At 50.0% G+C, this 57671-nt stretch carries 48 protein-coding genes, 2 tRNA genes and 1 riboswitch (1 of these 51 running past the window's edge); of the genes, 27 read left to right on the forward strand and 23 right to left on the reverse strand.

The genetic code is table 11. The annotated features are described in order from the left end of the window. Nucleotides 1–200: 200 nt before the first annotated feature. Nucleotides 201–1265: a DUF362 domain-containing protein gene (locus P9L94_02925; GenBank protein ID MDP8243009.1), complete on the reverse strand. Its 1065-nt coding sequence runs from the start codon at nt 1263–1265 to the stop codon at nt 201–203. Nucleotides 1266–1434: 169 nt separating this feature from the next. Continuing rightward, nucleotides 1435–3669, reverse strand: coding sequence for a methyl-accepting chemotaxis protein (locus tag P9L94_02930; GenBank protein MDP8243010.1), 2235 nt, complete (start codon nt 3667–3669; stop codon nt 1435–1437). 275 nt (nt 3670–3944) lie between these two features. On the opposite strand from P9L94_02930, the gene P9L94_02935 reads away from it, so the two are divergent. Together P9L94_02935 and P9L94_02940 are read left to right on the forward strand one after the other, a co-directional pair. After that, the gene (locus P9L94_02935; protein MDP8243011.1) at nt 3945–4292 is read left to right on the forward strand and encodes a MazG nucleotide pyrophosphohydrolase domain-containing protein; all 348 of its coding nucleotides are present in this window, start codon (nt 3945–3947) and stop codon (nt 4290–4292) included. Next, nucleotides 4289–5056: a hypothetical protein gene (locus tag P9L94_02940; protein ID MDP8243012.1), complete on the forward strand. Its 768-nt coding sequence runs from the start codon at nt 4289–4291 to the stop codon at nt 5054–5056. Before P9L94_02935 ends, P9L94_02940 begins: the two co-directional genes overlap by 4 nt. Nucleotides 5057–5528: 472 nt before the next feature. On the opposite strand, the gene P9L94_02945 is transcribed toward P9L94_02940, so the two are convergent. Both P9L94_02945 and mtnP read right to left on the reverse strand, forming a co-directional pair. After that, the gene (locus tag P9L94_02945; protein MDP8243013.1) at nt 5529–6260 is read right to left on the reverse strand and encodes a glycosyltransferase family 2 protein; all 732 of its coding nucleotides are present in this window, start codon (nt 6258–6260) and stop codon (nt 5529–5531) included. 15 nt (nt 6261–6275) lie between these two features. Beyond that, nucleotides 6276–7139: an S-methyl-5'-thioadenosine phosphorylase gene (gene mtnP / locus P9L94_02950; protein ID MDP8243014.1), complete on the reverse strand. Its 864-nt coding sequence runs from the start codon at nt 7137–7139 to the stop codon at nt 6276–6278. Between the two features lie 150 nt (nt 7140–7289). On the opposite strand from mtnP, the gene P9L94_02955 reads away from it, so the two are divergent. The 4 genes from P9L94_02955 to folD all read left to right on the forward strand — a co-directional run bounded on the left by P9L94_02955 (nt 7290) and on the right by folD (nt 12943). Beyond that, entirely contained in the window at nt 7290–8186 is an 897-nt protein-coding gene (locus P9L94_02955) for a YicC/YloC family endoribonuclease (GenBank protein MDP8243015.1), read from the forward strand. Between the two features lie 29 nt (nt 8187–8215). After that, complete coding sequence (locus P9L94_02960) at nt 8216–9946, forward strand: ATP-binding protein (protein MDP8243016.1); 1731 nt, start codon at nt 8216–8218, stop codon at nt 9944–9946. Nucleotides 9947–9953: 7 nt separating this feature from the next. Further along, nucleotides 9954–11975, forward strand: coding sequence for an O-antigen ligase family protein (locus P9L94_02965; GenBank protein MDP8243017.1), 2022 nt, complete (start codon nt 9954–9956; stop codon nt 11973–11975). Between the two features lie 104 nt (nt 11976–12079). Beyond that, nucleotides 12080–12943, forward strand: a complete 864-nt coding sequence (folD, locus tag P9L94_02970; protein MDP8243018.1) for a bifunctional methylenetetrahydrofolate dehydrogenase/methenyltetrahydrofolate cyclohydrolase FolD — start codon at nt 12080–12082, stop codon at nt 12941–12943. 6 nt (nt 12944–12949) lie between these two features. On the opposite strand, the gene P9L94_02975 is transcribed toward folD, so the two are convergent. From P9L94_02975 to P9L94_02985, 3 genes are all read right to left on the reverse strand, one after another. Next, complete coding sequence (locus tag P9L94_02975) at nt 12950–13708, reverse strand: UvrB/UvrC motif-containing protein (protein MDP8243019.1); 759 nt, start codon at nt 13706–13708, stop codon at nt 12950–12952. 270 nt (nt 13709–13978) lie between these two features. After that, nucleotides 13979–14812: an ABC transporter permease gene (locus P9L94_02980; GenBank protein ID MDP8243020.1), complete on the reverse strand. Its 834-nt coding sequence runs from the start codon at nt 14810–14812 to the stop codon at nt 13979–13981. A 12-nt stretch (nt 14813–14824) separates the two neighbouring features. Further along, nucleotides 14825–15736 carry a UbiA family prenyltransferase gene (locus P9L94_02985; GenBank protein MDP8243021.1) on the reverse strand — a complete coding sequence of 304 codons (912 nt, stop codon included), beginning with the start codon at nt 15734–15736 and terminating at the stop codon, nt 14825–14827. Between the two features lie 324 nt (nt 15737–16060). Between P9L94_02985 and P9L94_02990 the strand changes: the two genes are divergently transcribed. Beyond that, nucleotides 16061–17752, forward strand: coding sequence for a carboxypeptidase-like regulatory domain-containing protein (locus P9L94_02990; GenBank protein MDP8243022.1), 1692 nt, complete (start codon nt 16061–16063; stop codon nt 17750–17752). Between the two features lie 306 nt (nt 17753–18058). On the opposite strand, the gene P9L94_02995 is transcribed toward P9L94_02990, so the two are convergent. Then, on the reverse strand, nt 18059–18997 hold the full coding sequence (locus P9L94_02995) for a hypothetical protein (GenBank protein MDP8243023.1): 939 nt from the start codon (nt 18995–18997) through the stop codon (nt 18059–18061). Nucleotides 18998–19203: 206 nt separating this feature from the next. Between P9L94_02995 and recO the strand changes: the two genes are divergently transcribed. The 7 genes from recO (at nt 19204) to P9L94_03030 (ending at nt 26257) form a co-directional block, all read left to right on the forward strand. Next, nucleotides 19204–19980: a DNA repair protein RecO gene (gene recO, locus P9L94_03000; protein MDP8243024.1), complete on the forward strand. Its 777-nt coding sequence runs from the start codon at nt 19204–19206 to the stop codon at nt 19978–19980. Then, complete coding sequence (locus P9L94_03005) at nt 19977–21305, forward strand: glycosyltransferase (GenBank protein MDP8243025.1); 1329 nt, start codon at nt 19977–19979, stop codon at nt 21303–21305. Before recO ends, P9L94_03005 begins: the two co-directional genes overlap by 4 nt. 80 nt (nt 21306–21385) lie before the next feature. Further along, a tRNA-Thr gene (locus P9L94_03010) sits at nt 21386–21458 on the forward strand. Between the two features lie 216 nt (nt 21459–21674). Further along, nucleotides 21675–21926, forward strand: coding sequence for a hypothetical protein (locus P9L94_03015; protein ID MDP8243026.1), 252 nt, complete (start codon nt 21675–21677; stop codon nt 21924–21926). Beyond that, nucleotides 21923–22558: an SEC-C metal-binding domain-containing protein gene (locus tag P9L94_03020; protein ID MDP8243027.1), complete on the forward strand. Its 636-nt coding sequence runs from the start codon at nt 21923–21925 to the stop codon at nt 22556–22558. Before P9L94_03015 ends, P9L94_03020 begins: the two co-directional genes overlap by 4 nt. A 93-nt stretch (nt 22559–22651) precedes the next feature. Further along, nucleotides 22652–23566, forward strand: a complete 915-nt coding sequence (locus P9L94_03025) for a thioredoxin family protein (protein ID MDP8243028.1) — start codon at nt 22652–22654, stop codon at nt 23564–23566. 171 nt (nt 23567–23737) lie between these two features. Next, nucleotides 23738–26257, forward strand: a complete 2520-nt coding sequence (locus P9L94_03030; protein MDP8243029.1) for a hypothetical protein — start codon at nt 23738–23740, stop codon at nt 26255–26257. Nucleotides 26258–26345: 88 nt separating this feature from the next. Here the strand turns inward: P9L94_03030 and P9L94_03035 are convergent, their stop codons facing one another. From P9L94_03035 to P9L94_03060, 6 genes are all read right to left on the reverse strand, one after another. Next, the gene (locus P9L94_03035; protein ID MDP8243030.1) at nt 26346–27623 is read right to left on the reverse strand and encodes a hypothetical protein; all 1278 of its coding nucleotides are present in this window, start codon (nt 27621–27623) and stop codon (nt 26346–26348) included. 11 nt (nt 27624–27634) lie between these two features. After that, complete coding sequence (locus tag P9L94_03040) at nt 27635–28477, reverse strand: hypothetical protein (GenBank protein ID MDP8243031.1); 843 nt, start codon at nt 28475–28477, stop codon at nt 27635–27637. Nucleotides 28478–28621: 144 nt separating this feature from the next. Further along, nucleotides 28622–28807, reverse strand: a riboswitch (cobalamin riboswitch). A gap of 341 nt (nt 28808–29148) precedes the next feature. Next, nucleotides 29149–29787, reverse strand: coding sequence for a prepilin-type N-terminal cleavage/methylation domain-containing protein (locus tag P9L94_03045; GenBank protein MDP8243032.1), 639 nt, complete (start codon nt 29785–29787; stop codon nt 29149–29151). A gap of 222 nt (nt 29788–30009) precedes the next feature. Next, a complete protein-coding gene (locus P9L94_03050; protein MDP8243033.1) occupies nt 30010–31581 on the reverse strand; it encodes a hypothetical protein in 1572 nt (523 codons plus the stop codon). 380 nt (nt 31582–31961) lie between these two features. Then, a complete protein-coding gene (locus P9L94_03055) occupies nt 31962–33431 on the reverse strand; it encodes a DUF1501 domain-containing protein (GenBank protein ID MDP8243034.1) in 1470 nt (489 codons plus the stop codon). Nucleotides 33432–33448: 17 nt separating this feature from the next. Then, nucleotides 33449–36031: a DUF1549 domain-containing protein gene (locus P9L94_03060; GenBank protein MDP8243035.1), complete on the reverse strand. Its 2583-nt coding sequence runs from the start codon at nt 36029–36031 to the stop codon at nt 33449–33451. Between the two features lie 427 nt (nt 36032–36458). On the opposite strand from P9L94_03060, the gene P9L94_03065 reads away from it, so the two are divergent. Next, nucleotides 36459–37100, forward strand: coding sequence for a hypothetical protein (locus tag P9L94_03065; GenBank protein MDP8243036.1), 642 nt, complete (start codon nt 36459–36461; stop codon nt 37098–37100). Between the two features lie 146 nt (nt 37101–37246). Here P9L94_03065 and P9L94_03070 read toward each other — a convergent pair whose 3' ends face one another. The 5 genes from P9L94_03070 to P9L94_03090 all read right to left on the reverse strand — a co-directional run bounded on the left by P9L94_03070 (nt 37247) and on the right by P9L94_03090 (nt 39910). After that, entirely contained in the window at nt 37247–37453 is a 207-nt protein-coding gene (locus tag P9L94_03070; GenBank protein MDP8243037.1) for a hypothetical protein, read from the reverse strand. A 385-nt stretch (nt 37454–37838) separates the two neighbouring features. After that, nucleotides 37839–38537 (reverse strand): class I SAM-dependent methyltransferase, encoded by a 699-nt coding sequence (locus P9L94_03075; protein MDP8243038.1) that lies wholly within the window; start codon nt 38535–38537, stop codon nt 37839–37841. Between the two features lie 142 nt (nt 38538–38679). After that, a tRNA-Lys gene (locus P9L94_03080) sits at nt 38680–38752 on the reverse strand. Nucleotides 38753–38890: 138 nt separating this feature from the next. Then, nucleotides 38891–39562 carry a type II secretion system protein gene (locus tag P9L94_03085; GenBank protein ID MDP8243039.1) on the reverse strand — a complete coding sequence of 224 codons (672 nt, stop codon included), beginning with the start codon at nt 39560–39562 and terminating at the stop codon, nt 38891–38893. Next, nucleotides 39563–39910, reverse strand: a complete 348-nt coding sequence (locus P9L94_03090) for a DUF4870 domain-containing protein (protein MDP8243040.1) — start codon at nt 39908–39910, stop codon at nt 39563–39565. It lies immediately after the preceding gene. Between the two features lie 205 nt (nt 39911–40115). Between P9L94_03090 and P9L94_03095 the strand changes: the two genes are divergently transcribed. Further along, complete coding sequence (locus P9L94_03095; GenBank protein ID MDP8243041.1) at nt 40116–43001, forward strand: cytochrome c3 family protein; 2886 nt, start codon at nt 40116–40118, stop codon at nt 42999–43001. Next, nucleotides 42998–44785 carry a CRTAC1 family protein gene (locus P9L94_03100; protein ID MDP8243042.1) on the forward strand — a complete coding sequence of 596 codons (1788 nt, stop codon included), beginning with the start codon at nt 42998–43000 and terminating at the stop codon, nt 44783–44785. Before P9L94_03095 ends, P9L94_03100 begins: the two co-directional genes overlap by 4 nt. Before the next feature lie 157 nt (nt 44786–44942). On the opposite strand, the gene P9L94_03105 is transcribed toward P9L94_03100, so the two are convergent. The 4 genes from P9L94_03105 to P9L94_03120 form a co-directional block, all read right to left on the reverse strand. Continuing rightward, a complete protein-coding gene (locus P9L94_03105; protein ID MDP8243043.1) occupies nt 44943–46277 on the reverse strand; it encodes a DegT/DnrJ/EryC1/StrS family aminotransferase in 1335 nt (444 codons plus the stop codon). Nucleotides 46278–46338: 61 nt separating this feature from the next. Then, entirely contained in the window at nt 46339–46944 is a 606-nt protein-coding gene (locus tag P9L94_03110) for a hypothetical protein (GenBank protein MDP8243044.1), read from the reverse strand. Between the two features lie 6 nt (nt 46945–46950). Next, entirely contained in the window at nt 46951–47508 is a 558-nt protein-coding gene (locus P9L94_03115) for a hypothetical protein (GenBank protein ID MDP8243045.1), read from the reverse strand. 149 nt (nt 47509–47657) lie between these two features. Next, a complete protein-coding gene (locus P9L94_03120; GenBank protein MDP8243046.1) occupies nt 47658–48983 on the reverse strand; it encodes a Gfo/Idh/MocA family oxidoreductase in 1326 nt (441 codons plus the stop codon). A gap of 236 nt (nt 48984–49219) precedes the next feature. On the opposite strand from P9L94_03120, the gene secE reads away from it, so the two are divergent. The 10 genes from secE to P9L94_03170 all read left to right on the forward strand — a co-directional run. Continuing rightward, nucleotides 49220–49468: a preprotein translocase subunit SecE gene (gene secE / locus P9L94_03125; protein MDP8243047.1), complete on the forward strand. Its 249-nt coding sequence runs from the start codon at nt 49220–49222 to the stop codon at nt 49466–49468. An 18-nt stretch (nt 49469–49486) separates the two neighbouring features. Continuing rightward, the gene (nusG, locus tag P9L94_03130) at nt 49487–50029 is read left to right on the forward strand and encodes a transcription termination/antitermination protein NusG (GenBank protein MDP8243048.1); all 543 of its coding nucleotides are present in this window, start codon (nt 49487–49489) and stop codon (nt 50027–50029) included. 31 nt (nt 50030–50060) lie between these two features. Beyond that, nucleotides 50061–50492 (forward strand): 50S ribosomal protein L11, encoded by a 432-nt coding sequence (rplK, locus tag P9L94_03135; GenBank protein ID MDP8243049.1) that lies wholly within the window; start codon nt 50061–50063, stop codon nt 50490–50492. Continuing rightward, nucleotides 50492–51205: a 50S ribosomal protein L1 gene (gene rplA, locus P9L94_03140; protein ID MDP8243050.1), complete on the forward strand. Its 714-nt coding sequence runs from the start codon at nt 50492–50494 to the stop codon at nt 51203–51205. Before rplK ends, rplA begins: the two co-directional genes overlap by 1 nt. 211 nt (nt 51206–51416) lie before the next feature. Beyond that, complete coding sequence (locus P9L94_03145; GenBank protein ID MDP8243051.1) at nt 51417–52079, forward strand: histidine phosphatase family protein; 663 nt, start codon at nt 51417–51419, stop codon at nt 52077–52079. Nucleotides 52080–52116: 37 nt separating this feature from the next. Further along, nucleotides 52117–52650 (forward strand): 50S ribosomal protein L10, encoded by a 534-nt coding sequence (rplJ, locus tag P9L94_03150; protein ID MDP8243052.1) that lies wholly within the window; start codon nt 52117–52119, stop codon nt 52648–52650. Nucleotides 52651–52693: 43 nt separating this feature from the next. After that, nucleotides 52694–53071, forward strand: a complete 378-nt coding sequence (rplL, locus tag P9L94_03155; GenBank protein ID MDP8243053.1) for a 50S ribosomal protein L7/L12 — start codon at nt 52694–52696, stop codon at nt 53069–53071. Nucleotides 53072–53312: 241 nt separating this feature from the next. Then, entirely contained in the window at nt 53313–54584 is a 1272-nt protein-coding gene (locus P9L94_03160) for a Gfo/Idh/MocA family oxidoreductase (GenBank protein ID MDP8243054.1), read from the forward strand. A 391-nt stretch (nt 54585–54975) separates the two neighbouring features. Then, on the forward strand, nt 54976–55884 hold the full coding sequence (locus P9L94_03165) for an efflux RND transporter periplasmic adaptor subunit (GenBank protein ID MDP8243055.1): 909 nt from the start codon (nt 54976–54978) through the stop codon (nt 55882–55884). Between the two features lie 2 nt (nt 55885–55886). Continuing rightward, nucleotides 55887–57671, forward strand: the 5' portion of a protein-coding gene (locus P9L94_03170) for an efflux RND transporter permease subunit (protein MDP8243056.1). It continues 1344 nt past the right edge of the window; the window shows 1785 of its 3129 coding nt (coding positions 1–1785); it begins with the start codon at nt 55887–55889; its stop codon lies beyond the right edge, outside the window.

Raw genomic sequence — 57671 nt, forward strand, 5'->3', positions numbered from 1 at the left:
ATGGATGCAACTCTGGAAGCGCCTGTGCAACAGGGCCTGAAAGCCCGCACTGAAGCGAGCAGAGTTGTACCCATGCCGCATTCAGCGAAATCTCAATTCAATTTATAAAAAAAGTACCCAGTTTTCGGAAGAACCTAAAAAAAACGCTGCGGCCCCATGATAAAGACCGCAGCGTTTCTCAATTGGTTCTTAAGAATCGACTAGATTTCAAACGGCTCTTTCCATATCAATTGCCGGTCGATGCTGTCGCTGAGTTTATACTTACGCTGGTTGGATTGAATGTCCGCCCCGAGAACGTCGATCTTGCTGAGGTCGGCCTGCCCCATACCTGCGGCAGCGCAATAATTGAGATAACCGACATTGTCGAAGTCGATCCCCATCAGCTCGACGCCGGTCCGGTCAGCGGCAAGCCAATCGGTGCTCGCAACGGCGACCCGGTGTTCGACGGGCGTTCCGCCGACAGGGCCATTGCCTTCCATCCCCTGGTAGCCGTCGATCACCGCCAAGTCAGGGTGCAGCCGGTCCGCCAAAGCGAACAGGTTAAAGTTGACGCCGCGATATCCACCGCCGTGCGCGATGGGCTTATCATTTTTGGCGCCTTTTTTCCCGCCGCTTCCCCACCGGAAGCCTTCGTCTTTGATCGGCGCGCCAAAGACAATGTTCTTGAGCGACAAGGTCGCGACCACGCGGTCGTGAGTCTTCATCACTGCGGCGGAAATCACAAACGTATCAGGATCAAGCAAGAGTTTCGACATCCGTACGGGGTGTGGATAGAAATCCTTGTCACTGACAACATGCACAAGTTGATAATCGCGCGCATCTAAATCAACGAACTGGGGTTTATAATTTTTTTCCAGCGCCAGATAACCATAGTTATCAAAGCCGTCCATTGTCGGGCCGCTGGCGGCGGATTCCGCAATCATATAATTGGTTTTTCCGATGGAATTCAAAAATTCCATAATGCCCGCGAGGCTGCCTACATGTGTCGCCGACAACTGGCGGTCAATGGAAACATTGTTTGGTTTTATGACGATCTGTTTGTCGCCGATTTTCTGTTTGATTTCTTCAGAAAACGGTTTGAGCGCATTAAAGATATTTTGGGCGCGATCTTCGCCAGCCGATAACCCGACTTGGCTACGCTCTTGTCGATAACGCGGCGAGTCAAACGGCAGCGCCCAAGTCAAAGCCGGAGCAAGCAAGCCGCAACCTGCAACCATTGAGGTTTTTAAAAACTGACGGCGGGATGAAACGAGAGAGGAACGCATAAGGGTCTCCTTCTAAATGATGATCTGCGTTGTTGTTTGAGACCGCATGGACACAAACGCCTGCCCACAAAATAAAGGATACTGGATTTATCCGAAAAATTCTATCCAAAAAAAGAAAAACGCCTCTCATCCCTGAGAGGCGTCCATTACGGATTTTAATCAGGCAGTATTAAAATCGTTTAAATTCCTGTCCATTATCAGCGGAGGTAAATTCATCATGCTCTTCGTTGGTCGAATGCCCGTTGCCAGAATTTCCATTTTGGCCAAAGTGCGATCCATTGGCGGCGGTTGCGTAATGATGTTGAGTTGTAGGCGCTTTCTTTGCATTTTGTTTGGACCTGACTGGCGTCTGTATGTTGGCTTGGCTGCCAACTCGAAAGCGGCTGACGTATTCCTGCAACATCTGCGCCTGTGATGACAATTCTTCACTGGATGAAGCGGATTGCTCGCTTGCGGCGGAGTTTTGTTGCGTCACGGCGTCAAGTTGACTGATCGCTTCACGTATTTGCTGTGCGCCTTGCGCTTGTTCGCTGCAAGAGGATGCAATTTCTTTCACAAGGTTGGTCGCGTTTTGAATTGACTCGACGACGGTTGAAATGGTATTGCCGGCATTTTCCGCGCGGGACACGCTTTGGTTCGCCAGTTCGCTAATTTCTTTGGCTGCATGTTGGCTGCGTTCCGCCAGTTTGCGCACTTCGACCGCGACCACGGCAAACCCTTTGCCCATTTCGCCAGCGCGCGCCGCTTCAATGGCTGCATTCAGAGCCAACAAGTTGGTTTGATCGGCGATGTCGTTCACGATGCCAATCTGTTCTGCGATCCGTTTCATCGCATCCACGGTCTCAACCACTGCTTCGCCGCCTTCCGATGCTTTTTGGGCTGCTTCACTGGCTGCTTGATCGGTGCGTTGTGCATTGTTCGAGTTCGTTTCAATTGTGCTGGCAAGTTCTTCAATTGACGCTGCGGTTTCTTCCAGGTTCGCGGCTTGTTCCGTCGCGCCGTTCGCCAAACTTTGTGAAGAGGCCGAGAGTTCTTCGGCGCTCGAGGCGACTTGTTGCGAAGAATCTTGAATGGTTCCGACCATTTCGCGCAATTGAACAATCATGGCGTTGAGCGCTTTGGCCAGCAGCCCGACTTCGTCTTTCTGTTTTATGTCTAAGGTTTGCGTCAAGTCGCCATTTGCGATTTGTTCTGCCATTGCGACAGCGAGTTGTAACGGTTTTGAAATCCGGGAGGCGACAACATAAGCCATGACGCCAAACAGCAGGATGAGAAGCCCTGCGACGCCGAGAGTCGTCATCACCAATTGGCCCAAAGAATTTTCAACGCGCATCTTTGCGTCTTGGAAATCATCCGCATACGCGCCCGCGCCGATTACCCAGTCCCAAGGTTCAAAGTACGTGATAGCAGCAATTTTTTGTCTTGCGGTATCTTCACCATCATTCTTCCAGTTGTAGCGCTGAAATACAACAGAGCCTTCTGTTGTGTTGACGCCTTTATCAATCATTTCTTGAATGAACATATTGCCATCAGAATCTTTGGCCTCGTATATGTTCTCGCCGTCGCGCGTACCCTTCGCAGAAATGATATATTCGCCTTTTTGTTCATCCTGCCCACCGAGTACAAAGGTATATCCCGTCTTACCGACAACCACATCCATGATGCCATTACGAAGACTATTAACGCTTTCAATTGCAATGCCGATTGAAAGAATGCCTGCGACCTCGCCATCGGCGTCATAAATTGGCTCGTATGCGGTTAAATACCATGCGTTCACGACAAATGCGCGACCTTGGAAACTTTCTCCATTCATGATTTTTGTAATGACAGCATTGGGCGTTCCATCTGGATTAACGGCGGGGATATACGTTCCGACCGCTCGCTCTCCGTCTAACTTTTTGACATTTGAAGAGACGCGCAGCATATCGCCAGCCTTATTCATGCGTTGAAAGATGGAGGCAACTCCACCAATCAGTTGTTGCGTTTCATCGACAACAAGTGAAGGCTTATCAAACCCACTATTTTGAACAATCGACTGGTTTCCGATTTGCATTTTCGGCAATGCAACGGTTTTGGTCTGGTTGGTAAACTGGTTTGTCGCATTCCAATCAAGCTTTTCGATTAAAAATGTAACGTCCCCCATGTCCTTCATAACGTCTCGCGTTACGTTTAAATTGTAGTCCAGCTGCTGTAATAGTGATTCATGTTGAATGCGGCACATATAATAAACATCTTTGGCGATCTTTGCGGTTTCGTTCTGTGCGAGCACATCCAATTCGACATTCAAGTCCTCATTCAGTACGCCTTTTTGAAATAGAACGACGCCTGATAATATGCTCCCGGTAATAAATATGGCCCCTACGCACAACAGGATGATTTTTGCTTTGACATTTAGTGTAAACATGGTAGAAACCTCTTTCCAAAAGTGATTGTTGAACTAATCAAAATGCAAAAGAGAGGCCAAAACATTAGCTGAGATGTTTAAATATAAAGAAATAGTGCTTTTAAAGAGAGTAATATAAACACGTTAAGTGAAAAGAATTTTCATATATAACCATAGTTTACTAATATTAATTTTAAAAATTAGTAACTCAATCAATTACTTTTCTGTCTGGAGTAATTGTACAAATCACAAAATTCACTTATTCCTAGCAAATGTTGAGTGAGAAAGGCTTATCAATGGCAAATATAGATACTAAATGCTTTCCAAAATCATACGATGGAATCTGCCGGATTCAAAACGAGTTCCAGGTTTATCAAAATACAATGTTCCCCAGCAGGGACGAAAAGTTTTTTATACTCGAACTAAACGGAGAAGCAGGCGAACTCGCAAATATCGAAAAGAAAGACTGGAAAGGCATTAAAATTGATCCCGCCCGCTTTGAAGATGAAGCCGCAGACGTCTTGATCGCGCTGTTGAACTATTGCAATGCGCGCGGCATTGATTTAGCATCGGCGGTTGAAGCCAAGATGAAAAAAATCCATACAAAACGCACCCAGGAAATCCAAGAGGAGAACAATCAATGAAACGAACCCCCTCCATCCTACTGCTATTCGCCGCATCCACCTTGCTCTCATTTTCAGGGACGCCGACAGACATACTCGTGCATGTGCTCGCCAATGACGCTAAGTTAATGGGAACCAGCATGGGCGGCGCCTGGGTGACGGTGCGCGACCTCAAAACCGGTGAGATTCTATCGCAGGGCAAACACGCAGGCTCAACCGGCGACACCAATCTGATTGTCAAGCAGCCCAAACAGCGCGGGGAAGACCGCTTCCCCGGCGAAGCGCCCGCCGTGTACAAAGACACCATCGAACTTTCGCGCCCCACTCTGGTTGAGATCACCGCAGAAGGGCCGCTGGTGTATCCACACGCGATGCAAAAAGCCTCGGTGACGACGCTGCTATTGCCCGGCAAGCATCTCAAGGGCGAGGGCGTCGTCTTGAACCTGCACGGCTTTGTGGTCGATATCATGTCGCCGGAGTCGGTCGATTCGGTCAAAGCAGGAGAGGCGTTCACCATCCAGGCGTCGGTACGAATGATGTGCGGCTGCCCGACCAGCCCCGACGGTCTATGGGATTCAAACGATTTTGAAATCACTGCACACTTGATTCAAAACGACGAGGTCATTCAATCGGCGCCGATGAAGTACGCAGGAAAGACCAATATATATAGTGTGGAGATCACCGCGCCCGGCGATGCGGGCAGCGTCGAGGTTCTCATCACCGCCAGCGATAAATCGAAAGCTAATTTTGGCATGGACCAAATGATGATGCGGGTGAGTGAATAATTTATGGTTCTTTTTGACGTTTTTTCGTAAATTCTTGATCTTTCGCTGTATCAGGCATGGGTACAACTCTGCTCGCTTCAGTGCGGGCTTTCAAGCCCTTATGCACAGGCGCTCCCAGAGTTCCACCCATGCCTGATTGGGTTGTCTTTTTTTGAAATACCGGAGCCTGTTTCTGAATAAATATTATGACCATCCATCAATGTAAGTACTCACTTACCGGATGAACCTAATTTATATTCAACGCGTCAATTGATTTGACAACGTGAAAGAGAAATCAAAACGCACTCCCTCGCCCGCTGGCGGGAGAGGGTTGGGGTGAGGGTGGAAAATTGTAAGTTTACCAACCCTGCTACAAGCCCGCACTGAAGCGACAAGAGATGCACTCAAGCCGACAGCAAAAACGAGATCGCTTCGCTGCGCTCGCGATGACACAGGCCATGATACACACAACAGCCGCTATCGATATATTTGTTTAGTCGTCTTTGTCTTGGCTGCGTTCGGCGATGGAATATTGAAACCCGCGCATTCGCAGCCAAACAACGCCGAAGGTATCTAAGATGCCCACCCACAGGCGATTGTGGATAGAATATTTCGATGTTCCGAGATTGCGGGGCCGATGGTTCACCGGCCCTTCGCTAATTCGGTAGCCTTGTTGCGTCACCATCGTAGGCAAAAACCGGTGCATCCCTTTGAAGCACGGCATTCCCCGGACGCATTCCCGCCGGAACGCACGCGTCGAGCATCCTACATCGCGGACGGTTTTACCGGTTAGCATGGTACGAAACCCGTTGGCAATGCGAGAAATAAACCAACGCCATACGCCGTCTTTGCGCTTCTGGCGATAGCCGTTCGCCATATCGACTTCACCGCTGTACACCATTTGAATCAAACCCGGCAGGTCGGCCGGGTCGTTCTGCCCGTCGCCGTCAACGGTGGCAAAAATAGCGCCCCGCGCTTCTAAAAACCCCGCAAACAACGCCGCCGACTGCCCAGCGTTTTTCGCCAACGATATGTATGTATGTCGAGGGTCGCTTTGGTGAAGTTTGCGCAAGAGGTCCAGACTGCCGTCGGTTGAACCGTCGTCAATCCACAGACATTCCCATGACCAGAGTTGCGACTGCATTGCTGCAGTAATTTCATCCGCAAGCGGGTTGAGATTGTCGGCTTCATCTTTAATGGGCACAAGAATAGAGACGTCGATCACAATCGGTTCCAATGATTATTTCTTCAAATATTTTTGCATTAAAAACTCAAACGCTTCCCGTTTGTCTTCGGGGAAATCGGGCGGCTGCGTAACGATGGAAGTCGAAAGCGCATTCACCGCCGGACAATTGGCGTCGCGCTCTTTGGGAATTTTAGGAATCACCGTTTTAATTAAACGCTTTAGGTTATCAGCGTTTTCAGATAAGACTTTTAAAACCTTCGCAACGTCAACATCTTCTTCATGCCAACAATCAAAATCGGTCACTGCCGCAACGATGGCGTAGCTGATTTCCGCTTCACGCGCCAGTTTGGCTTCGGGCGAGGCGGTCATGCCGATGATGTCGGCGCCCCAGCTGCGATAGAGATGCGACTCGGCCCGCGTCGAAAACGCCGGGCCTTCCATGCAGACATACGTACCTTTGGGGTGAACAACGACGCCGCATTCTTCGATGGCGCTGATGAGCAATTGCCGTAGGGGTTCGCTAAACGGGTCGGCAAATGGAACATGCACCGCAATCGGTTCAAACATGCTGGATGCGCGATAGCGGGTGCGGTCGATCAACTGGTCGGGCACCACAAATTGTAACGGCGCCATGTTTTCGCGCAGGCTGCCGCAGGCGTTAACGGCAATAATCCACTCGACGCCCAATTTTTTCATGGCATAGATGTTCGCCTGATAGGGCACAAAAGTGGGGCTATGCTTGTGGGTGCGTCCATGCCGGGGCAAAAAAGCGATCTCTCGACCTTCAAAGCGTCCAAGCCGAATCAGGTCAGACGGCTCTCCGAACGGCGTTGAAACTTGAATCTCGTCATAATAATCAACGCCCTCCAAATGATAAACGCCGGAACCTCCGATTACGCCAATAGATACGTCCGTCATGTCTGCTCTCCAATCAATTTCCACTCTCTCTGCTCTTATGATACAAATCTTGCTACGATACGGTTCAGATACGCCACGGTCAAGCAGGCGGCGCGCATGTCGGTTTCATCACCGATTTGAGAAACTAGATTCAGTACGCAGGAGAGCGGAATGATCAGAAGTATGACGGGATACAGCAGCATTCGTGAAACCATCGGTGAAGCCTTGGTCAGTTTCGAAATCAAAACGCTAAACCACCGCAACCAGGACTTACATTTTCACTCGCCCCGTTCTCTTTCTATGTTGGAATCTCCGGTTCGCGACCGTATCCTGAAACAAGTCAGACGCGGACGCATCGAAACTTACCTGCGCGTCATTGGCAGTATTTCGCCCAAAGAAACCATCCGGGTCAACCTCCCGACCGCCAAAGCCTACCTGAGCGCCGCGCAAGAAATCGCCGACTCGCTGCATCTCGAGTTTCACCCCCGCATTGAATCGGTCATGAACTTTAACGGCGTGTTAGAGACGGATGACTCTCACGGTTCCGCCGATGAATGTTGGCCGCTCATCCAGGGGCTTGTCGACAAAGCGGTGGAGCGATTGCTGTCAATGAAAGTCGATGAAGGCGCTCGCCTGCTCACAGAGTTTGATTCGCAGTTGACCGAGTTGCAGCAAATCACCGAATCCATCGAACCCTTGCGGGACATGGTCATTCAAGAATACCGCGACAAACTCCTCGCCCGCATCCAAGATTGGGAAGCCGCCCCCGAACTCGACCCCAACCGGATCGCGCAAGAAGTGGCGTTTTTTGTTGACCGCTCAGACATCCAAGAAGAAACCGTGCGATTAAAAAGCCATATTCAGCAGTTTCGTGATATTCTCAGTGAAAACAAATCCAGCGCCGACTACACCGCAGTTGGCCGCAAACTGGATTTCCTCTGTCAGGAACTGTTTCGTGAATCAAACACCATCGGCTCAAAAAGCGCTTCGCTCGAAATTACGCAACGCGCCTTACGCTTGAAGGGCATCATTGAGCAGGTGCGTGAACAAGTACAAAACGTTGAATAAACCAGGCGAAACTTCGCCTCAAACAATCTATGCCTCTTATCACGCCTCGCAGGCGGTTTCTCATCACGGCGCCATTGGCGCTGCTTTTACCCGCAGGTTTGCTCACCTATCTTGGATTGCAAACCGTCGGATTGGTCGAGAACCGCCACATTGAAACGATCAACCAACAAGTCAGTACGATCGTACAAGGCGTACGCAACCGAACGCGCTATCGGCTTAACAATGAAATCATCAGCACCTTTCGTAGTGCGCTCGCCAACCACATGGTTGACCTTCTTCCAGACGAACCGGGCGATAGCCATGAAGACTTGATGGTGCGCGATCCGCTGCCCTTCGTCGATAATTTTTTCATCTTCAGCAAAGACGAGTCGCTGTATTTTTTTGAAAAAACGCCCTCCGATGACCCAATTGTCTCACATTGGAAACTCGCCACTCCCACACGCGAGTCATTTGTCACGCGCCTGACAAGCGCATTGGTAACGGCGGAAGAAAACGCCGATATTTATCAAATCACCCAACCAACCAACAAAGAATTCCGCCAATTAATTTTCCCCGACACCTATTACATCAGCGAAACATACTTCCTTGAGAACAACCAACGGCAGTTGGCGTTTTATGCGTTGCAGCGCGACAACTCCGCAGAAGACCCAACATTCGTCATGCCGGATTGGATGCAGGCGCTGGGATTCACTATTGATTTTGACTATCTGAACGAGCAGTTCTTCGACAGCACCATCAAACAAATGTATTCGGTCGAAGATGAACTTCGTTATCCCGTCCAAATTACCGACCGGCTCACGGGCAAGGTGGTTGCGGACATCTCGGAAATCGGCGACACCAATTTATTTCAGGCGAGCGCGATCTACCGCCCGCGCCCGTTCAGTGAAAACTTTTTTCCCTGGTATTTTATTTCCTTCTCAGAGACCACCGGTCGCGATATTATGCAAGTCGCCCGGAATGAAAAAACCATTTACTATTGCCTGATCGCCGCCGCCAATGTGTGCCTAGTCGCCGCCGTCTTCGGCGCATTGCGCAACATCGCCAAGGAGCTTGCGCTTTCTGACATGCGGTCAAATTTCGTCGCCCGCGTCTCTCATGAACTTCGCACCCCGCTCGGCCTGATTCGGCTGTTTGCGGAAACGATGGAACTCGACCGGATCAAAGATGAAGAAACAAAAAAAGAGTATCTCCACGCCATCACCAAAGAGAGCGAACGCTTGACTCATCTCATTAACAACATCCTGAATTTTTCACAGATCGAATCACAAAAAAAACAATACAACCTCACCCCGTGCTCAATTGAAGACATTATTTTTGAAACCGTAGACGCCATGCAATATCACTTTCAACGCCACGACATGAACGTCGATATGGATATTGAATCCGACGTGCCCGACGTAAATTGCGATCACGAAGCCATCGGGCAGGCGCTATACAACATCCTGTCAAACGCCGTCAAATATTCCGGCGACGGCATGTCGATTGACGTGCGGGCGTTTAAACAAAACAACCAGGTCGTAATCGAAGTCGCCGACCAAGGCATCGGTATCGCCAAAGACAACCAACGCAAAATTTTTCAGGAATTCTACCGCGTCAACGACCCGCGCGTACAAGAAACCGGCGGCAGCGGCTTGGGCCTGGCGGTGGTTCAACACATTGTTGAAGGCCATCAAGGCCGTCTAACCGTTGAAAGCAACCTCGACGAAGGCAGCACTTTCAGCATCCGTCTGCCAATTTCACGGCAACGTCCTCATGGTTAATTCACTTATGAACGCACAAACTCAAACCAACGCCGCCCCATCAAAATGGGGCCGTTGGCTGGACCGATTCGCCACGGGAATATTTTTGCTCCCGGTCATACTGGTCCCGTTGATCTTCAGCATAACAAGCACCAACTCCCTCATCATCAAAGAACCGCTCTTTCAAATTTCGACGGCGATGCTGATGGCGCTGTTCCCTCTTACGTATTGGGTGAGAGAAAATATCCCCGCCCGTTTTGTTTTGTTGCTGGGGCTTTTAGGCGCATACCTCTTGTTTTCCGCCTGGGTGATCGCCCCCCACCCCCGCGCCTGGATGGAGTTTATCCGTTGGCTGGGCTGTCTCTCGTTTGCATTGATCGCAGCAGCGGCCTGTATGAACTCCCAACGCCGCAACCTCTTTATCATCTTCACGGTTTTGACCTCGGCGCTGGTCAGCCTTTACGCCATCGCGCAAGCGTTTGAGATCGAGCCGTTTCTCGCCTGGGAAACCTTCGCGCCCGAAGGCAGCGACGTACGCCGCGTTTGTTCGTCATTATGCAACCCCGATTATCTCGCGGGATATGTTGTGGGCGTTCTTCCTCTCACCGCCGCTCTCGCGTTTTACCATCGCGGCGCCGTTCGAGCGCTATGCGCGCTGGTATCGCTCATGCACCTGTTCGCCTTGTTCTTCACCTACAGCCGGGGCGGGTGGGCGGCCGCTGTCGTAACCGCATGTCTATTCATCGCCATCATCTATTTCAGGCCCGCGCAAATCCGAAAAGACGCGTCGGGTTTCTCATGGAAATGGGCCGCCGCAAGCAGCATGGCCGCCCTCTTCATCATCGCAGCTGCGTCGATCTTTCTGCGGGATGAAATTAGCGGATGGGCGTACCGCTTTTCCAATCTGTCCAGCGACATGTCGATTCAAAGCCGCGCATATTATTACTTCGCCTGCATTCAGATGTGGCTCGACCGTCCGTTCACCGGGCACGGCATCGGCAGTTTCGCGTTGCAGTTCCATGAGTTTCGCCCCAAAGAACTCGCGCAACTAATGACCTTTCGCGTCTTTCACGTCGACCACGCGCACAACGAGTGGCTAGAAATTTTGGCGGAAACCGGGCTGGTCGGCTTCACCCTCTATGCAAGCCTGATCGCCTCCAGCCTCTGGTTTTGTTGGCGCGCATCGAAAACCGCTCCAGCATCTATTCGCGGCGCTCTCATCGGGCTTTGTCTCGGAGCGGTCGCCGTTCTCATTCATAATTTGTTTACGGTAACCCTGCGCTACACGCCCAGCGCCTTTTTATTGTGGTCGTTTCTCGGCGTCGCCGTCGCGACCGCAGCCACGCAAATTCCCAGCAAACCAGTGTCGGCAAACGGAAAACGCGCCGCCGCTGTATTGTTGTTGATTTTCGCGCCCGTTTTGTTTTATTACTCGATGAATTTTTATGTCGGCGACCGCCTGATTCAAGAAGGAAAAGCACGGCTGTATTCAAAGATACACTACGAACAAAGCCGCGAAACCAACCGCCTGGAAATGCAACGCGCTCTGGTGAGTTTACACAAAGGGATCGAACTCTCGCCCAGCCGGATCGAGTCGCACTCGTATATTGGCTTGTCCTATAACAAAGCCCTCGACTATGTTCAAGCGGACGAACTCTATCAAGAAGTCCAATCGATTCATCCTCATTTTACTTCGGTGTTGATGAACCTTTCCGTCAACCAATTGCAATGGGCCGAGTTCATTAACAACCCCGCCTATTTTCCCGAACGAGTCCCGCCTTACGCCCCGCTGATGGCAGACGGACTTCGGAAAGCAGTACAATGGGCGGAGATGGGCGCTCAAGACGACCCATTCGACCCGGTCTATCCTCACCTGTTAGCCCGCAGTTATTTTTATCTGGGAGAACTCGACCAAGCCGAAACGGCGTTTCAGCAAACCATTGAAAAATCAATGGCGCTTTCAGAAGATACCTATCGCAGCGAAATTTCGGACAGCCGGAACTTTCTCGAGCGAATTCAGCGCATACAGTCTCAACCCGAATCGCCCTAGCGAATCGCAATTTTCGTTCGCGCAAAAGTTGCACCTCATCTCATCCACAAAGAGATGATATGATAAGGCGTGTACGAACCATAATTCACGACAAGGGGTTAACGATGACGGCAACCATTCTCGACGGCAAAGCGCTGGCAAAAACCATCCGTGGTGAACTCAAAGGACAGGTTGATCAATTCAAACAAGAATTTGGCATACAACCCGGCCTGTCGGTTGTACTGGTCGGCGAGGACCCCGCATCGCAGGTGTATGTCCGCAACAAAGTCAAAGCCTGCCAGGAAGCCGGAATGAATTCCGTCCGTATCGACTTGCCCGTCGAAACCTCGCAAACCGATCTGCTGAACGTCATCGAAAAACTCAACGCTGACCCCACAATCCACGGCATCCTGGTCCAATTGCCGGTACCAGACCAGATTGACGACCGCGCCGTCACTCACGCCGTCGTTCCCCACAAAGACGTCGACGGATTTCACCCCATGAACGTGGGCCGCACCTGGATCGGCGAAGACTCGCTTGTCCCCTGTACTCCCCTGGGCGTGATTGAAATTCTGAAACGAAATAACATTGAAATCAAAGGAAAGAACGCCGTCATCATTGGCCGCAGCAACATCGTCGGTAAACCGATGGCCAACCTGTTGCTCCGCGAACACGCCACCGTCACCGTTTGCCATTCGCGTACGCATGACTTGCCCGCCGTCTGCCGCGAAGCGGACATTCTCATCGCCGCAACGGGCCGCACCCAAATGGTACGCAAAGATTGGATCAAACCCGGAGCCGCCGTGATTGACGTTGGAATCAGTTTCATTGAAGTAGACGGGAAATTCAAACAGGTCGGCGACGTCCACAAAGAAGAGGCGCTCGAAGTCGCGGGCGCGTTAAGCCCCTCGCCGGGCGGCCCCGGCCCGATGACCATCGCCATGCTGCTGGTCAATACGTTGAAGGCGGCGCGGCTGCAATTGACCTGAGCGGATTCAGCCAGACGTTTTGCCGGACAGTCGCCGAATTTGGTCGCGGATTTCCGCTGCGGTTTCGTAGTCTTCGCGGTCAACCGCTTCGCGCATTTTCTGCCGCAACTCGCGCACCGGGTCGGTTTCTAAATGTGGAAGTTCCTTCAATAGTTCTTTCAGAAAAATCAGCTCGCGGCTCCGCCGAACCATCTTGGGGCGGTTCGTTTCGATAAAGAACCTTTTGATGCGGTCGATGCCCTCTTTGACCCGCAGCGCCGCTTCCGCTGGTTCATTTTTTTCCAATGCGAGGTGGGCCGCCGCGCGCGTATACATCATAATCACGTAAGGGCGATACTGTTCGAGCGCTTTTCGGTCTTCTTCTGTCTCCGAATATTTTTTTACGAATTCAAACACATTCAGGTTTCGCTGCGTGTCGCGAATGACTGCGGTGTATTCCTGTAAATGAAACAAACTCAGATAGCGGTAATAGTATTGCAGGGCTTCGCTGGAAATCGCTTCACAATCATCGGGATCCAGAAAGAACCCTTTGTCGCTGCCAAACTGGCGGCGGTGCGTCTCTAACTGGTTTTGATAGTAATGAAAAATAGATTCAAATTCATTCGGACGCTTACCGTCCGGGCGCCCGTCGTAATTCATTTGCAGCAAACCCAAATCAAGTCGCATTTGAATTTTCGGTTTGCCGTCCCGTCCTTCGACCAACCGGACGGTTATTTCATCCGGGTCATAATTCCACCCATCCAACATGGGGGTAATATCCAACATTACACAACCTCAATATTTCATCAGTCTTTCTCAATCTATTCTACTTGCCCCTCATGGTGAAATACAATGGCAATTCTCTTTCGCCGAAGCGAAGAGAGATGCACCCAACAACATTTCATTTTTGGAACCAGAATCAATTTTGAAATCATATAGGCTTGGGTGCGTCTCTGTGAGCGCCTGTGCAAAAAGGGCGGCAAGCCCGCACCGAAGCGAAGAGAGATGTACCCAAGCCTATACTATAAGTAGAAATGTTTTGAACACGGAATACTCTCAACGCCCGCCCAGCGTGTCATTGACTGCATCGCCAAGAAGATTGATTCCCAACACGGTGATAAAAATCGCCATTCCAGGAAACCACGTCATATACGGCGCCTGCAACAAAAACTGCCGCCCGTCATAGAGCATACGGCCCCACTCCGGCGCGGGCGGCTCTGCGCCCAATCCCAAAAAACTGAGCGCCGCCGCTTCGAGAATTGCAGAAGCAAGATACAGCGTCGAAGTCACCATTAACGCAGGCAGGCAATTCGGCAACACATGCCGCAGGAGGATGCGCGGCGTACTGCATGACAACGAACGAGCCGCCGCTACGTAATCGCGACCAATTTCTGAGATTGCCGCGCCGCGCAAAACGCGGGCGATACGCGGCATGTATACAATGCCAATCGCGACCATCGCGTTGGTCAGATTCTGCCCCAAAATCGTCACAATCGCCAGCGCCAAAACTAAACTGGGAAACGCCAGAAACACGTCGATAAATCCAGAGACAAACAAATCCATGCGCTTGCCTCCCCAGACGGAAAGCAACGCCAGCGGCGTCCCGAGCGCCAACGCAATCCCGACCGCAATAAACCCAACGCTCAGCGTAATACGCGCGCCATGCGCCACCCGGCTAAAGATGTCGCGCCCAACGTCGTCGGTCCCCATGAGATGTTCAGCGGAAGGCGTTTGTTTGCTGTCTTCTAATTTTTGCTGGATGGGATCATAGATCGTTAGCAGCGGCGCCGACAATGCGACAAACGCAATGAACAAACAGATCACGCCGCCGATTACGCCGGAGGGTTTTCGGACAAAGCGTTTCCAAAACAAAACAGCGGGAGCGCTCATCAAAAATCCTTTTTAGTTTAGAAAATACGCGGCTGCCGTACCAACTTGCCCCACGACCATCATTAGATACATGTGTTTCCATGAGACGTGGTTGGCTTCGGTCGCGAGTTCATCCGGCTTGCGCACAATGAGATATGCAACATAGCCGCCCCACACCGATAAAAAAACCGACAGCGCCATCAATCCAATGCGCCATACTGCCAGCCAATCGAAGAACCCCGCCATAAATAAAAGCACAAACGGCAATACAAAAAACGGCGCGATCATATACGCCGACTGGCGTACGCCAAACCGGATCGGCAGCGTGATGCAACCGCCCTGGCGGTCGCCTTTGATATCAGCAAAATCTTTCGTCGTCGCCGCGCCGAAAATATACAGGCCGAATACCGCGCCGATGATCCACGGCTCGGCGTCATAGGCGCTGCGCACCGCCGTCCACCCCGCGACGACCAGCAGGCAGCCGCGTGGAATCGCAATCGTCAAATTCGCCAGCAGCCAGTGCCGTTTGGTGCGAAACGGCGGGCCGGAATAGGCATACGTCAAAAAAAGCGTAAACAAAACGATCACAAAAAATTGCATGCCCAGGCAATACGCCAGCAATGCAGACAGCGCATATAAAATCACGCAGGCGATCAAGGATGCGTTTGGAGAAATTCTCCCGGATGGAATCGGTCGCGTTGGTTTGTTTATGCGATCAATTTCGAGATCATAATATTGGTTGATAATATTTGACGCCGCGTTTAAACAGGCCGCCGCAAGCGCGCCAATCAAAATCACCGGCGCGACGACGCCCAGAGAAATCTCACCCTGACCGCTCCAACCCGCTAGCGCAAAACAGACAAACCCCATAAACGGCGCAAGCAAGGTAAACGGGCGGCACAGTTCCCAAAAATCAGCGATTGGATAACGATTGGATTGATTCATAGCATTGCAGTTTAGACAGGATTCGGCTTTCTTTGAATTGCCGCTGGTCTAATCATCATTTTTTTCGTATCAAATAGGAATAGATCGAGAATCACGACCGAATTCATACACATTATTTCTGAACCATAACGAATTAAAAGAAAAGAAAATATCCATATAAAATCACAACAAAAACAGGGAGAATTTCAATAATATTCTCCACAATACTAGACACGAAAACCCAAATTAAACTACCATTAATTATGAACAGAAATTAAATAGATTCGCATGACACGCTTCTACTGTTATCACCAAGATTTACCCATCCTAAAGGAGAAAATGTTCATGTTTAAAAAGTATTTGCTGCTACTCCCCCTTTTGTTTAGCGTCACTGTTAGCGCCCAGACGTTACTCGTCGATGACTTTGAATCTTACGTCGATGATATTGACGTCGAAGAAAACTGGGCCTTCTCACTCGCAGGCGGAGAAATGGGCCTGTTTCATTATCTCGAAACGTCCGACGCGCCTCAGGGATCAAACTATCTTTGGATTGACGCCGATCTGCTAGTGAAATGGTGGCATAACCGAATCAGAAAAACCTTCCCGAACGGCGCCATCAACGTTGCTGATTATAAAAATGTTGACCTGATGTTTCGCGGCGATGAGACGGCGGACCCAGTGAATTTAGTCTTTGTCGTATATTTATATGACAGCCGAAACCGGGGCATCAAATTCAGCATCCCGGGCATTACCAATCCCGAATGGAGAAAAGTCACCTTGTCGCTGGATTCATTCAGCGAAGAAGAATGGGATGACGGTTACGGCACAGCCGAACCTGATGCAGACCGCACAGATATCGTCGCCTTATCGTTGGTCGTGATTGGAGACCAGGACAACCAGGTTGGAAGTTTCGGCGTCGATAATATTCGCTTGACCAATGATCAGAGCGCTCTTTCCGTCACAGGTTCAATCACACAAGACGGTCAACCGGTCAACAATGTTAAAGTGTTGGCTTATGACCAAACATCAAAATATCAAGCAACAACAGACGCAAATGGAAATTATTCATTTGATAGTTTTGAGCAGGGCAAACAATACCGCTTGGTTCCCGTGGCGGCCGATTACGCATTTAGCCCGGCGGCGCAAACGGTCATTTCATTCGATGTAGCCTATGCACAAGACTTCTCCGCGATCGCCAGCCCCTACCAAAGCCTGGAAAACGCGGTGATTACCGACCCGTTTGACGAAGGCGGAGTCAACAGCAATATCGTCTATCGCGGCTCCCGCCAATGGCGCGACGGTGAAGCGGGCGATACGCGCCCCGTCATCAGCGTACATGATGATATTTACTTCACGGTCAATTTCCCTGAAAGCGAAGGCGTCGAAACCATGATGGGCCCCATTGAGCCGAACACCTTGGATGGCGCAACCAGCCCTGATTACGCCCTCGAAGTAGGCGGCTTCTATTCCTGGGACATGCTGGCATTTGGACAAGACGCTGACACGAATTACTTTGCTGAAGTCGACGCCTACTTAGAAATGCGTGACGATACGCCGGAGACGATGTTCGACCAAGTCTCGTTGGGAATCCATTGCAGCATTTTTAATCCCCACATTGTTTCGCTAGACGCCTTTGGCGACACCAACTCGAACGGCAGTTCCGGTGGATATGCGCTCACTTTCGAGTCGGATACAGGAAAAATTATCGCCCGCAAATATGCGCCAAACAACGCCAACACCTACGTGTTAAACCGCATCGCCGGGTATGCGCAAGATTTTGCTGAAACCACGATGACAGAAAGCGGTTGGCATCGACTGCGCGTTGAGTATCTTGATGGAACGATTACCTTTAGCGTCGACGGCAGCGTACTCGCCGAAGTGCAGGATTCGTCCTACCCATTCGGCCCGGCGGGATTACACTACCGCGCCGCGTATAATGATACGCTTGAAAACATGTCGTTGATGCACCATGCGCGCTTTGACAATCTCAAGGCAGGCCCCAGCGCCTCCAGCGTTTCAGACTGGATGCTCAACTAGCCTCGAGTAGAAATTCGTATGATTGATACGCCTCTCTTCCTACCGCAGGGAGAGGGGCGTTTTGTTTCATCCAAACACTCCAAACAAGCGTGTGGCGAAAATACCGCAAATGGGATGGATTTGCCGCAAAATCTCTTGACCCCGCAGGCTTCATCCATAGAATTCACCTAACAGCGGTATCAAAAAATTGGGAATGATTCGAGAAGACGGGGGACGTCCTCTAAGCGCAGCAGACAGACTCATGACCGCTGAGAAATTATCGAAAGCGCCGCCGGAGAATCGAAATGTCGATCCCGGCGGCGTTTTTTATTTACTCATCGCTTTGATTAAGGCCGGGTCAATCACATATTTTCCCGGTAGCGTATATTGCTTCTGGTTCGCTTCCCACCACTGGTTTAACAAATCCACTTTTTTAGCAATAGAATTTGAACCCCAATCCTGTTGCTTCTCTGCGGCGAATTCAGGCAAGGCAGAATCCGTCCATAACATCACGGCTTCGAACAAGTCGTAGTCGCCCTGATTGATTTTTTGAATGGCAAAAGGCAGCGCGGGAATCCCAAAGTCAAGCAAGCGTTGATAAGTCGTGCGATTGTAGGGACGCAGCCGTTCTTTCTCAGGCCCTTCCGGCATCTCTCTCCAGCGATTCATGGCCTTTTTATATTCAACGAGATACTTGTTGATGTCTACATTTTCTTTATCTCGTTGCTCCTCCGGCAATTCATGATGTCTCTTCAACGCCTCATTCATTCTGGCAAATTCATCGGCGTATTCTTTTTTCCAATCGAAGGTAAAAGGCTTTTTGAATTTTTCCTCTTTATCCAGCGCAATCCATTGTCCATACAGTTCATTAAAGCGGTCCTCAATTTCAAACCGTTCCGTCTCCCACCAATAAAGAAGATCATCGCTTCCAAGATAATGAATCGGCCCCTTGCTCACAAATTTCATATCCAGAATGTCTTCGATTCCCTGCATTATGCACAATCCACCGAGGTTGTTGTTCTTTTCAACTTTTCTCATTAAAACCGGAATCACTTTGATTCCCTTTTGAATGATTTCTTGAAAGCTAGGCTGCTTGTAATAATCATAAGAATTCGATGAAAACTTAACGGATTCACATTCCTCCCCCCATTGAGCATAAAGAATATCCACTTCATCCGCGAGAGATTTTTCTTCTTGAGAGAACACTGCTGTACAGAGAAAGAACGTAAATGCCAAAAGTGAAGAGAGTATCTGTATCGACCGCATGATGTTCACCTGCGCTTTTTTTGAAAATATATCACATTCTAAGTATAAATGTAAATATTTTTCCGTTTCATCCCTACCCTAAAATGAATATAAACTTGACCTCCCACAAGTTGTTCTTATGATAATTTGTAATCCGGGTTATCTTGAAACGGAAACACAATTCAATAAACGCCGCAGGGGCGTTTGGCATTTAGAAAGCATCGTTCATGCCGTTAATTCATACTGAAGCGGTGGTGTTACGCAGACGGCGGATGCGCGACTCAGACGCGATCATCACCCTGTTCGCCAAAGAATGCGGAAAGATCGCCGTCTCCGCTAAAAGCGTCATGAAAACCACCAGCCGCTCAGCAGGCGTCACCCAGTCGTTCAACCGCCTGCACGCCATCCTCTACGCCAAAAACCGCGATCAGGAAATCTGGACGCTGACTCAAGTCTCTCTTGTCGAATCGTACAACACGCTGCAAACCGATCTCAACAAAATGGCCTTCGCTTCCTGCCTGGCGGAATGGGTCGATTTTCTCAGCCACGACTTTGAATCGAATCTCGCAGTGTGGGACCTGGTCCTGCAAGCGTTCGCAAGATGGAACCAAAACGCGGCCAGCAAAGAAGACCTCATCTTTTATCAATGGCGCTTGTTGCGGTACGCCGGGCTGCACCCCAACCTGTCCGGCGCCGTCGAAGGCAAGACCCACATCTATAACGCCGCCGAGGGGCGCCTGACCGCGAGCGACTCCAAAATCGAAAACGGCGTCGTCATGCACGCAGGCTCAATTATGGCGCTAAACAACCTGGCGTCGTCGAAAGAACCGCCATCGCTGCGCCTCTCCCAACAACAACAAGTCGAAATCCAACGGTTAATACATTCCCATCTGGAATTTCATATCGGGCGCCGGTCGCGGTCATCGCTGTTTCTTGATAGACTATTGCGCGAGGGCGCCGAAAAACCACAGCCAGCGCCCTCTATGGAGAAAGAAGCACTATGAAGCGCATCCTCGTACTCGGCATCGGCCCCTTAGCGATCGAAAATTCGCAGACATTTCATTCCGGTGGAAACCGCGCCTGGCACCTGACCCAGCCGTTACTCGAAAAAGGCTTTGAAGTGGTCATGGTTTGTATGCGGGTGACCGACTCAGCCGGCGCCCCGCGCCCGGATGAAGAAATCATCACCCGCGACAACCTAACCTATTACAGTTGCCACGAAACCAAATGTTTCGCCAATGACGATTACCTGCGCCAAATCATCGAAAAACACCAGCCCGACGCCATCATCGGCGCCTGCGACTACCCCGCCTCACGCGCCTGCGCCGTCGCCGGAAACCTTCCGGTTTGGGCCGACATCCACGGCTACCCGATGGGCGAAGCCCAAGCCAAGGCGTATCACTACAACGAACCGGGTTATATTCATCATTTTTGGAACATCCACCGCCCCGCCCTGTTTCGCGGCGACCGTTTTTCGGTCACATCCGAGCGCCAACGAATGGCGTTGACTGGCGAACTGGGCGCGATGGGCCGTTTGAACCACAAAACTTTCGGAGAAGATTTAGCAACCACCATCCCCATCGCCTGGGACCCGAACACGCCCTACCAACATACGACGCGCAGTAAAGACGATCCCTTCACCGTCTTTTTCTGCGGAGGCTATAACCTATGGTGCGATGTTGAAACCCTCTACCGCACACTCGAAATTGCGATGCAGCAAGACCCCCGCATCCGCTTTCTAGGAACCGGAGGCCTGATTGAAGGGCACGATGAGAAGACCTATCCAAAATTTGAAGCAATGGTAAACGCGTCACAATTCAAAAACCGCTTCGACTTACGCGGATGGGTTCCACGCGAGAAATTAGAAACCTGCTATCAACAGGCCAATCTTGGCATCAATTGTGATTTAATCTGCAACGAAAGTTTAATCGGCGCACGCAACCGCATCACCGAATGGATGGCGCGCGGCGTTCCTATACTGACATCCCTGATGACGGAAATCAGCCAGATTTTGTTTTATAAAGGGGCCGCGCTGACCGTGCCGCCGGTTAACCCTGCGCTGATGGCCAGTGAGATCATCCTTGCGGCCAATCACCCCGAAAAACTGGCGAACCTCTCTCAGCAAGCCCGCAAAATATTCGAAGAAAGCTATACCTATCCCCGCACGGTCGGCGCACTCATTGAGTGGTGTAAGAACCCCGTCCGCAGCGGCGACGGCGAAGAGCCGCCGGTGATTTTAGACTACCGCCGCGAGCAACAAATCCAGGCCGACGCCGCCCGTGATACCAGCTGGCGCAGCAAGATAAAACGTAAGTTGGGCATGGGATAATAGAGACTTGATACAACAGCCTTGACCGTCATGCGGGGCAACGCCATACTTTTCTGCGCTGCATAAAACACGTCAAATTCGCCAACGTAGCTCAGACGGTAGAGCAACGGTTTCGTAAACCGTAGGTCAGGGGTTCGATCCCCCTCGTTGGCTTAAACTTACGACACGCTTCAACCCTCTACACACTTAATTAGCACGCAATTTCCGCCGCATTTCTTCTATTGAATAAAGTTGGTTAAAAACGCGCTGCAACATCGTTTAGCATACAGTATAATAAATCAAATAAGTTGACTTTTAACCAAGTTATCCGATACTATGTAGTTGGGAGTACCTAGAATAGTTTTGTTTGTGTTGAAAAGAGTCACGGCTATGGGTATTAAGTTAGAGAAGGAATTTGAGTTTTTTAAAGAAAATCAAAGGGTTTTAGTAGAAAAATACCCCAACAAAGTAATTGCTATCAAGAATTGTGTAGTAGTTGGTACATATGATAATGAACTTGACGCAATCACTAACCTTGATGGTATAGAAGAAGAAGGGACTTATATTCTTCAAAAATGCGAACCCGGAACAAGCGCGTATACAGCCTCATATTTCTCGAACGTTAATCATAACTGGTTATGAGCCCGTTAAATACCAATGCTCGCGCCTTCACTTTAGAGATTCACGATCCCAGGGTTATAGTTACTGAAGTATTAATTTCGAGAGCCTTCCCTAACGATAAGCCTCCTGCACCGGATCAAGTTCATTGTAAATACAACGCAATATGGGATACTGGAGCCACAAATACGGCTGTAACTCAGCGTGTTGTAGATGAATGTGGATTAACAACAATTGGTATGTGCGACGTCGGGACAGCGGGTGGAGTTCAGTCTACAACCTCTCATTTGATCAGCATGGCGTTACCGCACCGATTAGGGGTAAATGGCGTAAGAGTTAATCGTGTCGAATTAAAAGATGGTGTTGATGTCTTAATTGGGATGGACATCATTTCGCTGGGTGATTTTTCGATCACAAGGAGCCCATCAGGATTAATGCAGGTTTCATTTATGATGCCGCACGGTGATCCCATAGATTTTGTTCGCCAACTCGACTCTATTAATCCGGGTCATGTATCCAGAGTTGAGAATGGAGATTTATTTGCAAAGGGGACTCCAGTGAACCTTGGTACCAGGGTGGGTAGAAATGATTTGTGCCCATGCGGTAGCGGAAAGAAGTACAAAAAATGCTGTGGAACCAGAAGCCATAAAGGATAATTTGAAAAGTGAAGTTAATTTCAATTTTCTATTGCAAACGATTGCAATCCTGATTCGTAAGACTTGCGACCCTTGAATCCACGAGAAAAATACATGAATGCACCCGCCGCTTGCTCTCAGCGTATTTGTATCTACTTACTCACGGTCATTTTCTGCGCTCAAGTCTGTATCGCAGAAGAAGCCGCTGCGAAGCCCTCTTTCTACGACGAAAGCGGCAACGCCCAAGAGCTCATCGACCAGGCCTGCGCCCGCGCCCAACGCGACGGCAAGCGCGTCTTGTTGCAATACGGCGGCAACTGGTGCACCTGGTGCGTCTACCTGCATCACTTGTATGAGTCAGACCCTGAAATCAACAAAACGCTGCATTCGGAATACGAGATCGTGTATGTGGACGTGCGCTCCAATCGCGGCATCGAAAAGCAATTCGGCGCCGAGATTCAAGGCGTCCCCTTCTTAACCGTAATCGAACCGGACGGCAGCGTAGTGACGCATCAATCCACCGTCCCATTAGAAAAGGGGCGCGGTCACGATCCTAAATTAGTCCTGGCATTTCTCAATCAATGGAAACCCGCGCCGCGAGACGCAGTCGAAGAATATGAACGCGCACAGGAAACAGCGCATAAAGCCAACAACCCATTATGGACATATTATGTTGACGCCCCTACGTTTGAGTCAAATCACCTTGATGACTTTGTCGCCGACAAGAGCGCGGTGGCAATTCTTGAAAAACATTTTGTGATTTTAAAAATTGACGAAATCAGAATGCAAAACGTAGATGCGCTGAAGCAAAAATTAAAAATCACATCCCAGCAGCGCCCTTGGAACCGCATTCAAAACGGTGAAACCATATTGATGTTTCAATTCTTACCGCATAACCGATACGAAAACGCCGTTCAACGCAATTGGAAATCGATCAATGCAGCGCTTCAAAAATACTCGCCGCAGATGAGTGAAGCCGAACTTGTTACTCTACGGGATGTCTTCTTCAAAAAATCAATCAAAGAATAAATCATCAGCGGTGACAGAGAATTTCTCTCGCCGCTTTCTTTTTCATCCCTGCCGCACCCGAACGAAAAACACTCGCTATATTGCATTAATTTTCTTTTCCGGTTTACAAACATCTCTTTATCAGGCATATTTTCATATTGTCTATACATTTTTTTTCTAAAGGGAGAAACAATGAAACTCAAATATGGAATTTTATTCGCTATTGTAGCACTCGTTTCATACACATCATTCGCTCAAGTTGGCATCTTCGATACCAGCGAAGATATCGGCGATGCTGATGCTGTGCTTGGGCTGGCTGAGTTTGATAATGGCGTCTATTCGCTTGACGCCCTAACCAGCGAAATGAATGAAATTGCCCCCGATAATTTTCACTTTGCCTATAGTGAACTCTCTGGCAGTTTTTCCATTCAAGCCGACCCCGACGTCATTGGCGGTAGAGGCGGCGTCATGGTCCGTAACGGAAATGGCGACAGCGATGCGCACGCATCACTCTTGATGACCAACGATTTTAATATTTGGCCTCATATCCGCACGATTGACGGCGGCGGTTCGACATTTGACGGCGACCTTGAAGACGATACCACAGTGACAGTCCGTCTACTTCGAGCGGGCGACAGTGTTCACTTTTACCGGGTGAACTCTGACGGCAGCGAAGAGTTAATTCAAAGCGAAGTCATCCAGTTCACTAAAGACTCTGTGCTGGCTGGTTTAGCGGTTAGCGACAATGGCGCGCTCGCAGATTTCTCGAATGTTTCAATTGATGAACTGCCGTTAGACGTACACCGCACATTTCCGACATCTGATTACGCACCTGGCATGAGCATGACCGGCGTTTCGGTCAAAGCCAGTGTCCGCGCCGGTTCAACAGCGGACGGAACGGTCCAGGAAATCGCTCCCGTCGGTTCCATTGTAAGCAATGTTCAAGCCTCCGCCGGTGAAGTCGCGACTGAAGATAATGTAATGACATGGACATTATCCGGCCTGTCAGGCGACGCGACTCTTACCTATGACATCGTATTTCCAAACCGCTCCGTTGTGGCGTTTCCTGGAACCTTTATTGGTACGGGCATCCCCGTTGATAGTTTCATCGGCGGCGTATCGGTATTGCCGGCAGGCACACCGCAGTTTGGCGGCGTAACAGATCCAATCGACGTCAATCCATTTTTCACAACCGTCTTACAACTTGAAGATGGTACGCCAGGAACTTTATCAGGCGGTGAATTAGGGGAAGCCGATCCTGGTGGATTTGGCTTAGGCGTAGACCCGCGCACATCTGGTATTACCGTAATTGACACTGACGGCACCGTCAATCATGTCGTTTCGCTGCCAATTAATATTCAACAAGCAGGAACGTATTATTTATTTGGACTCGTTCGCGGCGAAGACGGTAACAGCGATTCGTGGCACTTTGAAATGGATGCGCTTCCAAGCGGCGCCGACGACAGCCGATGGAACATAACAAACAGCAAAACCTGGGGCGCCGACTGGGTTGAGCAAGAAGACCCCAACAATGATCCTCGCCCGTTCGAACTCACGGCTGGAATGCATACCATTTATCTGGCGAACCGGGAAGACGGCGCCAGCATTGACTGGTTAACAGTCACGACGAATCCGAATATTGATATCGCGAATTTCGACGCCTTTACCCGCATCTCTCAAATTTCCGGCAGAAGTATCGCCGATGGATTTCTCGCGCGTGGCGAAAACGAAACCACTGTCGAAATTTCAATCATATACCGCGACTTCACATCTTCAGTTGTGATTACAGAAACGCCTCCCACTGGATTCACAGCGTCTAACATAAATGCCAACGGCGGCGCAGCAACTTTAAATGCAGATGGAAGCATCTCTTGGGATATTTCAGGAGTGACATCACAAGAATTAACTTTGTCTTACACTCTCACGGCTCCTTCCAATGAAGGAAACACATTCAAGACCGCAATCATCACGGGCACACTAAACATTGAAGGCGAAGAACCCATCGAACTGAGCGGAAACGATTCAATCGTACTAGAAGGCAACGCGGTTGCTTCATCGGGTAAGACGGTCTATCACATGATTAACGTCGAGGCCGAAGAATTAGCCGACCTGATCATGGATTCACACTTAAGAAACCAATTTGGCTTAGAGATAATTCAAATTGATGACGGCGACACGCCCGGGTTTGAACGTCCAGCAGATTTATCCGGCGTCGACATGGCCATCGTGAGCGGCTCAGTCGGATCAGGAAACATTGGCGGGATGAACTACCATGTTAATGCGCCGGAACCTCTCATAACGTACGAGAGTTTCTTGTATGACGATTTTTCATTCTCCCCCGTCTTTGATTTTACGACGAGTACAGATTTAGAAATCATCGACAATGGCCACCCCATCACAGAGGGGCTTGATTTAGGTCTCTTAACAGTATTTCGCGAAGAAGGCGGCATCGCCTGGTCGAACCCGCCTGAAGGCGTTCGCATTCTCGCCACTCCTCCGGGCGAACCCAATAACGCTGCGGTATGGGTCATTGAGGCGGGCAGCACGGTAGACGGCAACACCATCCCGGGAATTCGCTTGGGACTGTGGAGCGGTACGTTTACAAATATGAGCAACCAGGGCATCGACTTGATGAACCGCATCATTGCGTATTCGTTGGGTGAAGACGCCCCTGAACCGCCCACTGCGATCAATGACTATATGCTCTATTGATGCTTACATAATTCGTAGCCTGTATACAAACGGGGCCGCATAACGCGGCCCCGTTTGTTATCTCACATTTTCAAGACACTATCAAAACTTAGTGTAAATCCCAGTTATCGACGACGGAGCCTACTTTTTGCCGAAGTACAATACTTCGATTTCCTTCATCATCACGCTCGATCCATACAACTGAGATTTGCCCAAAACCACTTGCCATCGGCTGAACGCCAATCGTCGGCGTACGGGCGTCATCAAAGTCGCCGCTCAGGTATATACGTTCAGAAACTTCAAATGTATTCGGATCAACAACGGCAAACACCACCTGAAAGATGCCGCCGAGGTCTTCCTGCCAAACCGCGTACAACTGATCGCCTGCATTGACGACGCTCAGTTGCGACGCGCTCAGCGAACCGTCGTCAATCATTGCAGCGTCTGACCATGCGCCTGATGTTGAACGCTTCATCAAATACACATGACTCAGGCCGTCTACCCGCTGAGAAAACGCCAGGAAAATTTCGCCCTGTTCATTGGCAATGATACGCGGCGGGTCAAAAAATGTGGACGCGTCTTCGGTGATGGCTTCGACTTCTCCCAGCGACCCATCGGCATTCACCATACGGCCCTGCAAGCGAAGATAACTCTGAAAATTATCTTGAACGCCCCATACAACATAGGCGCCGTCAAGCATCCCCGCAACATCAGGCATCCAATGTGAAGTCAAATCGCCTCCCAAGTCTTCACCCGTAATACGGAAAGGCTCGATTCCCCCAACGTCGCTGAATTCTCCGTTGCTGTTTGAACGGACATAGATATTCGAATTGTTGCCATCTAACGAAAAATCATACCACGCAGCATAGGTTATTGCGTTTGGAGAAATCGAAATCGTCGGCGTATATCCATTGTCACCGGAATGCCCTGCACTGGTATTGCTGATGCGTACATCCGAATCGGAAAATGATCCATCCAAAGGCATCCGGTCAAGATAAATTTCGATGTTGTCTATGAAGTTTCCCGCTGCGGTTGCATTTCGGTAGTCCTGCCAAATCACTGTAACATCGCCGCCTGGAGCCACAACCATGAAAGGATGTTTTCCACCGAATGTCTCGTTATCAACGCGAACTGGCGTCTCAATTTGTTCTTGCAAAAATGAGACATACATAATTTGGTCGCCGGGCATATCACCATCAGGAAGCGAGTATGTAAGATGCACTCGTCCCTGTTGATCAACGCCCAATGCGCCGCGTGGATTACGTGCAAATTCCAACGCTTTTGTGGATTCAACCAGAGTAAGAGGCGTATCAAACTCAACCGCCGTCACAGTCAAACTAAAAAGCGATATCGTAGAAAATGCGATTAGGCTGCTTATATATTTCATCGAATTCGTTCCTATCGTAACAACGACCAGCCAGCGACCGATGATTGTGAATTGAACACTTCTTCATGAGTAATCGGCTGCGGGCTGTCGCCCCATTGACCGAACAGCCAACCTTGAACCTGCCCGCCGTAGACGAGGCGATCTCCGACGCCGACCGCTGATGAAACCCACTCATCGTTCGCGTTCAGATCATGCAACGCCCACGTCGGATCGCTTGCGGAAAAGTCGCCGAAGCAATTGTCGGACGGATGCCCTTCTCCATCAATCGCGCAAACCGCAGAGCCAAATGAGTAATGCGCCGCGACTAAGTCCAACCCGCTTTGCTGCAAGAGTTGAAAGCCGGTCAGCGTCTCGCCGTAGAAGTCCACCACGCGAACTGTACGCGAACCATCAAGGTGATTGATGACGAGGCCCGCCTGGTTTTCGTATTCACATAACGCCTCGAACGACGACTCCGGCAGTTCCACTTCGCCCCAGGCGCCAAAAGCGAACCCAAAGATCGAGCCGTCTTGCGCCGTCGCGCTTGAAATGCCCACCGGAGCCGAAACCCAAGCGCCGTCTTCACTCACGAAGAAGTTCCAGAACCATCCATCAGGATGCGCGTCGCAATTCGCCGCGCCGTCGTCATGCAGATAACAAACGTATGATCCAAATTCGGAACTCTGCGTGGCTAACTGAAATCCCGAACGCTCCAACAGGTCTTCCACCGTGAGGAACGCGTCTTCAAACTCAACGCAACGCGAGATCGTTTCACCGGTGGAATTTTGAATCAGAATTCCGGCGCGGTTCTGCGCCCAGCTATTTACTGCGGCGAACAACAAAATGCTCAATGCCAATACTGATACGACTTTCATTTGATTCCCTTTCTTTTTGCCGCAGGAAACAAAAGTGAGGTTCAAGCGGAAATCGCGCAGGCAGGACGCAAAAACGCCCGGCCTCTTCTCAGAAACCGGGCGTGCGCGATTAAATTCCGCGTGCCACTCTCTCTGTCCCCGAAGAGGTGACATCGCCTATCGGGCCGGTCTCCTGGCTTCCGAAGATGTCGCGCTTCGCCTTCTCATCCGAACGCCGGACAATGGCAATTGAAGCGCTCTGCTTCGGTTACAGTGGCGGGACCGCGCCGGACTTTCACCGGCTTCCCGTTTCAGCCGCGACATGCGGCCACCCAATAGGGAGATGATGGAGGTACCTTATCAGAAGCCAGTTTGATTACAAGCCCCGAAATAAAAAAAGGTTCATCCGGTAAGTGAGTACCTACATTGATGGATGGTCATGTTTTTGATTATGAAAACGTATCCCGGCGTATCAATAATTGACAAACCAATTCAGGCATGGGTGCGACTCGGGGAGCGCCTGTGCATAAGGGCCTGAAAGCCCGCACTGAAGCGAGCAGAGGTGTACCCATGCCACATGCAGCGAAATTTCAATCAATGTATAAAAAAGCATCCAATTAACGGAAGAACCTAAAAAAAGGCCGAAGGAAAAATCCCTCAGCCTTTTGAACACTCGTTTTGTTAAACCGTGTTTAGCAACCGCCGCTATATTGCTTAATCGAACCAGGCAACAACCCGACCGAGAAGCAGCCGCGTTGAAATTCACCGCCAATTCGCCAGCTGTCGCCATTGGAGAGCAAGCCGTTGGAGACATCAAACGGACGAATATGAACGCCGAATGGAAACGAGTCGTGTGCGCCAATATCGTCATCTGAATCAGGGCCGAGTCCGTTCAAACTCCAAGCCTGAACGCACTGAGGCGAATCGGGACAACCATTATCAGCGCCGGTGCCCATTTCATAATCAGGCCGACCGTTGCTTGCATACGCATTGGTGTCGCCGAAACCCAATGTCGCAGCGAGGTCTCTGTTGGCAAACACTTGTTGGGGTACGCTTGATAAATAAGAAATTGGCGACGTCAAACTGAAGAGACCATGCTCATGGCCGCCTGCATAATTATCCAAATCATGGTCGTTTGGGTACGAATTATTATCCATCCGGTACATTTCGAGCGCATCAGAAATGGTTTTCATTTGCGATGTTTCACGGGCGAGTTTGGCGCGCAACTGCGCGTTCAAAAAGTTGGGCACCGCAATCGCAGCCAAAATTCCAATAATCGCGACAACAATTAATAACTCAATCAATGTAAAAGCGTTCTTTGTGCGGCGCATCTATTTCACCTCAAGCAGGTTTTATGTTTTCTTCTGGTGAGCGTCGTCAAGGATGAGGGTTCTGTTGAAGATATTTAATTATAGTTCTTTACAAATATCCGTACAGTCATTTTGTTTCATCCAGAAGAAAAATATTTTCATTGAATGAAAGACAAAAGGGGATGAGTAATGACTACTCATCCCCTCGATTATCAAACCATCAACTCAATTGACGAGACCAAATTAGAACAGTTCCCAATTCGGGACTGACGTTGATGTATCCGCAGTAACGCGAACATTATCAATCGCCCAGAAACCTTCCATGTCATCATTGCCATTGGGGAAGTCAGGCGCGGCTTCGTCTGTTGGGTCAGATGCCGATGCAAAGAAACGGAAGACAACATTGCTGCTGCCCGCCGCTTGAGGAACTTCCAGATAGTGGTGATCGAAGAACGGCGCTTCACCATAGTTCATGAGGGCGCCCAGATAATCGAAAATATCTTCAAAATCGCCGCCGTCAACGCTAACTTGCACTTTGTATGACTTTGCGCCAGTAGTGCCAGCCAAAAATTCAGAGTCAAAATCGATGTAAGCTGCAACTGCGTTGCTCAAGTCGAGTGACGGAGTATCTAAAGCAGCAGTTTCAGGTTCGGAACCATCAGGCGTTCCAAACGGTCCTTCTTGATACAGAGCGTAACCCTGGCCCGCTAACATGAGCAACCAACCACCGTCGGTCATGCCCTTGGGGTTGAAATCGGCGTCCGGGGTTTCCAAATCGATGACAACGTCAAACGATTCGGCTTGTTTCAACAGGTCAATAAAGACAGGTACGCCATTGATCAGTTTGAAGGGTTCGCCTGGCAATTCAGGGTCTTCGATCCCTTTTGTATCCCATACGATGGGAGGAATGCCGTAGTAATCGTTCAATGGATCAGCCGAAACGGTATTCAGGTTTTCGTTGTTCCATGCGGCTGGAATTCCGCCTTCGAAATCTTCAGTCAGAATTTCAACGGAACCTGTCGGAGGAGGCGTGTTATCGATAACAACATTATCAACTGCATACCACCATGCGTCCGCTGTTTCATGCCAACCAAGGCGAATACGAACATCCGCCTGATTTTCAACGGAAGCAGGCAATGGAACATGCCAACGACCGTGAATCCCCGCAAAGGTTTTCAACGAAGCGGGATTGTTCGGGTCCGGCCCAATGCTAGGCCAGCCGTCAATCAATGCCGAACCCGTCGGGTTGCCATTCACATCGGTTGGGGTGTTGAACGCATCGATTACGCGTTCAGGTTCAACGGCGATCCAGGCGTGTTGCCAGGTTGCGCCCCCGTCGGTTGACACATCAAGAAAAGCAAACGCTTCACCATTGTTGTTGATGTCGATCGCCGCGTCCGCATGGAACCAGACAGTGCCGCTGCCGCCGACTGTGCTGAAACTGGGCGAAAGCGCGGAGACTTGAGCGCCCGAGCCAATATCATCAGAGCCGCCAGCTTTGTCTGAGTCAGAGAACAAGAACGGGCTATTGGTCGGCAGACCATTCGCCATGGGCGGATACTCGACGCCGGTGTCTGCACTCGGTGCAGGACCAGCAGGCCAGATGTCTGCGGTCGGTTCTGCGACGCCAAAATCAACGCCTGTTTCTGTAACAAACTCGTTGCTTGTGAATTCCCAACCACGTGATTCAGCGCCAGCCGTACCGCCCGTGTTAAAATCTTCTTCTACAAAGACCTGGGCCTGGCTGGTGTTAACCATAGCGCACAACGCAAAAGCTGTTGCAGCGACCGTAGTAAAACGAAAAACTTTACGCATACTGACCTCCAAAACCTATTATTTTTTTGATGTATTAGCAAAGATGATGACGCAATATTTTTGAATCATGAAAACAATATAGGAAAAACAATAAAAATGAATACATAAAAATCAGATTAACGAAGAACTAACAACCTATATAACAAAACATTTACTCTGAATAACTCATCTAGTTTTATATAAGAAAAATAATCCCCTTGCTCTTTCGCAACAAAAAAACATACATAACAATGCCTTTTTCTAAAAAAAGGCAAATTACTTCTAATAATTGTGAATCAACAAAGATGAAAAAAACGAGGTGTATAAGTAACGGCTACTTAGTAAAACCACTCTAACGGAATCCTAACAAACTACAAAAATAAATGTTTATAAAATGTCGTTTATGCAATCAACTTATCGACAACATTGCCAAATACATCCGTCAATCGGAAGTCGCGGCCCTGAAAACGATAAGTCAATTTTTTATGTTCTAAGCCCATGAGCCGTAGGATCGTCGCATGTAAGTCATGCACATGCACCGGGTCTTCCACGACGTGATATCCCAAATCATCGGTCTTGCCGACGGTGGTTCCCGCGTTCACGCCGCCGCCCGCCATCCACATAGTAAACGCGTGAGGGTGATGATCGCGTCCAAAAAACGTCGAGCCGTTACGCGCCTCATTCATTGGAGTGCGACCAAATTCGCCGCCCCATACGATCAGCGTTTCATCTAGCAGGCCGCGTTGTTTCAGGTCTTTGATGAGCGCCGCAATCGGTTGGTCGGTTTCTTTGCAGCGTTGCGGAAGCGAGTGCATGATGTCGTCGCCCTCGCCGGTGCCGTGCGAATCCCACCCCCAATGATGCAGTTGCACCATGCGCACGCCGCGCTCAACCAGTCGCCGCGCGAGCAAACAGTTGTTCGCAAACGACGCCTTGCCGGGGTTCGTGCCGTACATCTCATGGATGGCTTGCGGTTCCTGCGAAACGTCCATCAGTTCGGGAACGCTGCTTTGCATCCGGTACGCCATTTCATATTGTCCCATGCGAGTGAGAATTTCCGGGTCGCCCATTTCTTCAAACGACAGGCGGTTGATATCATTGATGGCTTCGATGGATTCTTCACGAACATTGTGGGGAACGCCGTCGGGGTTCGAGACGAACAACACCGGATCGCCTTGCGAGCGGAACTCGACGCCCTGATAAATCGTTGGCAAAAACCCGCTGCTCCAACATGACTTGCCCCCGTCAGGCTGCTTGACCGAAGTCAGTACGACATAGCCGGGCAGGTCGCTGTTTTCCGTACCCAATCCATACGTCAACCAGGAACCCATGCTGGGCCGGTTTGGTTGAAACCATCCATTCAACATAAACAATTGAGCGGGCGCATGATTAAACTGGTCGGTGTGCATCGAACGGACGACCGCAATGTCGTCGGCGATTTCTGCGAGGTGCGGCATCAGTTCCGAGATGACGACGCCCGACTGACCGCGCTGTTTAAACTCATACGGCGATCCCAATAATTTTGGCGTCCCGCGAATAAACGCAAACTGGTCGCCTTTCAAAAACTCGTCAGGACACGGTTCGCCATTATATTTGTTGAGCGTCGGTTTGGGGTCGAACAAGTCCAATTGCGACGGCGCGCCCGCCATGTGTAAAAAGATAACGCGCTTCGCCTTAGCGGGAAAATGAGGCGCGCGCGCAGCCAATGGGTTTGCGGGCGCCTGCGGCGCTGCGTAGCCGGAGCCTTGCAGCAAAGACGTAAGCGCAAGCGCACCCAAACCAAGGCCTGATTCTTTCAAAAAATAACGCCGCGTCGTCTCTTCAACGTCGCGAACGGTTTGCAACGGCGCCTCGCGTGCTTTGTTTTTCATTGCGGCGACATCCTCAATCAAGTTTTATTCAGGGTCTCATCTAAATTTAAAATTACATTGGCGGTCATAGTCCACGCCGCTAGCGCCGCAGCGTTTTCTTTGCTTTCAACGCCAATCACTTGCTGCGCTTTATCCGGGTGTTCACCATAAAAAACAAGCATGGATTGGTAATACTCCATCAGCCGCTTGGATTCCATCCGGTTGGGTTTTCGCACAACGCAACGCCGAAAGCCGTATTCGATTCCCAATTCGGTTTGGTCTTGCCCAGCCTTCATCATCAACCGCGCCAGCGACTGCGCGGCTTCAAAATAGGCGGGGTCATTCAACGTCACCAACGCTTGCAACGGCGTGTTGGTGCGAATGCGGCGCGTACAGGAAATCTCGCGGCTGGTTGCGTCAAAGGTTACAATCGCAGGATAGGGCGCGGTGCGCTGCCAGTGCGTATAAACGCCGCGACGGTATTGATCGCCGTTCGCGCTGGTTTTCCATTTGACATTGCTGTAGGGCATTTGCCAAATGCCTTCGGGTTGAAAGGGAAACACGCTCGGCCCGCCCATTTTTTCGTTTAACAATCCACTCGCCGCTAACGCTTGATCGCGAATCAGTTCCGCAGGCAAACGAAAACGCGGGCCTCGCGCAAGCAAGCGGTTGTCGGGGTCTTGTTCCCAAAGTTCCGGCGACATTTTCGATTCTTGGCGGTACGCGGCGGACGTTACGATTCCATACAATAACGATTTCATGCTCCAGCCTTGCTGCATGAAACGCACTGCCAAATAATCGAGCAAGGGCTGGTTGACTGGAGCTTCGCCGCGTGAACCAAAATCATCCAGGGTTTTTACGATTCCATAACCAAAAATCTGCCCCCAGACCCGGTTCACAAAAACGCGGGCGGTCAGTGGATTGCGCTCGCTGACCAACCAACGCGCAAGCCCCAAGCGGTTGCGCAAAGCGTCCGGCGGCAGCGGCGGCAACACGCGGGGAACGTCCGGCGAAACCTCTTCACCGGGCGAGAGATAACTGCCTTTATTCAAAATATGCGTCGTTCGCGGTTGCTCCATCTCTTGCATGACCATCGTGGTCGCAATTTGCTTGGGCAGTTTCTCCGCCAACCGGGCGCGTTTGTTTCTTGCGACGTCAAGCGAGGGCGCAATCGAAAGCCAGTGGCTGGTCAGCCGTTTCATCGCTTTCGCGTCCCGTTCGCTCATCGGCGTTTTTATAATCGCCGCGACATCCGCCGGCGGTTGTTTTTCTTTTGCGGGAACTAACGCCATCCAGGAAACCTGATCGAAGCGCACTTGCTGGTCCCACTGCATCATGCCGCGTTCCAGTTCGGGCGTTATTGTAGATAGCGTTTTGTCGAGTGCGGCAATCTGTGGGTTCAACTCATTCATCAAGCGCCGTTCTTCGTCAGAAAAAAGCGACACCGTCGGGCCGTCTGCTTGCGCTTCAAAGCTTTGAATCTGGCGAATCTCCGGCGCATGGTTATTGAAGAACGCCATGAAGCGATAGTAGTCCTCTTGCGAGTAAGGGTCGTATTTGTGGTTGTGGCATTGCGCACAGGCCAGCGTGCTCCCCAACCAAACAGAGGCAGTCGTATTGGTGCGGTCAATGACGGCTTCAACGCGGTACTGTTCCTGATTGACGCCGCCCTCTTCGTTAATCATTGTGTTGCGGTTAAACCCGGTCGCGATTTTTTGATTGCGGTTTGCGCCGGGCAACAAGTCGCCGGCGATTTGCTCAATGGAGAATTGATCATAAGGCATATCATCATTGAAGGCTTCAATCACCCAATCGCGATAGGCCCAAATCTCGCGCGCCCGGTCTTTTTCAAAACCGTGCGAGTCCGCATAACGAGCCAGATCAAGCCAATGCGACGCCCAACGCTCACCATAATGCGGCGACGCCAGCAGTTCATTCACAACCTTTTCATACGCATTGCTGGAACTGTCGGCGAGAAACGCGTCAACTTCAGCGGGTTTCGGCGGCAGTCCGGTCAGGTCCATATAGACGCGACGGATCAGGGTTTCTTTCGAGGCTTCCGGCGACGGCGCCAAGCCTTCATCTTCCAGGCGTTTCAAAACAAAGCGATCAAGCGGAGTGCTCGCCCACTTCGGGTTTGAGGTCAATGGAGGCAGCGGCAAAATGGGGCGCTGATACGCCCAATGTTTTTTTACCACGGCTTGCTTTACGCCCACCTCATCCGGCCAAACGGCGCCCTGCTCCACCCACGCCGTGATCGCAGCGATTTCCTCCGGGCTAAGCGGGTCAGCGCCCATCGGCATCTGCGGCCCCTGCGAATCGCCCGCAATTCGAGCAACCAGCAGGCTCTCGTCCGGCTTCCCCGGTTGGATAATCGCGCCGCTCCAACCGCCTTTCATCGCTGCGGCTTTCGCATCCAAGCGCAGGTTGGCCAGCTGTTGTTTCTCACCGTGGCAATCCAGACAAGCGCGTTCAAAAATCGGGAAAACCGACTCGGTGAAATCGAGAGGCGGAGAAGACGCCGTATCATCTGCCGCAAACGCCGCCAAACATGCGGTCCCGATAAAGAGGAAAACTATAGTGGAACTATAAAAAAATCGTCTAACCTTAATATCAACCATGTCCTTCATCATATTTTATGGTGAACCGTAAGAAACAGGATATAAAAAATCATTATCAAGACTGTCAACAAAAAAGTCAACACAATTTCATCTTAAGGTATGCAATTAATCAGATTACTTTCCGGTTAACTGATGCTTTCATTAACATTTTTTTTCGTCCGCGCATTTACCCACAAGCGTAAAAAAACAAGACATGAACCATCGTCTGGTTGTTGAACCGGGAAATCGACTCACAACCTAAACTAAGGTGTTAACGCGATAAACGAAACTACTCACAAGTAATTAAATTACACCAAATGTTATATAAAAATTAACAAAATGGTACAAAACGTATATCATTTTCTATAAAACAGTGGTATAATCGTTTGTAATATTTCTTTGCGTTTTTTTGCTTTTGTTGAGAGTTTTCGATGGAAGGACAACTGGTATGAGCGTAGCGTTACGTAATAAAGGAGCAAAGAAGCACTTTCGATGTGTTGTTTGCGGTTCGGGTTTCAGTTCGGAATATGATGACTTGCTAAAAGCCTACCCGGTCTATCATTCACCAGATGAAAAAGCCCCTGACTGTGAGCATAATTTTTTTAGCAGCCTGCTGAGGCTGTATTTGTTTATCCACAAAAATAGCCAGAGCGTAACCTCGAATACATTAGTTAACGATGCAAAATGGGTGGAGCCAGTTCAATATCGCAAAGAACTGATTGGTTGGTGCATTAACGTCGGCTATTTCACCATGGACGATTTCAATCGTCTAATGGTACCAACAGAAATATCCGCGACTTGTGAGAATTTGTTCTGCGATGAGATATTAAGCGACCCCGAAAAAAGACGAGAAGCGGTCGAAATGTTAATTGCCGCCTTAGAATTTTTGAAGAAGAAAGTCCTACTACAACAACGGGACGAGATAAATCTTCAAGACGCTGAAGAACCGACGAAAAAACCAGTAATGATGGAGCCGCAAAAAAGGCCCGGCGAAAACAAACAAGCCGCTCGAGGAATGTTTACCGCCGACTCTCTCACAAACCGCTTAGGCGGGCGATCCTCCAATTTAAGAGTCGCAAAAGCCAGATAATTATCCATCGCTCCAGATTTGACCATAACGCCCTCTCTTGATTGAGCGGGCGTTTTTTATTTTGCGAGAATAAATGCCCCGCTTCAGCGAATTCAATTTGAATCAATCCAAATCCGTGCAACAGCGAGAAACGAGGCGGAGGGTAATTATTTTTCCGCCTCATCGCTTTCTGGCTGACTATAGTTTTCATAGTTCTCAGGAAGGCGCTCATCCCGCATGATTGCGCCAACAACTTCACAGTCACGCCCTGAAACGTAGTAGTCATCTTCAACACGGATAATCAGGCGGGAACCTTCATACGGAGTGATCGTGTAAAGTCGGTCTAAAATAGATATTGTCTTTAATCTGCTCATTGCTCGCTCCTCGGTGTACTTTCTTATTTCCAATCAAGAGCGAAAAACATGCCAAAAACATACTTTTTCATCCCACATTCGCAATACAATGATACAGGTAAAGAATATACTCAAGTTAAGTTAAATAATTTCAGAACATTAATCAAATATCAATATCCGTAGCGAATCTGATATATATTCTGGAATGACAAGAAGTTACCCAGAATCAAACAATATCACACACAAAAATACCATCTGATTGATTGTACTACGTTTATGAAAATTCTAAAAATGCCAAACCTCGGGTCAATTTGAAAAAAGGAACGAGGAAACGGGTAATTTTATTACACTTTGAGAAAAAGAGCGGGATTGTTTAAGAATGCAGAGTATTGAAAACTGCAGCAGGCTACTTGCCAGTCGTCGCCCAAATTACAGCGCCGTTGACCGCGTTGCCAGTGCGCGACAAGAACTGTTCATACGACCAATAATTGATGACCCAACCGGCTTCACGCAAGAGGTCAACCAATTCGCGTTCAGAATAATGATGGGCTTGATATAAAATGTCGCCGCTGTCTGAATCGCGCGCGTAAAACGAACCGAGTTTTCCGGTCTCGCGCTCGCCTTGCATGTAGCGTTCATAATAAAGAGGAGAATTCCATGTCTGCATAAACACGGCGAGGTACAACCCGCCTTGCAGAATGCGGCGCGCTTCTTTCAATACTGTAACCCGGTCAAGCGGCGTCGTCAGCGTGGTTAAAAATGCTTGCATGATGCCAGCATAGAACGCATTGTCTGGATAGCCCGAGTTTAGCCCATCGCGCTGTTCAAACTTACAGCGGGCTTTCTGTTCTTCGGGTCGGTTCTCAAGGCTAGCGTTACTGCGGCGGACGCCGTCTTCGTTGACGTCGATCCCCGTGATCGAACCGAACCCTTTGGCGAGCAAGTCAAGCGAGATGATGCCTTCACCGCAACCAATATCTAAAATGGATTGCCCTGGCTTCACTTTTTCATAAAAAATAGGAAACGGCTGCAAGGTGGACGGGATGGTGTCGCCCTGATACTGCGCCCAATCGAGGTATGTATATTTTCCGGTAGATGAAGCCATTGAATCTCGATTCCGCCTAATAGTTGCTACGAATTGTATCGAGCCTACGACTTGCAATCAATGCTTCAAACGAGGGGAAGTCGAGATAAAACGGTTTGCGGTTTCAGATGGGAGATTTGATAAAACAAAGTGGAAATTAAAGTGAGGAAGCTGGGGCTCGAACCCAGGACCCTCTGCTTAAAAGGCAGATGCTCTGCCGACTGAGCTACTTCCTCACGTTTCGGACTATCGCGTTACCAAAAAAGGAGTATATCTTCGCGACGGGCATTGGTGTAGGGGTTGAAGCCAAATTGGTTCAACTCATTCAAAAATCTACCGTTGCACGTTCGATTTCACACACGGTTTCAACCAAGTCAATTTCTTTTTTGAAAAATAAACCCGTGGCTTAACAGTCCATTACTAGGGTCATACTGAATATTTGCCGCATCATTGAGCGTGTAATCAACATACGGCCCCGGCGACCATGCAGTCATTTGATGATCCTGATCGCGCAAGCATCCGTCCGGCCACTCAAAGCGCAGATGAAAACTCGATTCCGCCATATTGTGGTCGCCCAGACTGGAGCACCGCAGCGGGTCGCCTGCTTGCTGCGCCGCCAAGCGCCATTCTTTTCCCTGTTTTGAAATTACGCCGTAAAATTTTTCATGGGAGAAATCTTCACCGCGTTGTTTGGCAGGAAGCCCCGGCATAGGCATTGGGTACACATACCCTTGAAGGCTGTCTTTTGGCAGAAGCTGCACGGATACGGCGCTGGTTGAATCTTGAATCAAATACCCTTGATGAAAATAGCCCGCGCCGTTGGTTTTGGCTTTGAGAATAATTTCGTATAACGGCGTTTGAGGATGCTCAAGGGTATACGCCGCCATCGCCTGTTGGAGCGACTGCAATTCATACTTAGCTTTGGTGACCTGGTTCTGAAATTGTGCGCGGTTGAGGCGATAATTCAAAATAGACAACGCAACCGCGACAATAGCAAGAACCACGAGCATCGCCGGGCCGTCGCGGCGTAAATCAAAACGCGGCATTTAGATCAGCCTTATAATCAGTGGATAGCGGTAATGGTCGCCGTCGTTCGCCTTGATCGCAGCAACAATCATCAACACAACCCATGTGATGAACAATACAGGAAGCAGCAAGGCGCCGATAACAAACAAACATAAAAACGCCGCGATAAAGGTATAGATGGTGAAACTGATTTGAAAATTCAACGCTTCTTTTCCCTGGTCATCCAAAAAGGGGTGTTCATCTTTTTTGATTAACCAGATAATCAACGGGCCAATTAAATGGCCCACAGGGGGAATGATAAAAATCAGAAATCCGCCAAGGTGGCAAATCATCGCCCAGGTGCGCGCTTCTTTATCGATTTGGTTCATCGTTTTCGCTCCATGCAGGTCTCAAATGAGATCGGCAAACCGCCAATCACTATACTATAACTTACGATGAAATTCATCATCTCTTTCAAAAACCCTCTCTTTTTCTCATAAAGGCCCAATGGTTTCACTATGTACATTTTGCTCCAACTCCATTAATATTCCGATTGAATTAGTCAAGAATTTTATGGGGAACACTTTTATTGTGATGAACATACCTGTTTCTATACTGTCGAAGTTTCAAAAAAAGCAGTTATTCCTCATCGTTATACTCACACTCTGGTTGTTGCCAAACTCGGCGTATCTCTTCTTTACTTCGCCCGCTGCGTCGGAAAGCATCGTCCAGGTGGGAAAATATGATGTCTCAACCTATGGGATGATTGGCGCCGCCAGCATCCATGAAGAAATTGTTGATCCCAACCATGCACTGCCGCATTTTTATCAAATCATGTTGCTGACTCATTTGGCGGGCGGCCTCGTTCTAGCGGGACTTGCCATTGCCTTCGTTTTGCAACACGTCCCCAGCGCATGGAAGCGCAAGAACCAGAATGCGATTCTACTCGGAACCACTCTGACCGCCTGCGCGGTTCTATTGGCAATCACCGGCTTATTTATATTGACCGAAGCGAACAGCGTAGAAAACCGCTGGATATTCTATTCACATCGCGCACTTGCCGTGCTGCTTCCGTTGGCTTATATCCTGCATCGACTTTTCGCGTATTCGCCGATATCCAGAACACGACTGGCGTACACATTCTCCGGCCTCGCGGTTGTTCTCTTGTTGCTGCTCGGCATCCATCAATGGAGCCGGGGCGAGTTGCCGATGGATTCATTCAGCCTGGGCGACAAACATATTGCTTACGCTGCGGAAGTGGATGACGCGCCGCTGAACGACCCGTTTATTCCCTTCTCTCCTAATAACCTGGGCGACCCAAACGGTAAGTTCCATCCCTCCGCCGTCACCACCACCAGCGGCGACTATCTCCCCCGGCGACAACTTACGCTGGAAGACATCGCCGATCAGGAAACAATAAAAAATGATTTAGAGCAATATGGTTTCGTAAAAACCGATTCGATGGGCGCCGCTACCTGCAAACGCTGCCATGAGGGAATCGTTGAACAATGGACGCGCTCGGCGCACCGCTTTTCTTCATTCAATAATCCATTCTACAAAGCCAGCATCGACAATCTGCGCACCGAACCAAACGGCAAGCAGCGCAGCCAATGGTGCGGCGCCTGCCATGATCCGGTGATGATGTTCGGTGGCAAAATGTTGAGCGACATCGACCCGCACTGGCCCGAAGCGCAAGCGGGCCTGACCTGCCTTTCCTGCCATACCATCGACGCCATTCACGGCAAAGAAGGCAACGGCAATTACAACATATCCGACGCGCAGCCTTCTCCGTATTTGTTTCATGAAGCCAAATCCGGCATGAAACGCGAGATTCATGATTATCTGATTAAAGCCAAACCGACGGTGCATAAGAACCAGATGTTGAAGCCATTTTTCCGCTCGTCTGAATATTGCTTGACCTGCCACAAGGTTTCGCTGGACGTTCCCATCAACAATTACAAATGGCTGCGCGGACAGAACGAATATGACAATTGGCATAATAGCGGCGTGGCCCGCAATGCCGCGCGGACGTTCTACCTGCCCGACAATGTGCGGTCTTGCCAGGACTGCCACATGCCGCTTGAAAATGTAAAAGCGCCTGATGTCAGCGCGAAAAACGGCAAAGTCAAATCACATACCTTTTTCGCAGCCAACACCGCCCTGCCCTACATTCGCGACGATGAGGAATCGCTGCGCGCAGTCGAAAGCGTCTTGAAAAACAACAGCGTCATCATTGATATATTTGCTGTACGTAACCAAGAAGCACAAGAAAAACCGATTGCCTTTAATTACGAGAACGCAGCCCCGGCGCCAATCCAAGCAGGTGATTCCGTCTTAGTGGATGTTGTTGTGCGAAATTACAGCGTGGGGCACACCTTCCCCGGCGGTACGCTGGATTCGAATGAATGCTGGATCGAGTTTCAAGTCAAAGACGAGTCGGGCGCTTCGTTGCTCGAGTCGGGTGGACTCAATGAAAACAAAGTTGTTGATCCCGCCGCGCATTTCTATAAAGTCTTGTTCGTGAATAAAGAGAGCCAGCCTGCGTTAGTCCGCGATCCGCAGAATTTTCACGCTGCGATCTATACCCGCGCCATTGGCCCGGGCGCGGCGGACGTGGTTTCGTTCCAATTTAAAATTCCACAAGAGTGGCAAGGCAGGACGCTCGAAATCTCCGCGAAGTTGCTTTGGCGTAAATTCAACACGCCGTTTTCAAACTTTGTGTATGAGCGCGAACCGCTGCTCGCAGCCAGAGGCAAAACCGACTTACCAATCACGGAAATCTCCACCAGCGGCGCCTCGCTTAATTTAGGCGCTGAAAACGCCAATGTATTCCATCAAGAGATGAGCGACCCGCGCCCAATGTGGATGCGCTATAACGATTACGGCATCGCGAACCTATTGAAAGAAAACAACCATCTCGCCGATTGGGCGTTCCAAAAAGTTGATGAACTCGCGCCCGAACGCGCCGACGGCCCGCGCAACCTCGCCCGCATCGCCATTCAAGAAGGCGCCGTTGAAGAGGCCTATCGCCTGCTCGAAGAATGTGAGACGCGCAAACCCGGCGACCCTCAATCGGCGTGGTTTTGGGGCCTCGCCAAAAAAGAAGAAGGCCTATACATCGAAGCCGCCAATGCGTTTGAGCGCGTACTGGCCTACTTCCCCGAAGACCGCGCTGCTTGGAACCAATTGGGGCGCACTCATTATCTCAACGGCGACTATCACAAATCGCTAGAAACTTATTTAAATTTGCTCAAAATTGATCCAGAAGATCAGATCGCCCATTACCACCGCATGTTGTGTTACCGCGCATTGGGCGAAATAGACAAAGCCAACGTCGCCCAACAGGCGTATGAAAAATATCAGATCGACGAAAATGCGATGGAATTCACTCAGCGTTATCGGTTGAATAATCCCATCGATAACGACGCCTCGCAGAAAATTCGCGTCATAGAATTGAAGCAGAAAGAAAACCAGATATGAGAATATTGAATGAGTTCATGCGCACGGCAGCCGTCGCTGCCTGCATGTTATTTTTATGCCAATGCGGCCCCCAAGAAGAAATCGAACCGGATGCGCCAAATCCAGAGACGTATGCAAAACGTGAAGCCCCGACTCCTCAAACAAAATCAAAACAAACTAACATCACTTTCACAAACGTCACCCAGCAGGCGGGCGTCGATTTTATCCATGAAAACGGTTATTCAAACCAAAAATACATGCCGGAGACGATGGGCTCCGGCGGCGGTTTTTTTGACTATGACAATGACGGCGACCTCGACTTGTTTCTGGTAAATTCCCGTTGGTTTGATGAAGCCAACGCCGACAAGCCGCCGACTTATTCCGCCTTGTATCGCAACGACGGCGACTGGAAATTCACCAATGTCACCCAAGACGCCGGGCTGCAAGTGAACCTGTACGGTATGGGATGCTACATGGCGGACGTTGACGCCGACGGCGACCTCGACCTGTTTCTCACCGCCGCCATCGACGGGCAACGCTTCTATCGCAACAACGGCGACGGGACCTTCTCAGACGCGACCGAAGCGAGTGGACTCGCCGCGCCAAAATGGAGCGACGACGAAGGCCGCGAGCATCCCTACTGGTCGACCGGAGCGGCCTTCTTTGATTACGACCGCGACGGCTGGCTTGATCTGGTGGTTTGCCACTATGTGCAATGGTCGATAGAGAACGACATTTTCACCACTCGCGCCGGTATGGGAAAATCGTTCACCATACCGACACTATATAAAGGACTGACGCCGCTGCTCTATCACAACAATGGCGATGGGACCTATTCCGACGTCACCAAACAAGCAGGCGTATATAATCCAAACGGCAAATCGCTGGGCGTCGCGCTGGCTGACTACAATCAAGACGGCTGGTTGGATTTTGCCATTTCGAATGACTCCGTACCAAATTTTTTATATATCAATACTGGCGATGGGAGTTTTGAAGAATCCGCGTTAATCGCTGGAGTGGCCTTTGATGAAAATGGCCGCGCCCGCGCCGGCATGGGTATCGACTTCGCCCCCGCGCTTGACGGACAATGGTCGCTGGCAATCGGCAACTTCAGCCATGAACCGATTTCGCTCTACACCAGGATGAACGAAATGTTTTTTGTCGATCAGGCGGGCAAGGCGCGCATCAGCCGCCCCAGCCTGGTCTCGCTAACTTTCGGCTTGGCCTTTTTTGATTATGACCTCGACGGTTGGCTCGACCTCGCCGCCGCCAATGGACACATCGAACCCGATATTCATAAAGTTGAAAAAAACATTACCTTTAAGCAACCCCCGCAAATCTTCCATAATATGAACGGCGAATATTACGAAGATATTTCGTCTCAACTTGGCGACGACTTTGCGCCGCCGATGGTTGCGCGCGGGGCGGCCTACGGCGACCTCGATCAAGACGGCGACCTCGACTTGTTGCTAACGGGATGCGGAGAGCGTCCGCGCCTGTTGCGCAACGACAACGCCGCGAATTCAAATCACTGGGTTCGCCTTAAATTGAGAGGCAACGCGCCTAACCTGGACGCCATCGGCGCCACGGTTACTCTCACCGCTGGCGGACGCGAGCGCGTACTTATGGTGAAGACGGGGTCTTCCTACCTTAGCCAAAGCGAATTCGCGCTGACGTTTGGTCTAGGCAATGAAACAACGATAGAGCGCGTGGAAATCCAATGGCCGGACGGGACGTCGATAACATTGAGTGAAGATGAACTCGCAACTTTGGCGATCAAAAAGACTCACATCATAAATCAATAAAAAGCGATTCCCCGCAGCGAACGACGAGCCGCTTGTAACAACAAGATATAGTCAAATTTCTCAGGCATGGGGGCGTCTCTGTGAGCGCCTGTGCAAAAAGGGCATTAAGCCCGCACCGAAGCGAAGAGAGACGTACCCATGCCTGAAGAAAAAACCGCTACGCTTTCGCCAACGCTTCCGAATGGTTAGCGATCTTACGCATGGCGAATGCGATTTGCTCAATGTCTTCTTTGGTTCCCAACAGTTGTTCGTGATACAGCCACGCCCCTGCTTCGCATAGGCGGTCATTCTCGGGGCATTCGTTCGAGTCTGAATAATTTGAGAGAACGCTCTCAGGAAACAGTTTTTTATAGAACCGTGAACTGAGTTCCTTCTTTAAAAAGTCAAGTTTGTTTAACGGCGAATAGCCGGTGCTGCATGAGATTCCCTCTTTGCGCAGCGCCTCAACAAAACGGTTACGCGAAAGCCCGTTCAATTTTTCTGGATCAACCTTGAACATATATAAATAGTACGCGCAGCGGGTGACGCCATCGTACAACGTCGCAGGTTCAACGCCGGGAATCTCTTTCATCAATTGGCTGAGATACTCTGCGTTTTGCTCGCGGCGTTTGAGTTGGTCTTCGATGCGGTCGAGTCCCAAGAGCAACAATTGCGCTTGAAACTCAGTCATGCGCAGGTTGCTGCCGTTTTGGATATATCCGCTGCCGTACTTGCTATGAGGCGAACGCCCGTTGTTATAAAACGCCCGCACGCCGTCCGCCATTTTTTCGGAATTGGCTAACACCGCGCCGCCTTCGCCGCTGGGCAGAATTTTGGTCACCTGAAAACTAAAGCACCCCGCGTCGCCCCATGAGCCGACCTGCTTGCCGCGCCATTCGGCGAAATGCGCCTGACAGGCGTCTTCAATAACGGGCAGGTTGTGCTTCTTAGCGACGGCGGAAATGCCGTCCATATCCGCCGGGTTGCCGCCGATGTGCACGGGGATAATCGCCTTGGTACGCCCGGTGATGCGCTCTTCGATCTTGGCGGGGTCCATCTGATGCGAGCCGAAATCGCTATCGACAAAAACAGGCAAGGCGTAATGAAGCAACACCGCATTCAGCGTCGCGACAAATGTATACGGAGGCAGCAACACCTCATCGCCCGGCCCGACGCCCGCCGCATGAAGCGACGCATAGAGCGCATTGGTGCCGTTGGCGATCGCGACGCAGTGCGGCGACTGGTTGCGCTCGGCGAACGCCGACTCGAAATTTGACGCAACATTTCCATTGAGGCTGCACCAGTTTTTGTCGTGCATGACCTTCAACCAGGCGGCGTCATCGCTGGGCTGAATCACAGGCCAGTCGGGAAAGCCATTTGTCCTGACGGGTTTGCCGCCAAGTAAGGCGGGTTTATCGGCAACCTCCTTAGTCCATGCGACTAAATTGACTCCAGAGAGATGAACCGCCGCCGTCCCAGCCGCAGCGGTTTTTACAAACGATCTGCGTTTCATATTTGATGAATCCATCATCCCGTCTCCATTCTCACGATCAACTTAATCTAGTCCAACTAAACTAATCCATCCAAGGATATGAAGTTTGCATTATGATTGCAGTTCCGTCTTCATGAATTTCTATGTGTGTTTGGCTCATGCCATTTGAGTAACGTCCCAAGTTGCCCTTCTCACCCCACATATAGAGTGGGCGACCACAGCGGCGATAAATGTCTTCCACTTTCATCTTGCTTTCGAGTTTGCGTAACTCGGCGTAGCTCCATTCACAATACTTTTGATGAGCAAAGAAGATAACGAATTGAAATTGAAATGCAAAGATCACACACAACAAGGCTGCCCAGCGTTGCTTGCGAAAAAAGAATAACATGACTTGAGGAAAAAGGATAAAGATAATGAATAACCAAACAAATATACCAGGTACAAACACCCAGTAAAAATCAATACCAACCCAACCGCATAGCCTCGCCAAAAATATATCCACTCGAAAAAAGGGCGCAATCAAATCCGTGACTGGACTCAATGCTGGAAACCGCCAAGTCTGGCTTAGGATATAATTTAAAGAAAAGAAGAAACCAATACAAATAAAAACAAACAACACATGCGTGGTGAGCCAGCAACGGTTCATCCAGGCGGTGATGCGGCGTATTAGGTGCTTGAGATCATCCATTTTCTTCTAATCTGTTCGCTTGAGTTCTATGGGGTCTCCGTACATTTTATCATCACCAACATGCTCAGAAATAAACGCTTGTATCTGGTCGGTTGAGGCGGAAACTAACTTGATATCATCTCTGCCAATCACGAATGGAAGCGCGTGTTCTTTCTCAAGCATCTCGCCTAGCCAGTCTGGACTAAGCGGATGGAGTTTCAATCCATCATTCCATTCCACCCAAAATATGTGATAGACAGGCAGCAGGTGAAACTTGGTCAAATCGCCCTCGCCTTTCAGGTCAACAACGATAGTATTCAAAAACTGGCGGCCTTCGATTTCACACAAGGCTGCCTCAAACTCGGCTTCTTTTCCGCCGTCTTGAACGTAGGTTAGTTTATATAGTTTAGTCCCGCTGCGTTCCGAAAACGTCCACTGTCCGTCTTCGTCATCATGCCATACGCCTAAAAGGGTTGGGCTATAGACGAGGTTGTGTTCGTCATATAAGGGCTGGAGGAAAGGGATATAACATCCAGAAAAAACCACTGCCATGCAGCAAAAAATGAAAACAGCCCGTGCGTTCATGTTGCGTCTCCCCGTGAAAAATCATCAATGTAATAAACTGTTACCGCTATTTTCATCCAAAATTGCGGTAATTGATAGAGCACAAGTAACAAAAAAACAGGCGAACATTGCGTCCGCCTGCGATTCTTGAACTTACCGTGACAATAAGATTATAAGTACGTATATGGAGCGCGAGGTTCGCGATCCAAGTGTTGATTGGCTTTTGCACTGTTGGTGAATATCTCTTTTTTCGGGTCCCACTTGAGCGATTCGCCTGTCCAGCCGCAAATGTTAGCCAGGTGACAGACGCTCACGGAACGATGACCGACCTCAGCGTGGCAAATCGGGTTTTCACGCGTTTTAACGCAATTCAAGAAGTCCTGAATATGGTCGTTGCTCTCATACAAACGAATATCGCTATCTTTGAGCGGCTCGTTAAAGAGACCTTCGGGATCGCTGCTATTATCGCCGCGCGTACACCAGATGTTTCCCTTCTCGCCATGGAAGGTCACGCCGCCTTTGAGGCCGTTGCCAAAGTTAACCACGACGCCATTCGCATAAGTGAACTTAAAGCGAAACGAAGTGAAGGTGTTGTACATTCCAGGTTTGGTTTCGGCTGTGCCTTCTACAGCAATCGGACCGGTTTCATCCATACCAAGCCCCCATTGGGTAATGTCGAGGTGGTGGGCGCCCCAGTCGGTGACCATGCCGCCGGAATAATCAAAGAACCAGCGGAAATTCACATGGCAGCGTTCGGGGTTAAACTCGGCCCAGGGGGCCGGTCCCAACCAGCGGTCCCAATCGAAGCCCGCCGGAACCGGCATATTCGGAACAGGTTCTTTTTGCGGCGCGCCGCCAACGCCGACATCGACGTGAGTAATCTTACCGATGCGGCCATTGCGGACATACTCACAAGCCTGGCGGAACTTTGAGTCGGAGCGTTGTTGCGACCCGGTCTGGAACACGCGGCCTGTGCGATTGGCGGTATCTGAAACCGCGCGGCCTTGCTTAATCGTGAGCGTCATCGGCTTTTCGCCGTACACATCTTTGCCCGCTTGCATGGCGTCGATGTAGACTTTGGCGTGCCAGTGGTCTGGAACGCAAGACAGTACCGCATCAATGTCTTTCCGTTCGATCATCTGGCGGTAGTCGAGATAAGCGTCGACGGCGTTATCCGGCATCGGATAGCGCACCATTTCAGCGCCGTCGCCTTGAATATATTCCCGGTCCAATCCTGCCTGATCGTCGAGAAATTTTTGAGCATGTAAAAGAAACGGCATATCCAGATCGCAAATTGCGGCGATTTGAACTTCTTCTTTGCGGAAGAAGTCGCGCATCATACCCGAACCGCGCCAACCCAGCCCGACGCAGCCAACGACGATTTTGTCAGACGGCGGCGCTGCGAATACGTGGCTTGGTACAAACGCCGGCGCAGCGGCAATCAATCCAGATGTTTTCAAAAATGACCGGCGACTATTATTTGCGTTCAAACTCATTCCAGTTTCCTCTCAGAGATGGATTCCATTAAAATTCCTGTCATAATACCATATAGAAAAAAAGATGAATACGGCTATATGACATTTCTAAGTCGTAAGGATTGACTTGGATGTTCATCAGGCTAGACTCTGTGTTCGCCCCCAAGGGGTATTTTTTTTGCGCTGAAACAGAGCGGATAAAAAACACCTCACCATATTAGACTTATGTACTTTATTGCGGGGCCAGGAAATTACTCATGGGCGAAAACATACTCAAACGGATTATCGATTCCTTAAAAGGAAGCAAATTCGCCAGCACAAAATTCGGCGATTTTTGCGTCGGCGTGTTGACCGAACTGGATTCGGTTACATGGCCCTCGAAGGATGAAGTCTATAACTCAACCGTAGTCGTTTTGATTGTTACCGCGATCTTTGCGACATACAGCGGCTTTTGGGACGTGATGATGAACTTCGTCCGTCAGTTGATTCTTCCTTTGTATGGCTAATTAGACGGAGATTTAAGCATGCCGCTTCAATGGTACGCATTACATACATACGCTGGTGCGGAAAACAAGGTGAAAGAAAGCCTTGAAGCCACCGTTCGCGTGGATGAGATGGAGGATCGCATTACCCAAATCCTCATCCCCACCGAAGAAGTGGTTGAGATCCGTGACGGTAAGCGTTCCATTTCGACGCAGAAGATGTTTCCTAGTTATGTCATCATTGAAATGGAATATGACGAAGAAACCTGGTCATTGATTAAAAACACGCCAGGCGTCACAGGGTTTGTCGGCCCGGGCCGTACGCCGACGCCGCTGAGCGATGCGGAAGTAGAAAACATCCGCATTCAAATGACCGCGACCGAAGACAAACCGCGGCCTAAAATTGTGTTTGAAGAAGGCGAAACCGTTAAAGTCATCGAAGGGCCGTTCTTCAACTTTACTGGTTACGTTTCAACGATTAATGATGAACGCGGTCGTTTGACCGTTATGGTTGATATTCTCGGTCGGTCAACTCCGGTTGAACTCGACTTTTTACAAGTAGAGAAAATTACGCCGGAAGACTAAACTTCCAGGCGATTTTTTAGGAGTAAGTATCATGGCGCCTCCAAAAAAGGTATTAGCGCAAATCAAATTGCAGTGTCCCGCTGGACAGGCCAACCCGGCGCCGCCCATTGGCCCGGCGCTTGGACAACATGGTCTGAACATCATGGACTTCTGCAAGCAGTTCAATGAACGAACCAAAGAGCAAACGGGCTTGATTATCCCCGTGGTGATTACTGTCTTTGCCGACCGTTCGTTCACGTTCATCACCAAGACGCCTCCCGCCGCCGTTTTAATTAAGAAAGCGGCGAAAAAGGAAAAAGGCTCTGGCGCCCCCAACCGCGATAAGGTTGGAAAAATTACCAGAAAACAGGCCGAAGAAATTGGGCAGCTGAAAATGGCTGATCTCAATGCACACTCGGTCGAAAGCGCCGCTAGCATGATCGCTGGCACCGCGCGCTCAATGGGTATTGAGGTGGAAAACTAATGGTTGCTCACGGTAAACGCTATAGAAACGCCGCTGAAGGTTTGAACCGCGATGACGTAAAAACCGTCAAAGACGCCGTCGCGCTCGCAAAGAAAAACGCAACCGCCAAATTTGATGAAACCATCGAATTGGTTGCAAACCTTGGCATTGATCCCAAAAAAGCCGACCAGATGGTGCGCGGAACGGTATCGCTTCCCCACGGCACGGGCAAGACGGTTCGCGTCGCCGTGTTTGCGGAAGGCGACCTCGCCACCCAAGCGAAAGAAGCAGGCGCTGACATCGTCGGCAGCGAAGACCTCGCCAAAGATATTCAGGGCGGGATGATGGATTTTGACATCGCAATCGCGACCCCGGACATGATGCGCGTCGTTGGTCGACTGGGTAAAGTGTTAGGCCCTCGCGGCTTGATGCCCAACCCCAAAACAGGAACCGTCACGGCGGACGTCGCAAAAGCCGTTGAAGAATTTAAAGCGGGTAAGATCGAGTATCGCGCTGACAAAGCGGGAACGGTCGCCGTCCCCGTTGGCAAAGCGTCATTCAGCGAAGCAGACCTGTTTGATAACGTAAAGTTGATTTTAAACACTTTACAGCGCGTAAGGCCGACCGCCGCAAAAGGCACCTATTTTAAAAGCGTGTTCCTTTCTTCGACGATGGGCCCAAGCGTAAAAATTGATACAAATGATATGCGCGACTTATCCCGTGCAGCCGCTTAATTGGAGGCGCAACACGATTAAAAACGTCTGAAAATTGATGTTCCCCAATCGAAGACCGCTGGTTCCTTAACGGGGTAAAACCTCCAGCCGAGATTGATCCTTATGACGCATGAGCCAGTACGCCGGTTTTGCGTCGGCGCATGAAGCCAAAACGCCAAGGCCCAATCTCCTCTGATTGGGCCTTTTTTCTTGCGTTTTTTATGGACAACCAATGAAAACGATCTACTTCGTCCGACACGGCCAGACAGAATTCAACTTGCAAAAACGATTGCAAGGCTGGCGGGATTCCCCGTTGTCGTCTGAAGGGACCGAACAAGTCAAGCGCGTAGCAAAAGCCGTTGAACAGTTAGACGCCATGCAAGGTTTTGTCAGCCCGTTAGGACGCGCTCAGCAGACGGCGCAGATTATTCGAGAGCATGTCTCGTTTGATTTCGAAGCGCTCGATGATTTGCGTGAAGTTTCGTTTGGAGACTTTGAAGGCAACACGTTGCCCGAACTGGATGTGAAGTTCCCCGGTCAGTGGGAGCAACGCCAGAACAATAAATGGACGTACTGCCCCCCTGGCGGCGAAGCCAACTGCGACGCCGTCGAACGGGGACAACACGCCATTGAGCGCTTTGCGAAAGAAGCCGAAAACGGCCCGGTTTTGGTTGTGGCGCATTTCGCCATCAATCGCATCGCCTTTTCGCTGCTGGCGGGGATCGAACCGGATACCATCATTCAGATCAACGTGCCGCACGAAGTGATTTACCGGGCGCAAGACGATGGAAACGGCTGGCAAGTCAGCCACTGGGACACGCGAGACAAGGGTTCCTCTTTTCAAGCAGGATGGATCACGCAAGTTAGACCAGAAAACCAACCAATTGGTGGTTAAAAAAATATACGAAAGCATTGGGAGGAGGTGAAGCGGTATGCCAATACGCAGATCAGATAAAGTAAAACTCAGCGAAGAATACGCCGACTGGGTGAATGAATCGTCTAGTTTGCTGGTTTTCGACTACCGGGGCCTATCGGTGGAAGAATTCAGCGACTTACGAAACAAGGTTCGTGACGCAGGCGGTCGTCTTCGCGTTGTGCGCAACCGCATGTTTAAACGGGCGATTGAATCCAAGCCGTTTACACAAATGAACGACTTGTTGCTTGGCCCCAGCGCAATCATCTTCGCCGGCGAGAGCGACCCTGTTGCTCCAGCCAAAGCGTTAGTTGATTTCGCCAAAGACCATGAAATCATCCAAATCAAAGGCGGTTCGATTTACGACGACTATCTCGAATCCAGCCAAGTGCAATTGTTGGCCAAGACACCGACATTGCCCGAATTGCATTCCAAGATTTTGGGTAGCGTCAAAGCCCCGGCAAGCGCCGTCTTGGGTTGTATCAAAGGTTCAAGCCAGAAACTACACGGCTTATTCACGGCCTATGCAGACAAATTAGAACAAGCGGCGTAATCGCCCTAAAAAATACACAAAACTCTGAAGGAGCCTTAAAACAATGGCAAGCGAAAAAATTGAACAAATATTGGAATTGGTCGGCGGCTTGACCCTGCTCGAAGCCAAAGAACTGGCGGATGAATTCGAAGAGAAATTCGGCGTCACCGCAGCAGCCCCAATGGCAATGGCAATGGCGCCCGGCGCTGATGCAGCCGCAGCGGAAGAACAATCTGAATTTGACGTTGTTCTCGTCAGCCCGGGTTCACAAAAGATCAAAGTCATTAAAGTCGTCCGCGAACTGACTGACTTGGGTCTCAAAGAAGCCAAGGATTTGGTTGACAACTCCCCCAAACCCGTCAAAGAAGGCGTCAGCAAAGACGACGCAGAGTCGGTCAAGGCCAAGTTGGAAGAAGTCGGCGCTACCGTCGAAATCAAGTAATTCCACTGACCAAACGCCTTACAACAAAGCGGGTAGACAATTTTGTCTACCCGCTTTTCTTTTGCCTACCCATTTTTATACAATCTTAGCTTTATAGTGAATATATAAAAAATGGTTCTTCCGAATACTGGATACTTTTTTTTATTATAAAGCGGCTATTACCTGGAAATCATCAAAAAATTGTGAGAGAATGAAAGTCTGATTTGTGTTGTTGAAATGACGCCGTCAAAGGGGACTCCCAATGCACAATCGCCGACTATTTGTCAAATCATCCGCATTCGCACTTGCCTCAGCAGCGTCCGCTCGCCGCATCGTCGGCGCCAATGAGCGCATCAACATTGGCTGCATCGGCCTTGGCGGGCGCGGCAGTTGGCTGCAACGCCTGACCATGCAGCACATTGACGAATACAACGATGGCGCCATCGTCGCGCTCTGCGACGTGTACGCCAAGCGATTGAGTGAAGCGCATGAGCGTTGCCCAGACGCTAAAACCTATACGCACCATCAAGAGTTGCTCGATCAACCAGGCCTGGATGCGCTCATTGTCGCAACGCCGGACCACTGGCACGCTCCCATCACCATCATGGCGATGGAGAAAGGGCTGGACGTATATTGCGAAAAGCCCATGACCCTGCATTGGGAAGAAGCCAAGGTTGTCGCTCAAAAAGCTAAAGAACTTAAGCGAGTCTTACAAATCGGCGTACAAGCGCTTTCGTGGAGCAAATGGCACGAAGCCAAGAAACTCATTGACCAGGGAATGCTCGGTCATGTGGTTTGCTGCCAGGGAACCTATAGCCGCAATGTTCCGAACGGCGACTGGAATTACTATGAAATTGACGAAAACGCAGGCCCTACAGGGAAAGGATTAGACCACCTCGACTGGAAGCAATGGCTGGGGTCTGCGCCGGAGCGGCCTTTTGATTCCGACCGCTACTTCCGCTTTCGCAAATATTGGGACTATTCAGGCGGCATCGCGACTGATTTGCATTACCACACCGTCGCCCCGTTTCATCTGGCCGTAAAAAATGAACACCCAACCCGCGTGGCTGGTATGGGTGGAATATGGATCCACGACGATGGCAGAGAGGTTCCCGACACGTTTTTAACCGCAGCGGACTACCCCTCGAAATACTCATTGACCGTACAGTCTTCGCAGGCGAATGAGGTTGGGTTCCGTACATTAATCCGGGGCGAAAAAGCGACCCTGTTTTGCGGCGCAGATTGGGAAGGCGAGACCTATGACCACCTGAAGGTCGTCCCGGAAAAACCATTTAAGGATGAATTTGTCAATCAATGGGGCAAAGAAGAAATTATTGTCCCCAATATCAGCGACGAAGGCGATGGCAAACACGTCGACAATTTCTTCGACTGCATCCGCTCGCGCAAGGCGCCTAACTGCAACGCTGACCTTGCGTTCAAAGTTATGACAGCGATCAATCTTTCCGTTCGCTCTTACCGTGAAGGCAAGGTGTTCTACTATGACCCCGAAAAAGAAGCCGTTTACTCAAAGTAGGATTTAACTTAACTTTCGAATAGTGAATTCTATAAACATTTGACTTTCAGCGAAATTGAATCAGTGTATTAACTGTGATAGATTCAGTCGCAGCGCTGGTTTATGAGTTTTTCTGTTCATTTTTAGTGAACAGTTATCGTTTTTTATGCGACATAAACAAGTGGTTTCACATCATTAGATCAATCATGCATGGAGAAAAGCCATTATTACGCGCATCCTCTTTGTCTTTATCATAATGATTTTTGGCTTCTTCTTAGTTAATAATGAACTGCTTCCATTATTAAACAACGAGACGGGTCAAACCGAAACACGCCCCTCAAGCGATGTTCTTACCGTGCGCGTCATAACGCAGCCCATCAGGATTACGTCAAACGATATTGTGTTTGATGCAATGGGTTCGGGCAGGGCCATACAATCCGTACGTCTATACCCGGCTGTTTCTGAAGAAGTTATGGCGATCAATTTTAAAGCGGGCGACAAAGTCAAAAAAGATTCGATATTGGTTCAATTTGACGACCGTGAAGAACAGCTGGCTGTCCAACTGGCGCAGGTGAAATTAAAAGATGCGCAAAGTTTACTCGAACGCTATCAATTGGCGGTTAAAGACGGGGCCGTGCCTGAAAGCGACGTCGATTCAGCCCGCGCAGCGGTCGATATCGCCCAGGTCATGCTCGGTCAAGCCAAATTGGCTGTGGAGGAGCGAAAGTTAAGAGCGCCCTTTGACGGCGTGGTTGGCATCCCCAAAATTGACCCCGGCGAGCGCGTTACAACGAACACCTTAATCACCGGAATCGACAACCGGTCAATTTTGCATGTTGATTTTGAAGTCCCCGAAGCATTAGCGCTTGGGCTGAAGCAAGAAAACACGATTACCGCAACCACGCCTGCGTTTCCAAACAAGACGTTTACCGGCATGATCGCAGCGCTTGAAAGCCGGGTCGACCCTCAAAAGAGAACCATTATGGCCCGCGCCCGGATCGTGAATGAAGATGATTTTCTCAGACCGGGTATGTCGTTTATGACCCGTTTAGAAATTAAAGGGCAAGAATATCCAACCGTTCCTGAAATTTCTCTACAATGGGGGCGGGATGGCTCATTTGTCTGGCTGATTCGCGACGAACTTGCGGACCGCATCCCCGTGCGCGTCATCGCGAGAACGGCGGGAGACGTTTTGGTCGAGTGTGAAGCAAACGAAACGGACCAAGTTGTGATCGAAGGATTACAGCGCTTGCAGCCTGGCAAAAAAGTCATTGTCGCCAGCAATACTCAATCCACTCAAATATCCGATATAAGCGAATAACCATGAGCCGCATTGCATCATCATTTACTGCATTGGGAGTTCGTCGCCCCGTATTGGCGGTGGTGATGAGTTTGTTGATTATCCTCGCGGGGATTTCCAGCTTTTTGGGCGTGGATGTCCGTGAATTGCCGGATGTTGACACGCCCACGGTCTCTGTCAGAGCGACGTTTGAAGGCGCTTCGCCCGAAACCATGGATACGGAAGTGACCAGCATTCTTGAGGGGGCGGTCGCGCGCGTACAGGGCGTCAAGTCAATCCGCGCATCCAGCGAAGAAAATTACTGCCGCATTTTTATTGAGTTTCAGCCGCACATTGATATTGACGTCGCCTCGAACGATGTTCGTGAAGCGATCAACCGAAGAATGCGCGACCTGCCGGATGACGTCGAAGATTTTTTTATCATGAAGGGCGTTTTCAATGATGATTCGGTTTGTGAACTGTCCGTCTATAGCGACGTATTATCCAAAGAAGAACTAGCCAAGCGCGTCGAGAAAGACATCTCCCCTCATTTTCTTTCGATTCCCGGCGTCGCTGATGTTGAGATGTCTGGCGACCAGCAACGGGTGTTGCGCGTCTTGCTTGATCCAGCGCGGATGGCTGGCTTGCGGGTTGCCGTCAATGAAGTAATCAGTTGCTTGCGCAATGCGCGACTGGACGTACCCGCCGGGAGTTATCAATCCGAAGACCAGGAACTCATCATTCGCGCAGAAGCGACCGTCATTCAGCCGAAGCGCGTCGAAGAACTTTATATCCGTGACGATGTTCGCATCGGCGATATCGGCGTGGTGTTCTTTGGCCCGGAAGAAGCCGAAGATTATTCGATGCTGAATGGTCGCGTCGTTATCGGCATGGGGATCATTCGCCAGTCCGGCGCCAACACCATTACGATTTCGCAGGCCGTGGATGAGAAAGTGGCTGAGATCAATCAGCGCGTCAATGAATTTCATCTTGTCAAAACGTCAGACAACGCCATCTTTATTAAAGGGGCGCTCAAAGAAGTTCTGTTTTCTTTGGGATTCTCGATCTTGATTGTCCTAATCGTGATCGGCGTTTTTTTAGGCCGCTGGCGAACAACTTTGATCCCGGCTGTCACCATCCCGGTGTCATTGATCGGCACGGTCGCCGCGATCTGGCTGCTGGGGTTTTCGATCAATCTCCTCACCCTGTTGGCATTGGTGCTCGCGACGGGATTGATTGTTGACGACGCCATCGTCGTTCTAGAAAACATTCAACGCCGGCGCCATTTGGGTCTCGACAAGATGGCGGCGGCAGTCGTTGGAACCCACCAAGTGTTTTTTGCGGTCGTCGCGACAACATTGACGTTGGTTTCGGTCTTTCTGCCCATCTCATTTCTTCCCAGTCGAACGGGAATTCTCTTTCGTGAGTTTGGGCTGGTGCTTGCGGTCGCGGTTTGCATCAGTTCGTTTGTCGCGTTGACCTTGTGCCCAATGATGGCCTCCCGTCTGCCCGATTCATCGAAAAAGGGATTTATCATGAGCGGGATTCTCAATCTTCTAGCCATGATTGGAGAGGGATTGAGTTCTCTCTATTTTCAATCGCTGCGCTTGTTCCTTCGCCATAAATATTTGGCGCTTATTTTTGTTGTGATTTTAGCCGGGTATGGCGCAACATTTTTCTTAAAAATCAAACAAGAGCTCCTGCCACAAGAAGACCGTGGAATGGTTGTAATTATGGCGACCGGGCCGGACGGCGCGTCGCTGAATTATTCAGACCGGCAAGCCGAAAAGATTGAAGAGATTCTTTATCCCTATCAACAATCCGGTTTG

The sequence above is a fragment of the Candidatus Hinthialibacter antarcticus genome (assembly GCA_030765645.1).
Taxonomy (GTDB): Bacteria; Hinthialibacterota; Hinthialibacteria; order Hinthialibacterales; family Hinthialibacteraceae; genus Hinthialibacter; species Hinthialibacter antarcticus.

Coding starts and splice junctions, on each gene's coding strand:
- P9L94_02925 (MDP8243009.1), bottom strand. CDS start 1,265: ATGCGTTCCTCTCTCGTTTCATCCCGCCGTCAGTTTTTAAAAACCTCA.
- P9L94_02930 (MDP8243010.1), bottom strand. CDS start 3,669: ATGTTTACACTAAATGTCAAAGCAAAAATCATCCTGTTGTGCGTAGGG.
- P9L94_02935 (MDP8243011.1), top strand. CDS start 3,945: ATGGCAAATATAGATACTAAATGCTTTCCAAAATCATACGATGGAATC.
- P9L94_02940 (MDP8243012.1), top strand. CDS start 4,289: ATGAAACGAACCCCCTCCATCCTACTGCTATTCGCCGCATCCACCTTG.
- mtnP (MDP8243014.1), bottom strand. CDS start 7,139: ATGACGGACGTATCTATTGGCGTAATCGGAGGTTCCGGCGTTTATCAT.
- P9L94_02955 (MDP8243015.1), top strand. CDS start 7,290: ATGATCAGAAGTATGACGGGATACAGCAGCATTCGTGAAACCATCGGT.
- P9L94_02960 (MDP8243016.1), top strand. CDS start 8,216: ATGCCTCTTATCACGCCTCGCAGGCGGTTTCTCATCACGGCGCCATTG.
- P9L94_02965 (MDP8243017.1), top strand. CDS start 9,954: ATGAACGCACAAACTCAAACCAACGCCGCCCCATCAAAATGGGGCCGT.
- folD (MDP8243018.1), top strand. CDS start 12,080: ATGACGGCAACCATTCTCGACGGCAAAGCGCTGGCAAAAACCATCCGT.
- P9L94_02975 (MDP8243019.1), bottom strand. CDS start 13,708: ATGTTGGATATTACCCCCATGTTGGATGGGTGGAATTATGACCCGGAT.
- P9L94_02980 (MDP8243020.1), bottom strand. CDS start 14,812: ATGAGCGCTCCCGCTGTTTTGTTTTGGAAACGCTTTGTCCGAAAACCC.
- P9L94_02985 (MDP8243021.1), bottom strand. CDS start 15,736: ATGAATCAATCCAATCGTTATCCAATCGCTGATTTTTGGGAACTGTGC.
- P9L94_02990 (MDP8243022.1), top strand. CDS start 16,061: ATGTTTAAAAAGTATTTGCTGCTACTCCCCCTTTTGTTTAGCGTCACT.
- P9L94_02995 (MDP8243023.1), bottom strand. CDS start 18,997: ATGCGGTCGATACAGATACTCTCTTCACTTTTGGCATTTACGTTCTTT.
- recO (MDP8243024.1), top strand. CDS start 19,204: ATGCCGTTAATTCATACTGAAGCGGTGGTGTTACGCAGACGGCGGATG.
- P9L94_03005 (MDP8243025.1), top strand. CDS start 19,977: ATGAAGCGCATCCTCGTACTCGGCATCGGCCCCTTAGCGATCGAAAAT.
- P9L94_03015 (MDP8243026.1), top strand. CDS start 21,675: ATGGGTATTAAGTTAGAGAAGGAATTTGAGTTTTTTAAAGAAAATCAA.
- P9L94_03020 (MDP8243027.1), top strand. CDS start 21,923: ATGAGCCCGTTAAATACCAATGCTCGCGCCTTCACTTTAGAGATTCAC.
- P9L94_03025 (MDP8243028.1), top strand. CDS start 22,652: ATGAATGCACCCGCCGCTTGCTCTCAGCGTATTTGTATCTACTTACTC.
- P9L94_03030 (MDP8243029.1), top strand. CDS start 23,738: ATGAAACTCAAATATGGAATTTTATTCGCTATTGTAGCACTCGTTTCA.
- P9L94_03035 (MDP8243030.1), bottom strand. CDS start 27,623: ATGAAATATATAAGCAGCCTAATCGCATTTTCTACGATATCGCTTTTT.
- P9L94_03040 (MDP8243031.1), bottom strand. CDS start 28,477: ATGAAAGTCGTATCAGTATTGGCATTGAGCATTTTGTTGTTCGCCGCA.
- P9L94_03045 (MDP8243032.1), bottom strand. CDS start 29,787: ATGCGCCGCACAAAGAACGCTTTTACATTGATTGAGTTATTAATTGTT.
- P9L94_03050 (MDP8243033.1), bottom strand. CDS start 31,581: ATGCGTAAAGTTTTTCGTTTTACTACGGTCGCTGCAACAGCTTTTGCG.
- P9L94_03055 (MDP8243034.1), bottom strand. CDS start 33,431: ATGAAAAACAAAGCACGCGAGGCGCCGTTGCAAACCGTTCGCGACGTT.
- P9L94_03060 (MDP8243035.1), bottom strand. CDS start 36,031: ATGGTTGATATTAAGGTTAGACGATTTTTTTATAGTTCCACTATAGTT.
- P9L94_03065 (MDP8243036.1), top strand. CDS start 36,459: ATGAGCGTAGCGTTACGTAATAAAGGAGCAAAGAAGCACTTTCGATGT.
- P9L94_03070 (MDP8243037.1), bottom strand. CDS start 37,453: ATGAGCAGATTAAAGACAATATCTATTTTAGACCGACTTTACACGATC.
- P9L94_03075 (MDP8243038.1), bottom strand. CDS start 38,537: ATGGCTTCATCTACCGGAAAATATACATACCTCGATTGGGCGCAGTAT.
- P9L94_03085 (MDP8243039.1), bottom strand. CDS start 39,562: ATGCCGCGTTTTGATTTACGCCGCGACGGCCCGGCGATGCTCGTGGTT.
- P9L94_03090 (MDP8243040.1), bottom strand. CDS start 39,910: ATGAACCAAATCGATAAAGAAGCGCGCACCTGGGCGATGATTTGCCAC.
- P9L94_03095 (MDP8243041.1), top strand. CDS start 40,116: ATGAACATACCTGTTTCTATACTGTCGAAGTTTCAAAAAAAGCAGTTA.
- P9L94_03100 (MDP8243042.1), top strand. CDS start 42,998: ATGAGAATATTGAATGAGTTCATGCGCACGGCAGCCGTCGCTGCCTGC.
- P9L94_03105 (MDP8243043.1), bottom strand. CDS start 46,277: ATGAAACGCAGATCGTTTGTAAAAACCGCTGCGGCTGGGACGGCGGCG.
- P9L94_03110 (MDP8243044.1), bottom strand. CDS start 46,944: ATGGATGATCTCAAGCACCTAATACGCCGCATCACCGCCTGGATGAAC.
- P9L94_03115 (MDP8243045.1), bottom strand. CDS start 47,508: ATGAACGCACGGGCTGTTTTCATTTTTTGCTGCATGGCAGTGGTTTTT.
- P9L94_03120 (MDP8243046.1), bottom strand. CDS start 48,983: ATGAGTTTGAACGCAAATAATAGTCGCCGGTCATTTTTGAAAACATCT.
- secE (MDP8243047.1), top strand. CDS start 49,220: ATGGGCGAAAACATACTCAAACGGATTATCGATTCCTTAAAAGGAAGC.
- nusG (MDP8243048.1), top strand. CDS start 49,487: ATGCCGCTTCAATGGTACGCATTACATACATACGCTGGTGCGGAAAAC.
- rplK (MDP8243049.1), top strand. CDS start 50,061: ATGGCGCCTCCAAAAAAGGTATTAGCGCAAATCAAATTGCAGTGTCCC.
- rplA (MDP8243050.1), top strand. CDS start 50,492: ATGGTTGCTCACGGTAAACGCTATAGAAACGCCGCTGAAGGTTTGAAC.
- P9L94_03145 (MDP8243051.1), top strand. CDS start 51,417: ATGAAAACGATCTACTTCGTCCGACACGGCCAGACAGAATTCAACTTG.
- rplJ (MDP8243052.1), top strand. CDS start 52,117: ATGCCAATACGCAGATCAGATAAAGTAAAACTCAGCGAAGAATACGCC.
- rplL (MDP8243053.1), top strand. CDS start 52,694: ATGGCAAGCGAAAAAATTGAACAAATATTGGAATTGGTCGGCGGCTTG.
- P9L94_03160 (MDP8243054.1), top strand. CDS start 53,313: ATGCACAATCGCCGACTATTTGTCAAATCATCCGCATTCGCACTTGCC.
- P9L94_03165 (MDP8243055.1), top strand. CDS start 54,976: ATGGGTTCGGGCAGGGCCATACAATCCGTACGTCTATACCCGGCTGTT.